General features: G+C 33.0%; 57 protein-coding genes and 3 pseudogenes (1 of these 60 running past the window's edge). 35 read left to right on the top strand and 25 right to left on the bottom strand.

The window, feature by feature from the left end; all coding sequences use genetic code 11:
- Positions 1 to 115 carry the final stretch of a hypothetical protein gene (locus ACJDU8_RS10785; protein ID WP_406792164.1) on the top strand. Its footprint begins 800 nt before the window's first position, so only the last 115 of its 915 coding nucleotides appear in the window; the start codon falls outside the window, past its left edge; its stop codon occupies positions 113 to 115.
- 1,372 nt (positions 116 to 1,487) lie between these two features.
- Here the strand turns inward: ACJDU8_RS10785 and ACJDU8_RS10780 are convergent.
- From ACJDU8_RS10780 to ACJDU8_RS10765, 4 genes are all read right to left on the bottom strand, one after another.
- On the bottom strand, positions 1,488 to 2,708 hold the full coding sequence (locus ACJDU8_RS10780; protein ID WP_406792163.1) for a helicase associated domain-containing protein: 1,221 nt from the start codon (positions 2,706 to 2,708) through the stop codon (positions 1,488 to 1,490).
- Positions 2,709 to 3,354: 646 nt separating this feature from the next.
- Positions 3,355 to 3,597 (bottom strand): hypothetical protein, encoded by a 243-nt coding sequence (locus tag ACJDU8_RS10775; RefSeq protein WP_406792162.1) that lies wholly within the window; start codon positions 3,595 to 3,597, stop codon positions 3,355 to 3,357.
- Positions 3,584 to 3,715: a hypothetical protein gene (locus ACJDU8_RS10770; protein ID WP_406792161.1), complete on the bottom strand. Its 132-nt coding sequence runs from the start codon at positions 3,713 to 3,715 to the stop codon at positions 3,584 to 3,586. The genes ACJDU8_RS10775 and ACJDU8_RS10770 overlap by 14 nt, the downstream gene beginning before the upstream one ends.
- Before the next feature lie 160 nt (positions 3,716 to 3,875).
- Positions 3,876 to 4,157, bottom strand: a complete 282-nt coding sequence (locus tag ACJDU8_RS10765) for a HAMP domain-containing protein (RefSeq protein ID WP_406792160.1) — start codon at positions 4,155 to 4,157, stop codon at positions 3,876 to 3,878.
- 503 nt (positions 4,158 to 4,660) lie between these two features.
- Here ACJDU8_RS10765 and ACJDU8_RS10760 point away from each other — a divergent pair.
- The 3 genes from ACJDU8_RS10760 to ACJDU8_RS10750 all read left to right on the top strand — a co-directional run bounded on the left by ACJDU8_RS10760 (position 4,661) and on the right by ACJDU8_RS10750 (position 5,599).
- Positions 4,661 to 4,849 carry a CZB domain-containing protein gene (locus ACJDU8_RS10760; RefSeq protein WP_406792159.1) on the top strand — a complete coding sequence of 63 codons (189 nt, stop codon included), beginning with the start codon at positions 4,661 to 4,663 and terminating at the stop codon, positions 4,847 to 4,849.
- Positions 4,850 to 4,870: 21 nt separating this feature from the next.
- Positions 4,871 to 5,047: a hypothetical protein gene (locus ACJDU8_RS10755; protein ID WP_406792158.1), complete on the top strand. Its 177-nt coding sequence runs from the start codon at positions 4,871 to 4,873 to the stop codon at positions 5,045 to 5,047.
- A gap of 417 nt (positions 5,048 to 5,464) precedes the next feature.
- On the top strand, positions 5,465 to 5,599 hold the full coding sequence (locus tag ACJDU8_RS10750; protein WP_406792157.1) for a hypothetical protein: 135 nt from the start codon (positions 5,465 to 5,467) through the stop codon (positions 5,597 to 5,599).
- A 130-nt stretch (positions 5,600 to 5,729) separates the two neighbouring features.
- Here ACJDU8_RS10750 and ACJDU8_RS10745 read toward each other — a convergent pair whose 3' ends face one another.
- The 8 genes and pseudogenes from ACJDU8_RS10745 to ACJDU8_RS10710 all read right to left on the bottom strand — a co-directional run bounded on the left by ACJDU8_RS10745 (position 5,730) and on the right by ACJDU8_RS10710 (position 13,309).
- Positions 5,730 to 6,713 (bottom strand): aldo/keto reductase, encoded by a 984-nt coding sequence (locus ACJDU8_RS10745; RefSeq protein WP_406792156.1) that lies wholly within the window; start codon positions 6,711 to 6,713, stop codon positions 5,730 to 5,732.
- A 14-nt stretch (positions 6,714 to 6,727) separates the two neighbouring features.
- Positions 6,728 to 7,492: a carboxymuconolactone decarboxylase family protein gene (locus tag ACJDU8_RS10740; RefSeq protein ID WP_406792155.1), complete on the bottom strand. Its 765-nt coding sequence runs from the start codon at positions 7,490 to 7,492 to the stop codon at positions 6,728 to 6,730.
- A 32-nt stretch (positions 7,493 to 7,524) separates the two neighbouring features.
- Entirely contained in the window at positions 7,525 to 8,064 is a 540-nt protein-coding gene (locus ACJDU8_RS10735; RefSeq protein ID WP_406792154.1) for a flavodoxin family protein, read from the bottom strand.
- Positions 8,065 to 8,154: 90 nt separating this feature from the next.
- Positions 8,155 to 9,378: an MFS transporter gene (locus ACJDU8_RS10730; protein ID WP_406792153.1), complete on the bottom strand. Its 1,224-nt coding sequence runs from the start codon at positions 9,376 to 9,378 to the stop codon at positions 8,155 to 8,157.
- Positions 9,379 to 9,439: 61 nt separating this feature from the next.
- On the bottom strand, positions 9,440 to 10,555 hold the full coding sequence (locus tag ACJDU8_RS10725) for an MFS transporter (RefSeq protein WP_406792152.1): 1,116 nt from the start codon (positions 10,553 to 10,555) through the stop codon (positions 9,440 to 9,442).
- Positions 10,556 to 10,738: 183 nt separating this feature from the next.
- Positions 10,739 to 11,890 (bottom strand): annotated as a pseudogene (locus ACJDU8_RS10720) (iron-containing alcohol dehydrogenase).
- 417 nt (positions 11,891 to 12,307) lie between these two features.
- A complete protein-coding gene (locus tag ACJDU8_RS10715; protein WP_406792151.1) occupies positions 12,308 to 12,694 on the bottom strand; it encodes a MerR family transcriptional regulator in 387 nt (128 codons plus the stop codon).
- A 129-nt stretch (positions 12,695 to 12,823) separates the two neighbouring features.
- Complete coding sequence (locus tag ACJDU8_RS10710) at positions 12,824 to 13,309, bottom strand: flavodoxin (protein ID WP_406792150.1); 486 nt, start codon at positions 13,307 to 13,309, stop codon at positions 12,824 to 12,826.
- A 352-nt stretch (positions 13,310 to 13,661) separates the two neighbouring features.
- Between ACJDU8_RS10710 and ACJDU8_RS10705 the strand changes: the two genes are divergently transcribed.
- Positions 13,662 to 13,826 (top strand): helix-turn-helix domain-containing protein, encoded by a 165-nt coding sequence (locus ACJDU8_RS10705; RefSeq protein ID WP_406792149.1) that lies wholly within the window; start codon positions 13,662 to 13,664, stop codon positions 13,824 to 13,826.
- 746 nt (positions 13,827 to 14,572) lie between these two features.
- Here the strand turns inward: ACJDU8_RS10705 and ACJDU8_RS10700 are convergent.
- Both ACJDU8_RS10700 and ACJDU8_RS10695 read right to left on the bottom strand, forming a co-directional pair.
- Entirely contained in the window at positions 14,573 to 15,541 is a 969-nt protein-coding gene (locus ACJDU8_RS10700; protein ID WP_406792148.1) for an SMEK domain-containing protein, read from the bottom strand.
- A gap of 176 nt (positions 15,542 to 15,717) precedes the next feature.
- Complete coding sequence (locus tag ACJDU8_RS10695; protein WP_406792147.1) at positions 15,718 to 17,517, bottom strand: DUF4365 domain-containing protein; 1,800 nt, start codon at positions 17,515 to 17,517, stop codon at positions 15,718 to 15,720.
- A 1,308-nt stretch (positions 17,518 to 18,825) separates the two neighbouring features.
- Here ACJDU8_RS10695 and ACJDU8_RS10690 point away from each other — a divergent pair.
- From ACJDU8_RS10690 to ACJDU8_RS10675, 4 genes are all read left to right on the top strand, one after another.
- Positions 18,826 to 20,505: a hypothetical protein gene (locus ACJDU8_RS10690; RefSeq protein ID WP_406792146.1), complete on the top strand. Its 1,680-nt coding sequence runs from the start codon at positions 18,826 to 18,828 to the stop codon at positions 20,503 to 20,505.
- A 112-nt stretch (positions 20,506 to 20,617) separates the two neighbouring features.
- Complete coding sequence (locus ACJDU8_RS10685) at positions 20,618 to 21,598, top strand: radical SAM protein (RefSeq protein WP_406792145.1); 981 nt, start codon at positions 20,618 to 20,620, stop codon at positions 21,596 to 21,598.
- Between the two features lies 1 nt (position 21,599).
- Positions 21,600 to 22,229, top strand: a complete 630-nt coding sequence (locus ACJDU8_RS10680; protein WP_406792144.1) for a DUF2284 domain-containing protein — start codon at positions 21,600 to 21,602, stop codon at positions 22,227 to 22,229.
- 644 nt (positions 22,230 to 22,873) lie between these two features.
- Positions 22,874 to 23,383 carry a GNAT family N-acetyltransferase gene (locus ACJDU8_RS10675; protein ID WP_406792143.1) on the top strand — a complete coding sequence of 170 codons (510 nt, stop codon included), beginning with the start codon at positions 22,874 to 22,876 and terminating at the stop codon, positions 23,381 to 23,383.
- 161 nt (positions 23,384 to 23,544) lie between these two features.
- Here the strand turns inward: ACJDU8_RS10675 and ACJDU8_RS10670 are convergent, their stop codons facing one another.
- Complete coding sequence (locus ACJDU8_RS10670; RefSeq protein WP_406792142.1) at positions 23,545 to 23,724, bottom strand: hypothetical protein; 180 nt, start codon at positions 23,722 to 23,724, stop codon at positions 23,545 to 23,547.
- Positions 23,725 to 23,796: 72 nt separating this feature from the next.
- A complete protein-coding gene (locus tag ACJDU8_RS10665; RefSeq protein WP_406792141.1) occupies positions 23,797 to 24,708 on the bottom strand; it encodes a helix-turn-helix transcriptional regulator in 912 nt (303 codons plus the stop codon).
- Positions 24,709 to 25,195: 487 nt separating this feature from the next.
- Between ACJDU8_RS10665 and ACJDU8_RS10660 the strand changes: the two genes are divergently transcribed.
- Positions 25,196 to 26,026, top strand: coding sequence for a nitroreductase family protein (locus ACJDU8_RS10660; RefSeq protein WP_406792140.1), 831 nt, complete (start codon positions 25,196 to 25,198; stop codon positions 26,024 to 26,026).
- Between the two features lie 40 nt (positions 26,027 to 26,066).
- Positions 26,067 to 26,519 carry a TetR-like C-terminal domain-containing protein gene (locus ACJDU8_RS10655; RefSeq protein ID WP_406792139.1) on the top strand — a complete coding sequence of 151 codons (453 nt, stop codon included), beginning with the start codon at positions 26,067 to 26,069 and terminating at the stop codon, positions 26,517 to 26,519.
- A 281-nt stretch (positions 26,520 to 26,800) separates the two neighbouring features.
- Here the strand turns inward: ACJDU8_RS10655 and ACJDU8_RS10650 are convergent, their stop codons facing one another.
- Positions 26,801 to 27,067 carry a hypothetical protein gene (locus ACJDU8_RS10650; protein ID WP_406792138.1) on the bottom strand — a complete coding sequence of 89 codons (267 nt, stop codon included), beginning with the start codon at positions 27,065 to 27,067 and terminating at the stop codon, positions 26,801 to 26,803.
- Positions 27,068 to 27,276: 209 nt separating this feature from the next.
- On the opposite strand from ACJDU8_RS10650, the gene ACJDU8_RS10645 reads away from it, so the two are divergent.
- Positions 27,277 to 27,525 carry a hypothetical protein gene (locus tag ACJDU8_RS10645; protein WP_406792137.1) on the top strand — a complete coding sequence of 83 codons (249 nt, stop codon included), beginning with the start codon at positions 27,277 to 27,279 and terminating at the stop codon, positions 27,523 to 27,525.
- A 471-nt stretch (positions 27,526 to 27,996) separates the two neighbouring features.
- Here ACJDU8_RS10645 and ACJDU8_RS10640 read toward each other — a convergent pair whose 3' ends face one another.
- Positions 27,997 to 28,956, bottom strand: coding sequence for an AraC family transcriptional regulator (locus tag ACJDU8_RS10640; protein ID WP_406792136.1), 960 nt, complete (start codon positions 28,954 to 28,956; stop codon positions 27,997 to 27,999).
- 188 nt (positions 28,957 to 29,144) lie between these two features.
- On the opposite strand from ACJDU8_RS10640, the gene ACJDU8_RS10635 reads away from it, so the two are divergent.
- Entirely contained in the window at positions 29,145 to 30,206 is a 1,062-nt protein-coding gene (locus ACJDU8_RS10635) for an aldo/keto reductase (protein WP_406792135.1), read from the top strand.
- A gap of 160 nt (positions 30,207 to 30,366) precedes the next feature.
- Here ACJDU8_RS10635 and ACJDU8_RS10630 read toward each other — a convergent pair whose 3' ends face one another.
- Entirely contained in the window at positions 30,367 to 31,227 is an 861-nt protein-coding gene (locus tag ACJDU8_RS10630) for a LysR family transcriptional regulator (protein ID WP_406792134.1), read from the bottom strand.
- Between the two features lie 171 nt (positions 31,228 to 31,398).
- Between ACJDU8_RS10630 and ACJDU8_RS10625 the strand changes: the two genes are divergently transcribed.
- Positions 31,399 to 32,604, top strand: coding sequence for an MFS transporter (locus ACJDU8_RS10625; RefSeq protein ID WP_406792133.1), 1,206 nt, complete (start codon positions 31,399 to 31,401; stop codon positions 32,602 to 32,604).
- 73 nt (positions 32,605 to 32,677) lie between these two features.
- Here the strand turns inward: ACJDU8_RS10625 and ACJDU8_RS10620 are convergent, their stop codons facing one another.
- Positions 32,678 to 32,854 (bottom strand): hypothetical protein, encoded by a 177-nt coding sequence (locus ACJDU8_RS10620; RefSeq protein ID WP_406792132.1) that lies wholly within the window; start codon positions 32,852 to 32,854, stop codon positions 32,678 to 32,680.
- A 20-nt stretch (positions 32,855 to 32,874) separates the two neighbouring features.
- Here ACJDU8_RS10620 and ACJDU8_RS10615 point away from each other — a divergent pair.
- Positions 32,875 to 33,036: pseudogene (locus ACJDU8_RS10615) on the top strand (hypothetical protein); the annotation flags it as partial.
- On the opposite strand, the gene ACJDU8_RS10610 reads toward ACJDU8_RS10615, so the two are convergent.
- Positions 33,002 to 33,868 (bottom strand): LysR family transcriptional regulator, encoded by an 867-nt coding sequence (locus ACJDU8_RS10610; RefSeq protein ID WP_406792131.1) that lies wholly within the window; start codon positions 33,866 to 33,868, stop codon positions 33,002 to 33,004. The pseudogene ACJDU8_RS10615 and the gene ACJDU8_RS10610 overlap by 35 nt on opposite strands.
- Before the next feature lie 126 nt (positions 33,869 to 33,994).
- Between ACJDU8_RS10610 and ACJDU8_RS10605 the strand changes: the two genes are divergently transcribed.
- The 5 genes from ACJDU8_RS10605 to ACJDU8_RS10585 all read left to right on the top strand — a co-directional run bounded on the left by ACJDU8_RS10605 (position 33,995) and on the right by ACJDU8_RS10585 (position 38,885).
- Positions 33,995 to 34,534 (top strand): prolyl-tRNA synthetase associated domain-containing protein, encoded by a 540-nt coding sequence (locus ACJDU8_RS10605; protein WP_406792130.1) that lies wholly within the window; start codon positions 33,995 to 33,997, stop codon positions 34,532 to 34,534.
- 84 nt (positions 34,535 to 34,618) lie between these two features.
- The gene (locus tag ACJDU8_RS10600) at positions 34,619 to 35,491 is read left to right on the top strand and encodes a DMT family transporter (protein WP_406792129.1); all 873 of its coding nucleotides are present in this window, start codon (positions 34,619 to 34,621) and stop codon (positions 35,489 to 35,491) included.
- Between the two features lie 418 nt (positions 35,492 to 35,909).
- Positions 35,910 to 37,289, top strand: coding sequence for an aminotransferase-like domain-containing protein (locus tag ACJDU8_RS10595; RefSeq protein WP_406792128.1), 1,380 nt, complete (start codon positions 35,910 to 35,912; stop codon positions 37,287 to 37,289).
- A 98-nt stretch (positions 37,290 to 37,387) separates the two neighbouring features.
- The gene (locus ACJDU8_RS10590; protein WP_406792127.1) at positions 37,388 to 37,672 is read left to right on the top strand and encodes a hypothetical protein; all 285 of its coding nucleotides are present in this window, start codon (positions 37,388 to 37,390) and stop codon (positions 37,670 to 37,672) included.
- Between the two features lie 31 nt (positions 37,673 to 37,703).
- A complete protein-coding gene (locus ACJDU8_RS10585) occupies positions 37,704 to 38,885 on the top strand; it encodes a M20 metallopeptidase family protein (protein WP_406792126.1) in 1,182 nt (393 codons plus the stop codon).
- A 304-nt stretch (positions 38,886 to 39,189) separates the two neighbouring features.
- Here the strand turns inward: ACJDU8_RS10585 and ACJDU8_RS10580 are convergent, their stop codons facing one another.
- On the bottom strand, positions 39,190 to 40,104 hold the full coding sequence (locus ACJDU8_RS10580) for a LysR family transcriptional regulator (protein WP_406792125.1): 915 nt from the start codon (positions 40,102 to 40,104) through the stop codon (positions 39,190 to 39,192).
- Between the two features lie 145 nt (positions 40,105 to 40,249).
- On the opposite strand from ACJDU8_RS10580, the gene ACJDU8_RS10575 reads away from it, so the two are divergent.
- From ACJDU8_RS10575 to asrC, 11 genes are all read left to right on the top strand, one after another.
- A complete protein-coding gene (locus tag ACJDU8_RS10575; RefSeq protein WP_406792124.1) occupies positions 40,250 to 40,762 on the top strand; it encodes a GNAT family N-acetyltransferase in 513 nt (170 codons plus the stop codon).
- Between the two features lie 27 nt (positions 40,763 to 40,789).
- Positions 40,790 to 41,131 (top strand): GlpM family protein, encoded by a 342-nt coding sequence (locus ACJDU8_RS10570; RefSeq protein ID WP_406792123.1) that lies wholly within the window; start codon positions 40,790 to 40,792, stop codon positions 41,129 to 41,131.
- Positions 41,132 to 41,509: 378 nt separating this feature from the next.
- Positions 41,510 to 42,613 (top strand): diguanylate cyclase, encoded by a 1,104-nt coding sequence (locus ACJDU8_RS10565; RefSeq protein WP_406792122.1) that lies wholly within the window; start codon positions 41,510 to 41,512, stop codon positions 42,611 to 42,613.
- Between the two features lie 42 nt (positions 42,614 to 42,655).
- Positions 42,656 to 43,015, top strand: coding sequence for a cupin domain-containing protein (locus ACJDU8_RS10560; protein ID WP_406792121.1), 360 nt, complete (start codon positions 42,656 to 42,658; stop codon positions 43,013 to 43,015).
- A 226-nt stretch (positions 43,016 to 43,241) separates the two neighbouring features.
- Entirely contained in the window at positions 43,242 to 44,669 is a 1,428-nt protein-coding gene (locus tag ACJDU8_RS10555) for a Na+/H+ antiporter NhaC family protein (protein WP_406792120.1), read from the top strand.
- A gap of 365 nt (positions 44,670 to 45,034) precedes the next feature.
- Positions 45,035 to 45,661 carry a hypothetical protein gene (locus tag ACJDU8_RS10550; protein WP_406792119.1) on the top strand — a complete coding sequence of 209 codons (627 nt, stop codon included), beginning with the start codon at positions 45,035 to 45,037 and terminating at the stop codon, positions 45,659 to 45,661.
- A gap of 4 nt (positions 45,662 to 45,665) precedes the next feature.
- A complete protein-coding gene (locus ACJDU8_RS10545) occupies positions 45,666 to 46,220 on the top strand; it encodes a hemerythrin domain-containing protein (protein WP_406792118.1) in 555 nt (184 codons plus the stop codon).
- Between the two features lie 72 nt (positions 46,221 to 46,292).
- The gene (locus tag ACJDU8_RS10540; RefSeq protein ID WP_406792117.1) at positions 46,293 to 47,063 is read left to right on the top strand and encodes a formate/nitrite transporter family protein; all 771 of its coding nucleotides are present in this window, start codon (positions 46,293 to 46,295) and stop codon (positions 47,061 to 47,063) included.
- 47 nt (positions 47,064 to 47,110) lie between these two features.
- On the top strand, positions 47,111 to 48,112 hold the full coding sequence (gene asrA, locus ACJDU8_RS10535) for an anaerobic sulfite reductase subunit AsrA (protein ID WP_406792116.1): 1,002 nt from the start codon (positions 47,111 to 47,113) through the stop codon (positions 48,110 to 48,112).
- A complete protein-coding gene (gene asrB / locus ACJDU8_RS10530; RefSeq protein WP_406792115.1) occupies positions 48,113 to 48,904 on the top strand; it encodes an anaerobic sulfite reductase subunit AsrB in 792 nt (263 codons plus the stop codon).
- Between the two features lie 17 nt (positions 48,905 to 48,921).
- Positions 48,922 to 49,869 (top strand): sulfite reductase subunit C, encoded by a 948-nt coding sequence (gene asrC / locus ACJDU8_RS10525; RefSeq protein WP_406792212.1) that lies wholly within the window; start codon positions 48,922 to 48,924, stop codon positions 49,867 to 49,869.
- 75 nt (positions 49,870 to 49,944) lie between these two features.
- On the opposite strand, the gene ACJDU8_RS10520 is transcribed toward asrC, so the two are convergent.
- From ACJDU8_RS10520 to ACJDU8_RS10510, 3 genes are all read right to left on the bottom strand, one after another.
- Positions 49,945 to 50,640, bottom strand: a complete 696-nt coding sequence (locus tag ACJDU8_RS10520) for a Crp/Fnr family transcriptional regulator (RefSeq protein WP_406792114.1) — start codon at positions 50,638 to 50,640, stop codon at positions 49,945 to 49,947.
- 483 nt (positions 50,641 to 51,123) lie between these two features.
- The gene (locus tag ACJDU8_RS10515; RefSeq protein ID WP_406792113.1) at positions 51,124 to 51,321 is read right to left on the bottom strand and encodes an aspartyl-phosphate phosphatase Spo0E family protein; all 198 of its coding nucleotides are present in this window, start codon (positions 51,319 to 51,321) and stop codon (positions 51,124 to 51,126) included.
- A gap of 397 nt (positions 51,322 to 51,718) precedes the next feature.
- On the bottom strand, positions 51,719 to 53,221 hold the full coding sequence (locus ACJDU8_RS10510) for a protein NO VEIN domain-containing protein (protein WP_406792112.1): 1,503 nt from the start codon (positions 53,219 to 53,221) through the stop codon (positions 51,719 to 51,721).
- Positions 53,222 to 53,547: 326 nt separating this feature from the next.
- Between ACJDU8_RS10510 and ACJDU8_RS10505 the strand changes: the two genes are divergently transcribed.
- The 4 genes and pseudogenes from ACJDU8_RS10505 to ppsA all read left to right on the top strand — a co-directional run.
- Positions 53,548 to 54,123, top strand: coding sequence for a hypothetical protein (locus tag ACJDU8_RS10505; RefSeq protein ID WP_406792111.1), 576 nt, complete (start codon positions 53,548 to 53,550; stop codon positions 54,121 to 54,123).
- A gap of 218 nt (positions 54,124 to 54,341) precedes the next feature.
- Complete coding sequence (locus ACJDU8_RS10500; protein WP_406792110.1) at positions 54,342 to 54,803, top strand: Fur family transcriptional regulator; 462 nt, start codon at positions 54,342 to 54,344, stop codon at positions 54,801 to 54,803.
- A gap of 211 nt (positions 54,804 to 55,014) precedes the next feature.
- The gene (locus tag ACJDU8_RS10495; RefSeq protein ID WP_406792109.1) at positions 55,015 to 55,611 is read left to right on the top strand and encodes a TetR/AcrR family transcriptional regulator; all 597 of its coding nucleotides are present in this window, start codon (positions 55,015 to 55,017) and stop codon (positions 55,609 to 55,611) included.
- Positions 55,612 to 55,652: 41 nt separating this feature from the next.
- Positions 55,653 to 57,593: pseudogene (ppsA, locus tag ACJDU8_RS10490) on the top strand (phosphoenolpyruvate synthase); the annotation flags it as partial.
- Positions 57,594 to 57,671 lie beyond the last annotated feature (78 nt).

The following is a 57,671-nucleotide window of genomic DNA, read 5'->3' as shown; positions in this document are numbered from 1 at the left end:
TATTAAGAGTTGTAATTTAGATAAATCTATTACAACAAAGCATAATTTATATAAAATAATTGATAAAAGCCCTTTTTTCACAAAAATAACAAAAAAACAGCCAAAAGAGTTATAAGATATTTAAATGGAGAGATAAATAGCATAGATCTAAGTAGTAGAACGATCGATCATTATAGAAAGCTAATCCTTCAAACTGGTTATAACTGTTTGTATGCAATGAGAGAATTAAAGCCAATCACAGAAGAAGATATACTGAGAATTATACGAGAGGATAAAAACTTAAATATGATTTCTTAATGAAAAGTTATTTATAATCTTATTTTTTTATATACATAGATGATGAGTTGCAAAAATAGGGGATATGATTAGGTATGCTTAAGATTGTTATTGATGTAGGCAAACTGATAGAATCCATGTCTTATATAATAATGGTTGTATTTAGTTTGTTTTTCTTAAAAACCGTAGTAAGTTACTACTTTTAATTGTTTCTAAATGGCTCTATATCTAACTTTATGACAAGAATGATTATTTATATATAAATAGTATATTACTAGTTTTAATTTAAATAGATATTGATAGGCAAGCCGTGAAATCACACATAAATATGATTAGTATTGGGCAACCTACATTAGCTCATCAAATAAGTGATGCGGACCAGAAGTATAATATATTTTGTAATAAGTGAAGCAGGTGCCATTGTAAGTGCTTATATGTTTATTAAAGCTATGATGTAAAAAACAGTATACTACTACTTTTATATAACCCATCTACAATAATATGCGTACAAGTAAGGCAGGAAAAATAGCATAAGAATGTTGTATTAGCTTAAGATATAGCAGCAGAACCATAAGTGCTTAGAATGCTAAAAAACCCAATATACCACATGTAGCCAATATAATAATTCGGCATAGTGAATTTACATTTATATATTAGTGATATGTTTTAAATAAGCCTAATAAGATATATTAGCTACAGTAGTGAAAAAGTTTATCAATTATTGAAAATAAATAATACCTTAATACTAGGACCAGCGAATAAACTTTTAAAATACTAAGTAAAATTAAAAGATTGACGCCATACAGGAGACAAGATAGAAAATATAACGAATAAAGCAATTGGTGGTATTTCATCAGTAAATTATGAAATAGTAGAAGCCTGTAATGGCAAATGGTACCCAAGGGCCTCAGCCGTACATGGATAGTAATAAAAACTATTGTGACAGAATGTACATCTACAGCAGTAGCTGCAGATGCAAATATAGTGACTTAAACCTTATATTGAGTTATAATTGCCAAAGCCATATTACTAGCTATATTAAAAAGGGATGTCGCATTAAATTTAGTCCATATAGCCTAGTACAAGAGAATTTTTATGTCGTTTTTTATGTATAGGCATCCTTATGATGATATTTTTATGTCTGAATAGACACTAACCTTATATAAATAGAAAAACATTTAAATATTAAGTGCTTTTCTATTTATTAAGTTTTAAATATTTAGAAGCCATTCATTAGTTAAGTCTATGCTTTCAAGTTTCCTTATCCTGTAAGAAGTTAAGTCGCCAGATAAATAGCGTCCTAGCTGTCTTTTTAGCCATGGTTTAAGATGCCACTCCATATTTTCATATGTTGAACCATATCTAGCATAGATTTTATTTATTTTACCAAAGCTTTGGTTCCAAGTATAATCATTATGACTCCAGCAAAAACCTATCTTATCCAGTAATAATATTTCTTCTATATCCAATCTCCCATTCTTTTTTTCTTTTCTAATTTTGCAACACCATTTCTTAAGGTTATCAGGCAAGTGTTCATAAAAATAGCAAGCTTCAAATTTATGGACATATTTTAATAACTCATTAAATTCTAATGTAAAATCATGGTCCTTTAGTAGATGGATACTTTCAAGAGTTAAGCTTAAATTTTTTGAGTATTTATTAGTGGATTTTATATGTGTTGAATCATATTTAGTATGAATTTTATCAGAGCCTTGATTTAAAGTATAGACATTATGATCCCAGCAAAATCCAATTTTATTCAATAGCAATACTTTTTTTATATTCAATTTTCCATTTCTTTTTTCTTCAATAGTTTTTATACACAAGTTCTTAATACTACAAGGCAAGTGGTCATAATAACAATCGCCAAACTCATGAATATATTTTAATAACTCATCAAATCTTAATATAAAATCATCATCCCTTAAAAGATAAGTACTACCAGGAGTAGAGTTTAAATTTTCAGAGTAGTTATTAATCCACTTTATCACATATTCATAATCAATTAGATGAACATTAGAATGTGTTATAGTAGTCTCACCAAAACCAGATATTGAAAGTATATAATAAGGTAGATGGCTGTATTTACTTTCTTTGAACTTTTCAATTTGATTATTGACATCAGCGTTACAAATTAGATTTCCTTGATTTTTGATTTGGTAGCATTTGCAAGGTTGATATCCAGTACGAGTATATTCAATTATATCAATTCCAAAATCACCTCTCACAGGGGTAATTCTTGCCCAGCGATTATTTCCTATAAGAAGTTCAGCAATAAAGCTCTCAGTTAAAATTGCTTTTTTAACGTCCCTTGCATGATCGGGACTAAAGCCATTTCGTAAAAATCCTTTGATTTCTGAGTGTTTTTTATTAGACGCTAATTCTAATAAGTATAATAAACTAGGTAATATTCTATTTTCTTTATAATTCATGTTAGGCACTCCTTTAAACATAATATTTTATAAGAATTACTCTATGCTAATATATTATGACTCTATAGATCTTTTATTCTCTTTAAAGTATATATTTTAGTTTGTAAAGATAACTATACTAATTGGGGTAGACAAGGACTTCAACAATCTATTAGAACCATAGAATATGATAAAACTATGGAATGTATAGTTATTACTGGCGAAGCATTAGGGCAGGTAGAAAAGTTGCCAAATAGATTACCAATTACTCTGTGTGCTAGAGTGTCTTTGACTAGGGATTGCCTAAATTAAGATAAAAAGAAGTGTCTATGTTGTTGAAACAGCAAGTAAGTGGTATATTCCCTTATCTAGTGCCTCTTTTATTAGTTGCAACAGTTCCTGTTCTGTCACATCCAACGACCTTGGATTGTGGATTTCTTGTGACCTTACAGTGTCCTTATACAGGCTGGACATTATCTCTTACCTGATTTTAGATTTAATGGATATCTTTTCAATACAATAGGTGTATTCTTCATCTGCTATTTTCCCCTAGCTCAATATCTGGCAATACTTGGTCTCCTTTATAACTTTTTTTATTATATGGACCTCCCATCAATTTTTACAAACAATAAAGCCTTAATCACCATACTATTGGCAACTAAGGCTTTTATTCTACAATATAATTTATAAGGTTTTGCAGAGTTAATTCCATTGGAATTATTAATGATATATCAAACTCATTGTTACACAGTATTAAGGCATTTTTATATACTTCACCGCTACTGCATACTATCCTGCCTACACATTCAGGTGTAACATTATCACAATCAATGCAAGTTTTATCCTTTACTTCTTCAAAATCCTCCTTTCTCTCTACAACGATTACATGGCCTCCATCATCCTGGTTCATATCTCTGTCTACTCCGTATTCCGTATCTAGTACCCGCAGTATTCCTTGAACTGTCACCCGTATCCTGTAGCAGAACTTTAAGCTTTTCTTTTTCATTCAAATTACTAACTTCTGTCATCATTATTACCTCCTTGAGAAAAATACTCTTACATATATTTTTGAGGTAAGAGTTTTCAGTGCTATAATATATATATTCCAAAATATTATTTAATACTTTCAGGGTATTTCTCTGTATTCTGTTGTATTCCTTAAAATGTGTTCTTTATTAAACTTTAAATTTATGAGTTAAACCTATTAGTTTCTCTGCTAAAGCAGATGTATCTTGAGACTGCTTTGCTATTTCTTCCATTGCAGAGCTTGTTCTGGGTAATGCTCGCTAATATTTCTTCTGAATTTGATGCTGACTGCGGTGTGGCTGCAGATACATTATTCAAAGCTTTTGCCATGCTTCCAAGTTCATCTTCCACTGATATTTTAGACGATTGAGTAAGGTCTCCATCTGCTAAGTTATTTACAAAGTTTACAGCAGTATTTATTCTCCTTTTGAGCCATACTGCCATTATGGTGCCTAATGTGAATGAAACCAACGCCCCAATTATAATAATTACAATTTGAACTATAAGCGAGCCTTTATAAGTTACATGGTTTTATGCACACATTATATTATCTTGGATTACAATATCTATTTCATTGGTTTGTTCATACTTTGTTCACAGCCTTGGGAATCGCCGGAATTTTTTCTTCGCACACCTAAACTACTAAGTATATGAATAATGGGAAGTTATATTATGCTTTCCTAATTCCATTATGCATTTAGAAGTTAAGTTATAATTTAAGAAGAAAATGATAAAACCCAACATTGGATTATACTTATAATCTCCCATAAACAAATTGGAATTCGTAAAGGGACTTTGTATAGCCATTCTTTTAACGAATATTTTTGACTAATTACTACACAATGTTACAAACTAACAGTATTGTTTTCATCCATTAATTTTTTAAAGGCCATGTTTCAGATTTAGCAAAGTTGGGTAATGAAATTTTTTATGAAAGCAATTTTAGAATGGATAATGATACTTTTGTAGATGTAATGAATAATGCTATTTCAACTCATGTAAATTGGGTTAATACTCTCGAAGCTATGGCGAATGAAATGCTGATACGACCATTACAGACAGATGGCCATAGATGTGGATTTGGACATTTTTATGAATCAGTAGTATCAAAAGATGAAGGTATTAAAATCACATGAGATAAAATAGATTCAATACACTTGGAATTGCATAAAATTGGACATATAGCAATTGACAAGATTAAGTCCGGAAGTAGAGATGAAGCTTTAAGTAATGCTAATAAAGCCAAGAATTTATCATTAGACATTATTAAAATGCTAGATGATATAAAAAATCAGGCAAATAGGCTTACTAACAATGGCCAAAATGTATTTTAAACGGCTTAGGCATATAGGGAATTCGGTTTTGTTTAAAGTGTATCTAAAAACTACTACATTACCTAAGAAATATTGTTTAAATTTAATTAATGTGAGTTCGATGAGAAATTTTAGTATTTTCATGCCTCAAGGACTGTATGATATATTATTTTTATAATTATGTAAACAACAGGTTTATGTTTTTGTTTTTTAGCATACTTTACAATAACATGATCTTATATGGGTATTGATATTACACGGCTCATTACATAAAATTTCGTCGAACTCACGTTAATGATACATTATTTTGAAACACATGTAAGTTATACTTTTTGATACAGAACTTACCCATAAGTAAATTTTCATAGGTTCTACTCAATCGCCTTTACAATTTTCCCCGGATAACCTACCAATACAGTATTTGGTGGAATGTCTTTCGTGACAACTACAGCGGAGGATACAATAGAATATTCCCCAATCGTGACGCCAGGCATTACCATAGTGTACCTATCCATGCACTTTTGGGATTACGTGGATATGGTAGATTGTCTTTCATATGGAACCAGTGGGTGATTGATTGTAATCAGATTGACTTTCGGTCCAATTAAAACATCATCTTTATGGTATAAAGTATTTAATTCTGCAGGCTTGATTACCATGGAAAAAAGGGGGAAATACCTCATTGTAAGAGTGAATAAGGGAATTATGTCCACGTTGGTAGCAATGTTTCGGTACGGTCTGTTGCAGGTGCAGGAGTAATAGAAAGTGAAGATATTTCATTACGCCATTCTGGAGTCATATCCACGTCCATAGCAGCCAGCGAATACTCCAACTGTTCTAAATTTCTTGCACCAATAATTGGTGCTGTTATTGCAGGATTAGACATAACCCATGAAACTGCAAGCGTTGCTGGGTGTATACCATGTTCTGCAGCATATAAATTAAACCGCTCTGCTACAACAAAATTCATTTCATCTGCATAACGATCTGTATATCTTTTTTCTTCAACTAATCGTCCTTGATCTGGTTGCTTATTAACCCCATATTTTCCGGTAAGAAGTCCAGCTCCTAAAGGACTATAGGAAATAACACCAATTTGTTCTGAAACAGCAAGGGGCAAAATTTCAACCTCAGCTTGACGTTTAACCAAGTTATACATAGGTTGTATTAATTCAAAACGAGTGAGCTGTTCTTTTGCACAAATTCCTAATGCCTTAGCAATTTGCCAGGCTGCCCAATTGCTCACCGCCGGATAGAGAATCTTACCTTGTGCTTGAAGATCATCAAGGGCATGAAGTGTTTCTTGCATAGGGGTATTCTCATCAAACATATGAACAAAGTAAAAATCAATGCGATCAGTTCTTAAGCGTCGTAAGCTGTTTTCAACTTCAAGTATAATATGACGACGGGAGAGCCCTTTGGCATTAATATCTTTTCCCATTGGATAAAAAACTTTTGTAGTGAGTACAATTTCATCCCTGCAATCAGCAATACACTTCCCTAGTATTTCTTCAGACTGCCCCCCACTATAAACATTTGCAGTATCAAAAAAATTAATACCAGCTTCACGACAACGCTTAAACATTGCTTTAGATGTTTCTTCATCAGCGTTTCCGCCAAAAGACATTGTACCAAAACATAAACTTGAAACTTGAATTCCTGTTTTTCCTACTATACTATAGTTCATAATTAACCTCCATGTTACTTATTGTTTTTTTGCACTATCTCATTTACACAGTTTAGCGCATTCAAAGTTCTTGGGAAGCCTATATAAGGCATACATTGTGTAATTACATTGATAAGTGTATCTTTATCATTTCCAACATTTAAATTACCTTGAATGTGAGCTCTAAGTTGATTTTCACATCCTCCTAAGGCACTAATAACACATAATGTAAGTAATTCTCTAGTTTTAAGTTCCAAACCACTTCTTGTATAAAAATCTCCAAAACACATTGCTGATAAATAATTTTGAATGTGCTTTAGATTTTTCGGAGCATTTGCCCTCATAGTATCAACATGTTCTTCACCAAATATCTTCTTCTGTACAGTGATACCTTTCTCCAAGCGAGTATCTTCTGTTGTAGTAGACTGTTTTTCTACTGGCATGGAAATTCCACGTTCTGTAAAAACTTTATTCGTCTCCAAAAGAGCATTCTGTACCCTTGCAAATCCTATGTATGGTGTACACTGGTATAGAATTTCTTTGATTTCCACTGGTGTTATTCCAATATTCAAGGCAACCTCAATATGTTCCCTGCATTGGTCCATAGTTTGATTCGTTGTCAGCACAACAATCGTAATCATTTCGCGTAGCTTTTTATCAAGGTTACCATGTTTCCATACTTCGCCGTATAAAAATCTGTTCATGGTATCATAAAATTCTGGATCTTTCTGATTCTCTGATAATTCCATATTTCTAAATAATTCTTTTCTTACTTTGTCACTGTATTCTATTCTATCCATTACGTTCATTCCTTTCTGAATCTAACACGATTCTATTTTAAATTTTTCCCCATTCTATAGGCTTGTTCTGGATAATCTGTTCGTTCAATGTCACTTCTGGTACCTACTCCTGTTGCCAATAAAATGCCTGTATCTTCCCATTTAAGATATTTCACAATGGTTTTGTAATGGGATGCAAGTTCCTTCATGGTCCATTCATATGCATCATAAGAAGTAGCCATGAGCATTGCTTTTTTATGGCTTCCCATCAGTTTATAATTATTGGCATAGAAACGGTCTATAACTGTTTTTAGTTGGGCAGACATACCGAAATAATACAATGGCGTTACGAGTACAACCAAGTTTGCAGTAAGCAGTTTAGGGTTCAACTTATTCATGGAATCATCATGTACGCATGGCCTGCTACCCATCATACAATAATCACAGTCGAGACATGCGTTTACATTTTCAAAAGCTGAATTAAAACGAAATACATCATTTCCTGCCTCCTGTGCACCTTCTATAAACTTATCTGCAAGAAGCGCTGATGTTCCGTTTTTATGTGGGCTTCCTGTAATAACTGTTATTTTCATTTATATCACCTTCTTTTAATTTACCTAACTTTTTATCAATTAAGAATTATATAACACCGTATTCTATGGTATTTTTCTTAACTTCGCTGCTTAAAAAACAGACTGCCTGTTATTTTGGCTTGCTGTGAAAAGTGTGATTATACAAGCTACTGCCACTAGCAGGCTATATCCAACTGCTATCTCAAATAAGTTGAAGATGTTGGATAATCGCCCTACAATCAGATTTGGGACTGCAGCACCACTGTAGGATATGAGATAAATAGCTGAAAGCACACCTGCTCTGTCTTCCTGGTTGGTGTTATCAAGTAATTTACGCATACTTCCTGTAAATGCTGTACCCCAGGCTACTCCCGCGAATACACTTGCTATTAGGAACGGAATTACGATACCAACTTTAAGCGAAACAAGGATAGCTACTACACATAGAAAAAATGCTGACATACCAATCTTCTGAGCTGCATGTGGTTTCAGGCGGCCTGCCAGCGAACCACCGATTGCACTGGGTGCCATCATGCAAGCAAATACTGCTGCTGCTACCAGCGTATTCTTTGTTCTAAGCTGTTCTGCTGCCATGGAAGAACTGAAAGCCTGATAAAATCCGCCAATGGCCCAAGTTCCAATAAAAGTACAGCTGGCAGCCGGGAGAAGGTAGCGAATTTTTTTAGGAACTCGAATTTGTGGAACTATGGAGGCAACGGCCCCTTTGGTGCGTGTAATTGTTTCTGGGCTTACTGAAATCAGCACTGCACATCCTATAAGTACAATGATGAGTATTCCAAATATCAGTGACAGTGAGCCGGAACCATATTGTTTCAGTGCACCGGAACCAAAAGCACCAGCAGCGAGTCCAATCATAGGTGATCCACTAGTAACAGCAGCACCTATCCAGACTGGAGAGGCTGGCGCGTTATCTACCACGTATGCAGTAATTGTACTGGATGCCAGACCACAGGCCAAACCCTGTATGAATCTTCCACTCAAGAACATTAGTGTGTTATGAATGAAAAAAAATATAAGACATCCGATTGCAGCTAGCCCTAATGTAGCAAGTACGACCGGACGACGGCCCAAATAATTTGACAATCTAGCAAACATCAACAGTGCAATTACAGTTCCAACAAAGTATGCAACTGCTGTCATGGAAAGATTTCCATTTGTAAGACCAATAGTCTGACGATAGGTATTATAAAAAGGAATTGGGGCAGACGAGGCTGCATAAACCATAGCTAAAGAGCAGGTTGCTCCTATGAAACCTACTTTTCTCCGATTTTCATTCATCATTGTGGTTAATTTAGAATCATCATTTAAGTCCATCTTCATTGTCCTCCTATCATTTTTTATCGTTAACTATTTTTATATTTATCATAGTTGAATGTTATTTGAGTACATTTTCTTTGCAAAGCTTATTGTACCTTATCATGCCAAATGATACTGCTGCAAGAATTACGGCAATAGCAACTGATCCAGCTGCGGCGATGCTTAACTGTAAGACAGAGCCGAACAGACTCAGCATGATTCCTGAGGCTTCTGGAGCCAGCAAGACCAGGTTAAACTGCATACCTGGGCCAGATGCCCACGCCGAGAAAGCCCATAGCATAAGTAATGGAATGGTGACGAAGGTTGATCTTGCTATAGTGGACAGTAACACCAGAGCTATCACATGGACAATCAGGCTGCCCATAAGTGATCGAGGAATACCGATTCGATCTGTCATAAATCCGCCGAACTTGGAACCTATTAAAGTAGCAATGCCGAAAGCAAACAGGGAAACGCTTACTTCACGTTCGCTCATTGATGTAACAGTTAGCAAGAAGGGGGCAATATACGCATAAAGCATTGCATATCCTAACTGCCAGAAGAATGTTACACCAAAGCCAACTACGATTTTCAGGTTTTTAAAAAGAGCTAGTTGTTTGCTTAGAGGGACGATTTCATCGCCTTTTGTCATTGGAATTGTCCATGCAATGGCAAATATTGCGAATAAACTAAGAATACCGATACCTCCGAAGATTACCTTCCAATCGTATGTCGCAGCCACAACACGGCCAATTGGGACACCAACAATAAGAGATGCACTGAATCCCGTTATAACAGTGCCAATGGCTCCAGCTTGATGTCCGGGGGGCGCTAACTCTGATGCTACGGTCTTGGCAACAATGACAAAAACTCCGCCCCCTATGGCAAGTACAACGCGGGAGATGATTAGAAAACCGAAGCTGGGAAGAGTGACTGTCAAAATGCTGCCAATTACCATTATGAAAAGAGAAAGCATTAATAACTTACGTCGATCCATTTTGGCTGTTACCATTACAAAAATTGGAGAACCGATGGCGTTGGCAATGGCGAATACGGTAATAAGCTGCCCTGCTGCCGATACCGATATATGTGCCCAGGCAGCGATTTTGTCCAGAATACCAGCAACTACATATTCCGATGTACTGACTACGAAACTAATAAAGGCCAGCATATATATTTTCCAGGTGTTGTTCATTATATTCTACCTACTCCTTTACCAATAATTTTATAATTCTAAAAGCGTGGATACAACGGCTAAGTAAAGAATTTGATTGTTTACCACTCTCACTTAATATACCTTTTGCTGTCCTTCTTCAAAGATGTCCTTAAAGATATTATGCTATTCTCCAACCTTCTTTGAATTGATACCATACTTTTTTTATTTATAAGATTCCTGATAAATTTTAATACAATCTTCTATGCTTAATTCACTTCTATCACACGTGAATAACTTGGCCATTGTCTCTTTTGCCTTTTTAGCCAGTGCTTTAAATTCTTCTAGTTTGATATCATAATCGGACATTTTCAAGTTTGCAACTCTGCATTCTTCCTGCAATTTTACTAACATTGTGATGAAGTCCAGGGGTTCTTTAGCATCGTTCATACCCATTGCTTTTGTCATTTATATAAATCTGTCATCACATATATGCCTATTAATAAAATGTGTAAAATAGGCTTTACTAATCATAATAAGACCTGCACCGTGTGGAAGTTTCTGATGATAGGCCGACATGGCATGTTCCAAGGAATGCTGGCTTGTAACAGCTCCCACACACATTACCGTGCCGGAAAGTGTATTACCAAAAGCAATCTTTTCACGTGCGTCAATGTCACTTCCGTCTTTCACTGCTTTGGCAAGATTTCGTCCTATATTTTTTATGGCTGTAATTGCATACATGCCACTTATAAGATTGACACTATTAGAAATGAATCCCTCTACGCTATGAAATAATGCATCAAATCACTGATAAGCAGTAAATTGGGATGGTACAGACATCATAAGTTCTGGATCAACTACTGCAAGAACACGAAATGTATCATTACTACCAAATCCTATTTTTTCGTGATTTTCTCCATGTGTTATAACTCCCCATGGATCATTCTCTGAACCTGTTCCAGCTGTTGTTGTAATGGCTATAACAGGAAGGGGTTTATGTTCAATTGACTTTCCTTTTCCTGTTCCACTGAGTACGTAATCCCAACAGTCTCCACTATTGGTAACCATAATTGCAATTGCTTTTGACGCATCCATACAACTTCCACCACCTAAAGCAACAATAAAATCACAGTTATTTTCTTTTACAAAAGCACTGCCTTCCATAACGGTTAATTTCAATGGATTGGCTTGAACTTTGTCAAATACAACTGTTTCAACATCTGCAAGCTTTAACTGTTCTTCCACTCTGGCAAGGTAACCGTTTTCCCTAGCAGATTTTCCATTTAAAATTACAATCATTGCTTTTTTACCGGGCATAATCTGATTTTTCAAGTTGTTTAGGGCGTGTCTGAAAACTATTTTTTTACTATACAAACAGTCTAATTAATGCGATTTACTAACACAAAATAGCCTTTCATTGGCATATATTCCTCTTACTTTTTTGTTGTTTAGCAATTTTATTTGTTCATTTTTGAGTTTTCAGACACGACCTAATTAGCCTACTCCAAATAAAGTTCTTATTGGTATATACATGTTAAAACTCATATTTAATCCTCCAATTTTTTAGATTTACTTATGGTTACTGTTTCTGGAGTAATTATACTCTTTGAAGTTAACTCCAAGTCAATACCTTTTTTCACAAAATTTTTTAAATATGTAATTAGCTAAGTAATAGAGACAAATGCTGATAATACAATTAATTTAACACTAACTCAAAAAACTGCCGATATGGTATAAACTATCGACAGTTTTCTGTTAATCTTATCCAATAAAATATTTAAATAACAACAATTAGTTATCCTCTCTTTTCAATTGTTCTTCTTTCACCAATACTCTTTCTTCATATCCATCAATTTTCTTATCCAAACGTTCCAATGTTTGCTGCATTTGATTAATTCTTTCGGCAAGTTGGCTACGTTGTTCTATCAAAAGTTGTTTTCTAGCCTTAATTGTGAAATTGCCCTGCTGAAACATAGTTATATACTCAACTAATACTTCAATGGAAAGTCCTGCATTACGCATACATTTGATAAATTCAACCCAATTGCAATCTTCTTCTGTGTAGTCTCTAATCCCACTTGTACTTCGATTAACATGTGGAATCAAACCTATACGCTCATAATACCGCAATGTATCAGCTGTTAAGTTATATTTTTGACTTACTTCTGCAATCATCATAGAAAAGTACCTCCTTTACCCAATAAAATTTACTTTTACCACTTCGTTCAATAATATATATATCCTTTTTTGTTACTTATCTGTAGAAATGAAGCTAGCAAGAAAGTCCGCTTCAAAGGCATTATACATTTATAGGTTGTCTCCAATTCTATTCAGCCACGCCTGTACATCCAGCTCTGCACTTTTTCCACCATCCCCATACACCACGAGTTCATCCAAGACAATAGAATTTTTACACAACTTGGAAATATCATTTATATAATGACCCTTCCCACCGCCACCATGGGTACAAAATGGAACCACCGTTTTACCCGACATATCGGCGTGGGACAGAAATGTAAACACTGGAGGTGCCATAGTATGCCACCAGATAGGTGTACCGATAAATATGACATCGTAGCTATCCAGATTGTCAGGAATGGCTTCTAGCTCCGGCATGAATCCAGAATGGATCTCTTTTTTTGCCTGTTCAACGCAAGTACCATAATTACTTGGATAAGCCTGGACGGGATTAACTTCAAATAATTGGCCGCCTGTTTCCTGCTGAATCAACCTAGCAATATTACCTGTGTTACTTGACCAAGAATAATAAATAATAAAAATCTTTTTATTCATTTTAATATACTCCTTATATAATGTGTTTAGGTTAATAAAGATAACCTATGTTTATTTCATACTTTACCACTTGGAGCTAACTCTAAGTCAAGCGTATATTTAAATTTCTAAGTAAAATGAAAAGGTAATTTCTTGTTTGCACTACTTAATTCGTGTTTCGTGATTTTAGTCTTGCACGATATTTGCTACAATGAAACTCTTAAATGAAATCTGAAGTCCAATTTGGGTGGTGTTAGCGGAATTTAATCCTACACAACTCTGGAATTTAATTTTGCACAAACTCTAGAGTTTACCTTTGCACAAGATGTATAATGTTTCCATGATATTTGCCTGCCAGAAGGAGGCAATTTTTATGGAAAATTCAAATGACAGGTACCGGAAACATCTTACGTTCCAAGACCGCTATGATATTGAAGAGGGATTAAATCATGCCTATTCCTTGACCCATATCGTAGAAATGGTCGGAAAGGATAAAAGCACCGTTTATAGATTTGTATTTTGTATTATAGAATGGTAATACAATTAAATACTTTGGTAAACCCTATACAACCTATTCCTTATGAACCTACTCAAATATATGGAATTACAAATGATGATGTTAAAACGGCTCCAAGATTTAATACTGTGTGGAATAAACATTTGAAACAAATACTTTCTAAGTAACCGATGCATTCTATAACTAATAATTAACTATAAAATACATCTGTCTAGATTGGCTTGATAACATTTTTCTTGCAACTAGAGGATGAAGTCAGAAGACTTGGCGTTCCAGACGGGTATGGACCTTATTATGGTGTAGCTTTAGGATCCAAGCCACTAAATAAAGAAATAATTGTCCCTAAAAGAAACTTAAATGTAGTAAATTATATAAGATAGGCTATTATCAAATATCAATTTTCCAACATTTTGCCATTATATAATCATCCTATGAGACTCCCCTATAAATTTACTATTTGTCTACAGAGTATATAAATGGTCTTTACTTCGCAGTTATTAACAATTGGGCGACACTTCTTAATAAAATTTTATATACTTTAATTTTTTGTTGTTAGCCTAATGAGCATAGCTACAATATGACCACTTTTATGGCTAATAGGAAGTTTTAATTGTAATAAACTTTATGTAATACAATAGTGTTGTATATTGGAACTGTTTTTGATATGCTACAGCTCTTAAAAAAATACATTTTGATTTCTCCATAGCTTAATCCTATTTTGGTCGAAGTAAACTTAGGTACGCCGCTATGCTAGGCTATTTAGTTTATTATATATTTAAAAATTCAACATCAAACTGACTATAAATATTTCTAAACTCACTTAATATTTCTCTTCTTAGAGAATCCATTTTTTCACAAGCCATTGATGATAGTAAATGTACTCCGCACTCCGCAGATCCACATCCGCACAAACGTATTTCATTATCACTTATCAACTTGTCATATGTACTTCTAAGTATTATTAATTTATCAACAATTTTTCCTAGTCTTTTTCTGGCTTCATCATCCTTAATTTTTGATTTAGGATAAATAATTTCAACAATTGTATTATCTCTTAATCTGTACACTCCAGTATTAATTGCTTCTATTGTATCTTCAATTGCTTTTTTAAAGTTTGGCAAATTACTTTCCAGATAAAAAGGAGTTTTAAATGCTGGTCTATCAAAACAATTTCCAATTTTCTTGAAAATTTCTTCATCTGGTACCTCTATGTAATTTCGAGATTTCCCAATACTTTTGCTTAACAATTCAAGTATTTTACAAAATTTTGTATAATTGCTGCTATAAAGTTGTTCAATATCTCTTATTAACTTTTTATCAGTTATAATATCTTCACTTTTGTTAAATTTAAAGTATATTTGATTATATTTGTATTTTCCAAGCTTCACCTCTTGAAAATTTAATATTAAAAACCTCACTCCGTTTTCATATTTTTTGTCAAGTTCATTATTTACGAATTTTTCTAATGTATCTTTAATTTTCTTGCTATCAACCCTAGATGTAACTTGAAATGCTATCTTTGATTGTTCGTCCCCTAAATCTATTGCACAAACATTTCTAATGTCACTATTCAAATCAACAAGCTCATAGCTATATAGTATATTTAACAATTTTAAAGCCAAACCCTCAGAAAGTTTATTTATATCATATAAATTTATAAAATTATTAAGTCGTATCTCACCTATCCACCTAGTTATCAAACCTACTACTTCCTTAAGCTCTCTTTCCTTATACATAGACTAGACCTCCTAAAAGCATTTACAATATCATCATAATTTTTCCATATATATTAGTAATAGTACTTATTCTAAATTTATACCACATACTAATTAGCAAAGTTCTATTTTCACACCTAAACATTGTTTTTTCCTTAATTTCAGATATATAACTGAATACCATATAAAGTTATATATCACTTATAATAATGAATTTTCTCATCAATATATTTAAATAACTTACCTTCCAACAAGGCATAGCACTTATTCAATATAGATAATCTGTCAATATTGTTTTCAAATATTCCTGACACTTGCTTAGAAAACACATTCCAATCTATATCTCTAATCATCGAATCACCATTTTCTTCGGTAATTATGTTGACGTTCGGGGTTTCTACAATATCTTTATAAAAAAGCACATCATATGATGGACATATATTATCATCTTCCGTTTTAACAAGTTTAATGTAAACATCAATATCGTTTTTAGTAAGTTTTAATTCTTCATATAATCTACTAAAATTATGCCTTAAAAATTTGTGGTATGAATCATACACATTAGTAACATAAGATTTTAGATTTACAAGTAAATCATTATTATCCCATACGTTCCAAAATGAACTTCCATAATTACTCATTCGTATATAATTACGAGGTTTAAAAATTCTCTTAACCGAACCAATTCCTAGAGATTTTAATATTCTAATTGAATCAAGTAATGTAGTAAAAGGAAATTTTTCATTGTAAAGTATTATAGGTTCATACGATAATTCTCCTTTTTCTAACGATTTGTATAGTTCTTCTAAATTAGTATCTTCATGAATAATTGCTAATCCTGAAAAAGGATCAAATATGGGAACTTGCCCTACAACCCTAGTATAATAACCTTTATTAATACTTTTAGAAGATAACTCCGCAAATATTACAGGTAATAACTTAGTAACAACTATAGAAACTTCATTTATATCACAACTATCATTAAAATATGTTCCCTTTAGGGTTTCTGATTCTCTGAATTTGTATTGCGCTGCTATCATATCCATAAAGGTAAATAGTATATTGCTATATAAAGCTCTTGAGTTATTATCAATGCTAAGGAAAAAATTCTTTAATATAACCTTAATCTTATCTTTTATTAACTCATATGCTAATGCTTTATAGTGATTTCTAATGGGATTATAATTACACATTCTAAAATTATTATATTTATCATTGAAATTTTTAGCTTCGGCATCCGACATTATTCTGATTTGAACATTATTCTCGAAATATGAAATTGGGTATATTGAAAAACCTACATAATTTTTGCTATAATTGTGAATTGAAATACCCACCTTCCAGCTACTGGGATAGAAAAAGTCTTTAACCACTTGAAAATCAGTATCTAATAAATTATTGTAATAATCCAAGAAATTATGCACTTCCTTAAAGTAATCCTCTCTCATTCCTAATGAAGCATCTGAAAATTTTTTTAAATCATCATATTCTTGTCTATGCACTAAATAATATTTATACTTTTTTTTATGTTCTAAAATTGTGTTTGTCCAATCAATAATATAATTTGTATTTGATATAGATATTTCATTCTCTAGTTTTAAATTTATACTTTTTGACTTTTGGTTAGGTCTAATTGGTAACTCTTTTAAATAATCCTGTGAAGCATGTATCCAGTATAATTTTTGTTTATCAGTATCTCCATAAATAAACAATACTGGCGAGTCTGAAACTTCCATAGCATAATTGATTGTACTAACAGGCATATTGGGGTATTTTCCATTATGGTTCTTTGGTAATGTTTTTATTTGAACTTCAAATTTACCGATAGGTTCACTGTTGTCATTTACAAGTTCTATAAATCCATCAATGTTTGGATACTTATCTCCGGACACAATAAAATTACTCATAACTCTTTCATGTGATGCTAATATATATTTTAATAAACTTACTGTTTTATCATCTTGTTTTGCATTATCTGTGTAGCCTGGCAATTTCATTAATACTCCTCCCTCCAATACAGAATATATTATTCCAGCTAAAAGTGAACTTATTGACACTCATAAAATTAAATGTTTCTCTCGTATATTCCAAATTACTTATGCATGATTTACGCTATACTTATTTCTCATGGCATCCCAACTACCAATTATAGACATTAGATACATTGAAATTTATGCATCTAATGTAAACCATATGATATAAAACTCTTACAATAAAATATTTTCAACAAAAATTGATTCATTCCTCTAATTACCGAGAAATATATAAATCTTTCGTATACAAATTATCGACAATTACTGCAAAAAATAATAGATATACTCCATGCAAATCATGTAATCCACCACAATGGATTCTAAACCCTTCGGGTCTTCTTTCTTTTTGTTCAAAGTTTTCTATGGATACAGTATCTATATTTAAAGTGGTTTTAGTGGGAGGAGAATGTTTTGTTCATATGTAGGGCAAGGTTAGGCTTAGTTGAAAGGGGTGGGGCATGAAACGACAAGGCTAATTTTATACATACTGCCTAGTAGGAGCAGAAAATATATATGACTTTTTTATCTACATAGCGATTTTTTAGTTAAATAACTAATATATAGTACCCTCTTAGATATTTTGTAAAAGACTCTTATTTTTCTTAGTACTTTACAAAATGATGATTTTTTACTATATATAATTAAACATAAAATATACTACAAAGCTGTTTCGTTTATCTAGGCTCCCACGAAAATTCTCACACACTCACGCTATATTTGTTTCAATTTGAGATATACATGACACAAATTTCTAATATAAGAGTCACGACCAAGTAGTGACGGAAAAAACCCCTATAATTAAACATCATTCAACGCACTTTTAAAGCTATTTATTACTTATTCAATTATCCCAAGGAATATCCTAACAAAAGCCTTAAATATGTAATAATAGTGTTCTAGAACATGAAAATTTAAAGGTGCACTAACATTGGTGGAAGTCTACTCTTTTGTGTCAGTTTGAAATATTCACTGCCATCCACACTCCAAAGCACAAGAAACCCACGTAACAGAATGAGACATTTTAGTGGGTAGCTAGTACGAATATTGGAGCAATCAATATTAGGAGTAAGATAGGGTTAATTGATATATAAAATAATTAATATATTGTATTTGTAATGAAATTTACTATTATATAAAAACACAATATGGATAATCATATTAATTGAGGAATAATTTGAAAAAGTGTGTTGGCTAGTATATAATTTATTTAGAAGAAATTTGCAAAGAAAATCGATTTTTGAAATACAGCATTGTAAAAGGAGAAAGTATGAAATGGGAACACCAATAAATGATCAAAATCTGATAAATTTATTATTAGGGAAAAAAATACAAGGTATTATACAGAACGAATTGGAGAAGGTTAAGTTTAACGATAAGGATGAGTTACCTCACCCGTTGTGTAAATATATTATGGATAAGTTACGAGAAATGAAACCTAAAAAAGAGAATACAAATATCCAATACGAAAGTGGTAAAGATATTGAAAAGATATGGAATAATTTAATAGTATCATCTATAAAGTGTTTAAGGTTTTTTGATGAAAGGGAGCCATTTAGAGGTGACGGTGATGAGATGCCTGATAAGATTCCTATTGCATATGGGAGTGATAACTTAAAGAAATACAATGAAAAATACACTAGCTTTGAATCGGTTCTTTATGGAGGAAGTAAGTATTATCGGGATCATGTTTTTCATTCATTTCGCACATGGCTTTTAGGAATTGTGTGTATATTAAATGAATGGAAATTAGGTAAGAAGCCTTTTATTTATTCTATAAAAATAGATGGAGAAAAAGAAGAAAGTGTATTTAATCGTAAGATTAATTTTTTTGAAAAGATAAGTATGTGGACAATAGTGGCGGCTTGCCATGATCTGGGATATCCACTTGAGAAAACTAAAGATATATTTGAGAAGACTCAGGATATGATGAAGGAATTTATATATGAGCCAAGGATATGGAATAACTTTAATTTTAGTGGTATACAAGATAGTATTAACGATTATATACTAAATTTTATGTGTACTAAAATGAAAATGGGTGAGGAAGTAAAAGAAAAGATTAAAGAGGAAAATAAAGAAAGTGGAAAAATTGAGGAAGTTGAGATAATAAATAACTACTATAATGGAAGAAAACAACCTAAATACTATTTTAAATATGCTAAGTCGTTAGAGGGTTATAATCATGGAATATTAAGTGCGATTATAGTATATAAGACTTTAACATATTTTAAAGAAGCGGATTTCAACCTAAATGAGGATTATGAATATAATGAAGAGGAAGCAAAACAATTTTATATAAGGCGTGAAATTTTAAGAGCAATGTCATCTCATACGTGTTCCGATATATATAACGTTGATTTATCTACTTTTTCTAGCTTGTTATTTATTTGTGATGAATTACAAGAATGGGGAAGAAAGTCGTGGCCAGATATGTATAAAGGAATGGAAGGAAATGAAACCCAGCTTACAATTAATAAATTTTCTACTGAAAATATAGTGGTAGATGAAGTAATTGATATGAAATCCGTAAGTAATGAAGAAATAAAAAATAAAATGAAAAGAATATATACAAATCAGTATGAGAATTATAAAATCATATTTAGAGATGGACAAGATTCAGGAAATAGAAAATATGGATTCTGTAAAAAGGCAACAATTAATTTAAATAATGGAGGAGATGGACAAGAAAGAAGTATTATAATTGAATATGGTGTAGGAAATGTTAATATGAATGAATTTAAAGTTACTTATAAAGGTGATGACATTATAAATAAAGAGATACTGGATTTAAAACAAGAATTAGCTGATTCTATATATGGTGGTATTACAATACAAGATGGAAAAAGTGATAAGGAAAGACTAGAATATCAAAGGAGTTTATTGGAAGATAAAATAAGAAAAATGGAAAGAGAGAAAGAGAAGTTAGATGAAAAGATAGCGGCAGCAAAGTAAGCTTGCTATCATTTTGGAGTTCAGCAGTATAAAATATAGAAACTATATATATATTTAAAATAAACAAAAATTTATTTTGACATATAGGATAGAAGGATAAGGGGGGGAAAAAGTGAGACATGTATCAATAGAAATTTGTCAAAGATGCCCTAACAAATGTATTCATTGCTCATCTGCGTCAAGCAAAGAATGTAATACATATATTAGTATAGAAAAGTTAAAAGAAATAGTAGATGGTCTAAAGTTATTAGAAGCTAAGTCTATAAGTATTTCAGGTGGAGAACCATTCTTGCATAGTGGGCTATTAGATATAGTATCTTACATAAACTCAAAGGGAATTGATATAAGTATATATACAAGTGGAATAGTTTTCAATGAATATGGGGAGTATTCTTCTTTAGATGGTAAAGTAATTAGCAAATTGAGCAAGATAGGTGTAAATAAATTAATATTTAATGTTCAGTCTTTAAAGGAAGAAAGATATGACGAAATAATGCAAACAAAGGGTAACTTACCACTGTTGATGGAGTCTATAAAGTTATGTAAAGAGAATAATATTTTTACAGAAATTCACTTTGTTCCTATGAAACTTAACATTGATGAAATAGATGATATGATTAACTTTGTAGGTAAATTTAATCTAGATATGTTAAGCTTTTTAGGGCTAGTACCACATGGAAGAGCTAAGGATAATGAGGAAAAAATACTTTTAGATGACGAAACTAGTGATATGATAAAGAAAAAATTAAATGAGTTAATTAATGAAAAGACTAGAGTTGGAATTCCTCTACAAGTTGATGATAGCGAATGCTCATGTTATGCAGGTAAAGAAAAGTTATATGTTAAGTTTGATGGTACGGTATATGGATGTGAAGCTTTTAAATATATTCCACTATGTGATGATGATAACAATGAAATAATTCCTGACTCCATACATGATAGGAGAATAGAAGTGATTTTTATGAATTCAAAATACTTGCAAGCAGAGGCTAAATTCATAGAAGAACAGAAAAAAGTTTTGAATAGTCCAGAAAAGTGTCCAGTTCAAAGATGTTTAAGATGTAAAGGAGGGAATAGAGCTAATAAAAAGTAATATGAATCTGATAGAATTTAAAAAAATAAAAAAAACCACTAATAGAGAAATTACTATAATTTGTAAGGCTGCAATTGTTAGAGCAGATGAGTTAACTAGATATGTAAATAGATACAAAATACAAAAAGCATGTAAAACGGGATGCCCCAACTATGGGAAAAAGTGGAGCTGTCCTCCTTATTCTAAATCTTATGATGATATTAGTTGGCAATATAACAATGCCATTGTATTTTGTTTTAGCACCTCAATGAGTAGGTATCTAGATATTAAAAATAAATATTTAGCTATGAAGGCTGCTAATGTTACTTTAAAAAGTTCAATAGAAAAAGCTGCTAGAATTTTAGAGAAACAGATTGATGGTTATTCATTGTTAAGCGGAAGTTGCAGGTTGTGCAAACCATGTCGGTGTAAACAACAAGAGCCTTGCAATCATCCCAATAACATGAGATATAGTATGGAGGCAACATACTTAGATGTAGATGCTTTGTCAAAAAAAGTTTTATCACATGAATTGTTGTGGTATAAGAACAAGGTATTACCTGAATATACAACCACTGTATCAATGGTATTAACTAATTATAAAATAATTAATAATAATGAATTAAAAGATTTATTTGAGACAATAGTTTGATTAAAATATTAAGGAATAAGTTGTACTTTCTAATTTAAAATTATTCGAAAATATGTTTTGTTTTTTTTGTATCATGTTCCAAATATATACCATTTAGCAAATAAAAATGTAACATACTAAAACCGCTGAAATTACTATAATTATGTATCTAATATATTTAGATAAGGTTATATATTGTGAGAGGATATATTAAATATAAGTTTCCACTATATTTAAATAAATAAGATTAGAGTCTAAATAATCATAACAATTATCAATTTATTGAAAATAAAACGTTTAGTTAGTCAGTGGAAAGATAAGAACTTGCCAATTGCGCCCGGCCGATGATAGGTATAAATATGTTATGATATATACGGTGAAATTCAAAGGTTTACCAGGTTTAAAAAGATTCTTTTGGTAGTATACTACGAATTTACTACCAATGAGTAGATAAATAATAAAAGTTAAGATACTTTAAGAAATGCTAATAAAATAATGGAGTTTCCTTTAACCCTTGAAAATAAATATTTAGTACGAGCTATTTAAATTTATATTAAGATATTTTAATTTTAAATTATAGGATACTGCTCATGTAGAATGTGTCTGCCTTTTACACAAGGAAGAGATGGGTAACTCAACTCCAAAACAGTTAAAGGTGATTAATAATGAAAATAATTGAAACAGAGAGATTGTTTCTGAGAGAACTGCTGATTGATGATAAAAAAGAATTAATGCAGGTTCTATCTGATCCTGAATCTATGCAATTCTATCCACATCCGTTTAGTGAAGAAGAGGTAGAAAAGTGGATTCAATGGAATATTGAAAATTATAAAAAATATAAACATGGATTATGGGCTGTAATATTAAAAGAAGGCGGGATATTTATTGGAGATTGCGGCATAACAATGCAAAACATTGGTGATAAAACTGTACCGGAAATTGGTTTTCATATTATTAAGAAATATTGCAACAGGGGATTTGCATCGGAAGCAGCTCTTGCCTGCAAGGAATACGCCTTTAAAGTTTTACAATATCCTAAAGTATTTTCGTATACCACAACACGAAATATTCCATCACAAAAAGTTGCTGAAAAGATTGGCATGCGGTTTTATAAATATTTTGAAAAGAACGGCCAGAAACAGATTGTTCAAGTTGTAAATACGAATAATAATTAAGTTTGATTGTCTGTTCATTATTTTTGCCAAGGCCTCATCAGTTTCAAACGGCATCTTTATTAACGCATTAAGGCATATGGAATGTGTAGCTAAAATATCAAGGAATACCAATGATTGTAGGGAATAAAACAATATAAAAAATAGGTTTTGCCACCCATTTACTACCGCAATTTATTTTTGGGTATAAATATTTGGTTTAAAAGAGTGGGCAGCTCTCTTGCTCCTGAATTAAGTAAATGAAGGACAAAAGCATTTCCAATGCTTTTGGTTCCGTCGGCTACGGGTGTGCGTTCATCCTCAAGTTCTTTTCTTATATCAAATAACCATGAATTATTTCTCATAATAGAAATACCTTCTTGTTTTTAAGTTATTTTACTTACTTAGTATAACTAATATAACTTGACCACAGTACGTCAGGTTTTGGAATGATATTTACTTACCATATTATCCAAACGAATTGAGATCTCCTTACGTATACTTTGAGGTTCTATCACCTCCAGCATTGTACCGAAAGAAAAAAGATAATTGTAAATCCATTCACCACCGGGTAGGGAAATAATCACAGTATAGGAGTCATCCTTGTTTCTTATTATATTTTCTTCTTCAAAATCATCATATACACGGTAAGCTCCTTCAGATGATATTTTGAGAGTCAGCTTAACCTGCTCACATGCTTCGTCTGGAGATTTAGTAATAAGCTCCTGTGAACTCTGGTGCATACAAGACTCCTCAGTAATATGAATATCAGACATACGACTTATCTTAAATGTTCTGTATGTTATTTTCTGGCGGCAATATCCTTGTAGATACCAGGCTTTATCTTTAAAGAGTAGTTTAAGAGGTTCAACTTTACGGTGACTTTTTTCTCCGCTTATATTGAAATAGGAAAAAGTAATTACCAGATGTTCAATTATGGCATCTTTAAGAAGGCTAAAAACTTTTTTTTGATTTTTATCACTTCCCCAATTAGAAAAATCCACTTCAATCCAGCTTATATTACCTTTTTTAAAAAGGCTGCTCAATTTTGATAGCACATCATCAAGTTCAGGATATTGAACTGCCGACAAGCTTTGAAGAGCTAGCAGAATCTTATCCTGTTCTTTTTCTGAAAGTAGTGACTTATCAAGTACAAAATTATTAAGCAGAGAAATCCCGCCACCTTTACCTTGACTTGCATATATAGGAATACCTGCTTGGCACAGTGCATCAATATCTCTATATATAGTCCTCACAGATACTTCGAAATGTTCAGCCAGTTTGCCTGCTGTTACAGACTTCTTCTCAAGTAGAATATATACGATTTTAAATAATCTACTTATCTGCATAATATCACCTCATTTAAAAATATAAATCACATAACTTGACAACACTATGTCATATTATGTGATTCTTTAATGAAAGTATGCGCTATTATTCTCACCATCTCCTCTAAAGGATATTTTCATTTTTGCTTAGAGAAGAATAAAACATGACGTGGTGTGGTCAGGTTATACCTGTTACTATTAAAAATGTTCCCAGTATACAATACGAGAGAAATAAAATAAAAAAATTATGTAATTGAACCATATTTTACCTCAACCAGTGATTAAGATAAAAGGCCTCTTCTTTTAATTTTTAATGAGGATTCTATTGCAATTGATGAAGGGCAAGAGTATAAGGGGTTAACAAAAATTACGGAGTAGAGTGAACATTATCATTTTGCTTTCAAACTTAAACTTGAAGTTTATAGTAGTAAATAAAAAGGTAACAAGACTAGAAAGTTTATTCCTTTCCGCCAAACAGTAAAAGAATATTAAGAGAGGAGAGATATATATGAATAATACTGATTTTATCAAAGTTAATTCTGAGAGATGTACTAAATGTGGATTATGTGTAGAAGTCTGCAGGGGAACTCTAGTCATGGGTAACCTTGGACCCAAAGTTGCTAAGAATCTTTGTATTGAATGTGGACATTGCGTCGCAGTTTGTCCAAATGCAGCTTTGGACAGTATCAGAACTCCTTTACAGAATCAAATACCAATAAAAAAAGAGTATATAATAGATTTTGATACTGCAGCGGGCTTTCTTCGTTCTAGGAGATCCGTGCGCAGCTTTCAGAAGAAGGGGGTGCCTCGGGCTACTGTTCTTGAGCTTCTTGATATAGCCAGATTTGCACCTACAGCCTGTAATTCTCAAGGAATCTCGTATCATGTGATAGATGATTCTAATACTCTGCATCAAATTTCCTCTATGATAGCAGATTGGGCTGAGAAGGCTATAGAAGTGGGTTCTTTAAAGAATTCACCATGGGTTCAAAATACTGCTTCTACAATAGCTCAATATCGTAAAGATGGTAAAGACACTATTTTAAGAGATGCACCGTGTTTAATAGTAATAACTGCTAAGAAAGACCAAAAAGCACTTGGCCGTGATAACACACACTTTTCATTAGTATATGCTCAATTATATGCCCCAACATTAGGACTAGGCAGCTGCTGTTCAGGATTGTTTGAGTATTGTGTTACGGATGAATATGCGCCGCTACTAAAAATACTCAATATTTACCCCAACAGAGTAGTAACCGGCGGGTTGTTAATAGGATATCCATTATATAGTTTTAAACGGTTAGTGGATAGAGCTCCTTTGCAGGTTACTTGGAAATAAAGAATGAGAGAAGCCGTTAATAGATAAAAGAAGGGTAAGATTGTGGAAGAGCATAATCATTAGCAACGCTTACTGCAGCAGAATTGAGCTTGTGCTTGCTATTTTTCGCAGAAATGATTCTATTCAATCCATGGATATACCGAATACAGGTAAACCCCGCTCAGATGTTCTGATGTTAATGAATTGGTTTGTTTCTAGATTCCTAGAGATGGGAAAGGATGTTGTTATCGGTATGTTAAGTGATACAGCTACTGGATATCACCTATCCCTAGATTTGCAGAATCACATACATGAATCAAACTTAATATGCATGTCTGTCATTTTAGAACAGGCCGTTGGTCGCGGTGAGGCACGTGCAGATATTTCAGCCATAATATTTACATTACCAATAGATTTGTTAAGGGCAGAAATGCTTATAAGTAGAGAAATCGTTACACAAAGTTTCTTAGAGAAAATTGTAGATGAAATATTTTTGCCACTTGTGCGAATATAGATTAACGCGTTGCGCTAGATTCCATATGCCAAAATATTCAGATTTGAAATTGAGATATTAGGATTTTTATTTGCTAGTAAATTTGTTGGCAAGATTAAAAACACTGTTGAAGAGTAAAAATCTTAGGAAATCACTAAATCCTTAAAAATCAACGCAGCAAAGCTTTAGTTATTTTGATAACATATTTATAGTCTTTACTGCAAATAACTACGAACCAGTTGGCTAAAGCACATGCTGTGTGCAACATTATAAATTTAAGAGTTTTTAAATATTATTATCTATTATTCAGTATAAATGTCTACAACCTTTGCTACATAATCATCATATCTAGATCGTGCTAATACCACAAAAGACTGTCCTTCATCTGGTATTTGGACTCTGTATGCCTGGGCGTTAGCCCTATCAAGGTTGTCATCCCTATCTATACTTACTTTAACTCTATTTGCTACTTCATAATCCTCTAATATACCTACAACTCTATTTTCCAGCTCTCCCGTTGGACACTCAAGTATTCTAATTCTATTAATTGCTTCATCAACTTTTTTCATTCTGTTTCCCTCCTATAGATTGGTTCTACTTTGTATTATGTCCTTTTGCCAATAAAAAATTTATTTGAGGCTATTGAATTCTTCTTGTATAAAAATTCTTAATTAATTATTACAAAGTATTAAATTTTTATATTTTTAAAGGGTTTTGTTGTTTATCGCAGAAATATTTATTTGATAGATAGTAAGTTACTTATAAAAGGAGGATAACTTTGAAAAGTAAATATTCAATAGTTAGATTCATATTTGGGATATTAACAATCGTATTATCCATAAGTGCATTAATAAGCTATACCCATAGAAAAGTGATAATGCCTTATGTGCTTACTTCTTTAGGTGTTTTTCAAATTTTTAATGGTATACATTTTTACAGGAAGAATAAAAAATCAGAGGGCATACTAACAATTTTATCAAGTGCATTTATTTTTGTTGTTGTAATTATAATTGTGATGTTCTTATAAAAGGTAGCTTTTAAATTATGGTGGCAAAAATGAATTTGCTACCTGCACATAAATTTTACTATATTCATTTGTGTGTAGATATGATTCTTTAGGTTAAAATATTTCTTTTAAGTGCTCATATTTCGATGGTTGCACGCTTATATATGTCCAATCTAAATTATGTATGTTACAGGTATTAAACATATGCTCATGTTCAGTGTGTAATAATGATGGAAGATCATGGTTAAAGGGCCAAATGAGACGGTTTACCACTATATATAATGGTGATGACAAAGGGTCGTTGGAAGGATATGACCTCCAAAGCGGGAATTTCATACAGGAAAAAGCAAAGGCATCAGGACAGTAAATCTTGATGCCTTTATTTTTATACAGGGGCATAAATGAAGTGGCTTTCCAGTGTCAAATGAAACCATGCGATTCTTTTTTCCTCTGAAGATCATCACCTATCCTCAGTACGACTGCTCAATTCTGCTAATATGATATTGGATTGTTTTGAATCTCTCTAATATCCTTAAGAGGGGACAAACCAAAGAGCCTTTTATATTCCCGATTAAATTGCGAAGGACTTTCATAGCCGACTTCCAGCGCGGCGGTGGTGACATCCATGGATCCGGTTAGCAAAAGGCGCCTGGCCTCCTGCAGACGTAGTTGTTTCTGGTACTGTAAAGGTCCCATTGTTGTAATCTCTTTAAACTTATGTTGAAGGCCTGATACGCTCATATTACTGAACTTAGCAAGCTCGGAAGCGGTAAATGGGAGGGAGAAATTTTCTTTTATCCAGCCGATTGCTTTTCCTATGCCATCAGATTGCTGATCATAGAGGGCTTGCTGAAGAAAAAGGTGTCCATATTTGCCTGAGACTAAATGATAGATCATTTCACGCATCATAAGGACGGACAGAAAAGGAGCAGGTTCGGGCTTATGGGCGAGGCTAAGTATGCGAACGAACAGTTCAAGTAGATCTGTATCAGATTTTCCGATGAACGCGGCTGTGCTTGGCTTCTTGCTCCTGGAGGGAAGCTCAATTTTAGCCTCAGCCACAACGGAAGCAACTTCCTCTGCTGTAAAGTCCACGCGCAATCCGATATAGGGGAATCCCTTTGTTGCTCCAACCACTCGTCCGGATGCAGGCATGTCAATGATGGAAGCCAGATAGTCTCCTTCATAATAATGTGCAATATGCTCTCCAAGGTGAAGTTCTTTTGACCCTTGCAGAATAAGACAAAAAGCTGGTGTAAGTACACTTGGAATCAATGGTGATTCATAGGTATGGCGGCAGATCGATAGATAAGGGAGGGCTGTCTTTGTAGTACCTTCTGCAGTAGTAATCCTGTTTGTCATTGAAATTAGCTGGGACAATATTTCTTGATTATTTGAAGGATTCTGATCTGACGTGGGGATATTTGTTGTTTTTGACATTTGTTTCAACATTTTATCACGCTACCTTTATTTTTTTCATCACACATAATGGAATATTACGATTAAGTATAGCTTAAACAAAGGTAAAGTTCAATAAGGTAAAGTATTCAGTTTTGCGGTTTTAGGCAATTTTTATGCAGAAATGTACTACCTAACGCCTGCGTTTTAAGGAATAATAATAAAAGGAAAGGGGATTTTCTATGACAAAACAAATACCACTTAATTCAGGTTTGGAAGCAGCAAAAAAAATAATAGGAGGAAAAAATATGAATGTTAGTAAACGAAAACTTGGCAGCCAGGGGCTTGTGGTTTCTGCTATTGGCCTTGGCTGTATGGGTATGAGTCAGTCCTACGGACCAGCGGATGAAAAAGAATCAATTGCCACGCTTCATCATGCTATTGAACTCGGATGTAACTTCTTTGACACAGCAGAGGGATATGGTCCCTTTACTAATGAGGAACTGCTTGGCAAGGCATTTAAGGACAGACGGGATCAGGTAGTAATTGCCACAAAATTTGGGTTCCGTTTTGAAAATGGAAAGCAAGTGGGCAGCGAACGCGACAGTCGTCCGGAGAATATTCGTGCAGCGGTGGAAGGCTCCTTGCGCAGACTGAACACAGATTATATTGATTTGCTCTATCAGCACCGTATTGACCCGGCGGTACCGATTGAAGAAGTAGCAGATACGGTAGCTGATCTGGTGAAAGAGGGTAAAGTGAAGTATTTCGGTCTTTCTGAAGCGGGAATTTCCAATATACGACGTGCCCACGCTGTGTATCCGGTAACCGCACTGCAAAGTGAATATTCCCTATGGGAGCGCAATTTAGAGCCGGAAATTATTCCAGTCCTTCGTGAGTTGGGAATCGGCCTGGTACCATTCTGTCCCCTAGGCCGTGGCTTCCTGACAGGAGAGATCAAACGCGCCGAAGAATATCCTGCCGAGGATAGCAGACACGCCGATCCCCGATATCAGAGTGGTAATTACGATGCAAACAGAAAAATAGTGCAGGCTGTGTATGATATTGCAGCGGACAAGAATGTAAAGCCAGGACAAATCGCGCTTGCGTGGCTGCTTTATAAAGGCCAGAATATCATCCCGATCCCCGGTACAAAGCATCGTAGTCATCTGGAGGATAACCTGGCTGCCGTGGAAGTAGAATTAAATGAAACTCAAATGAGGATACTGGATGAAGCTCTGGCTCCCGAGAAAGTTTCCGGGCAACGCTATGCCGACTGGATTATGGAGACAATAGATCGTTGAAAGGTAACTTTCCAACCAGAATGGTTATTTTGGTAATGCACGTTTTAGCGGGTAGGGGATTTTCCTCCACCCTTTATTCTATCCGGAGGTCGAAATAAAGACGGCAGATTCATGTTGTCAGCTCTCTTTTAACTGAATATAATCAATATCAATACTCTTTCTAAAAGGTTTCTAAAAAATGTCTGGCCACAGAAGTTAGATAGTGATTTTTAAGCCTTGTTATGACGATGTTTGTATTTAACTGAAGTTCCGGAATCTCTTTGCACTTTAAATTTTGCCTATGTGTAAGATTAGTCCAATCCTTTGGTACGATTGCTACGCCAATTCCAAGTCCTGCTAATAATAATATTGATCTGGTATCTTCAATTTTACAAAGTATTCTTGGTTCTAATCCCTTTTTATGAAAAAAACCTGTTATGTCTTTTTCAAATCTTCTGTGAACTAATAGAGGTTTTGTAGAAAGTTCTTCTAAGGATATGTAGTTATCATTTTTTCCTAAGTCTATTTGATCATTTGATACTGCAGTCATTGGTTCAACAGGTAAAGGTATAGATTCAAAAATCTCCAAATTTAAAGGACTGCGAACAATACCAATTTCTATAACGCCTCTTTTTAGCAATTCCAATATTTCATCTGTGCTGCATTGACGTATTTCAAAATTTATATCTGGATACTTTTTATGAAAATCACAGATTTTTTGTGTTAAGAGATTTTCAGTAGCAGAAGATAAACAGGCAATTGATAAAGTACCTTTAATTCCTTCATTGAAATCTTTTAATTCTTTAATGGTCTTTTCAGCTAAATCCAGTATTTGTTTGGCTCTGTATGCAAGCATTTTACCTGCTTCCGTTACTTGAAATTTGCGAGTGGTTCTCTCTACCAATTTTACTTCTAATTCATCTTCAAGGAGTTTAAGCTGCTGGCTTAAATAAGGCTGAGTCAGATGCAGTCTATCAGCAGCTTTTGTAATACTGCATTCTTCAATGATAGCGAGAAAATAAGACATCTGCCTGTTATCCATAATAATCACTCCTGTGTATTATTTATAATTATTTTCTTATATGTTATATAGGTTTTAGATATTTTTCTTATATATTATTTCTTGATATAATAATACATGGGGCATCAGGTAAAGTCAAAGGATAATGAATTTGAACTTTAATTATATTTTAAATTTAACTAGGAGGGGATTATGAATTACATTCAAAAAGATACAAGGGAATTTCGTGTGGCTAGTATTGCCCTATTTGCGGGTGGGTTTAATACTTTTGCTATCTTATATAGTACACAACCTTTAATGCCATATCTATCTAGGGAATTTGCTATTTCGCCAACTATGGCTAGTTTATCACTGTCGGTGACAACTTGTGTTTTAGCAGTGAGCATGTTGATTTTTGGTTCATTATCGGAAGTATTGGGACGAAAGCCAATAATGTCTTTTGCTATATTTACATCATCCATTCTAGCAGTGTTATCTGCATTTGTTCCTAATTTTCATAGCTTACTTGTACTGAGGGGTTTGCAGGGCTTTGTTTTAGCAGGACTACCAGCAATTGCTATGGCTTATATCAGTGAGGAAATTGATGGGGCAAGCTTGGGTATGGTTATGGGATTGTACATCAGCGGAAATTCTATTGGTGGAATGAGTGGACGTATTATTATTGGGGTTATTACTGGTCTTTTTAATTGGAGAGTGGCACTAGCATGTATAGGGATTTTGGGGGTTCTAGCTAGCGTTATATTTTGGGCCAAGTTACCGGCATCCAAACATTTTGAACCACGTTCTTTTGAAATAGATAAATTATTAAAATCTATGGGCAATCATCTGAAAAGTCCTGATTTGATTTGCCTATATTGTATTGGTTTTTTGATTATGGGGAGTTTTGTTGCTTTGTATAACTTTATTGGTTTTCAGCTAGTTAAACCTCCATATAGTCTTAGTTCAACCCTAGTCAGCTTTATTTTTGTTATTTATGTTGTGGGAACATTTAGTTCTACTTTTATGGGACATTTGGCAGATACTCATGGGGAATATAAAGTCCTTTATATTGCACTTTTAACAATGTTTATTGGGGCATTTATAACATTGGATATAAAACTGGTATTAAAAATTATTGGTATTGCTCTTTTGACCTTTGGTTTCTTTGGATGCCATTCAATTGTTAGTGGTTGGATTGGTAAAGTAGCAACGCATGATAAGGCACAAGCTTCATCATTATACTTGCTGTTCTATTATGTAGGCTCTAGCGTTGGAGGAACTGCCGGTGGAATATTTTGGTCTTCATATGGATGGTATGGAGTTGTTGGTATGATTGTATGCTTTTTAGCATTAGCTTTCTTTATTTCAACTCGACTGCCATCAATTACAACAGTTATTAATGCACAAAATCACAGATAGTATGGATATTCATTATTATAGGCGCCCTAGTACCCATATGGACTACAGCCGGCACCGTTCCTGCCATAGTATATTACGGAATAGAGCTAATTAACCCAGGGCTGTTTATATTATATGTATTTCTAATAAGTTGTCTGATGTCTTTTTTAATTGGAACGTCAACAGGAACTACGGGAATTGCTGGTGCAGCCATGATGGTAATGGCAAGAAGCGGAAATGTAAATCTATCTGCCACTGCAGAAGCCATCATAGTAGGTCCTTTTTGGGGACAGATGCTCGCCTGTTTCCTACAGCGCCAGTCTTGTGGTCTGCATTACAGAAACAAGACTCTATGACAACATAAAAAGCATGTTTAAAACTGCAGCAGTGTCCTATTTCAAGTATTATAATATCAAGGCTATCTATACTCTATATACTCTAAAAATCGCTTGACTGCAAGTGATGTACTCTTTTTATTTCTTAGTGCCAATCCAATTTTTCGATAGGCAGGCACTTCTAACTCTTTTGCTACAATACGATAAGGAATACGCCGTAAAATAAGCTGTGGCAAAATACTAATTCCCAAACCGCTTTCCACCATAGACATAATGGCATAGTCGTCCCATGTTGTAAAATGAACTTTAGGAGAAATGTTACATCGTTCAAATATCTCTGAAACTTCTGCTTGTGCACCCTTTTCTAACAGCATAAAAGGATAATCACATAATGCCTTCATTGGGAAATATTCGCAATCTACAAGTGGATGATTTTCAGGTAAAACCACAAGTAGTTTATCCTGTTCCAAAAAAATTGTTTCAAACTCTGGGAGTGTAGGAAGTCGAAGAAAACCGCAATCTACGCTCCCCTCTAAAATCCAGCTTTCTATTTCTGTATAGTCGCCCAATAGCAACTCATAATCAATATTAGGATAATCCTTTTGAAATTCTTTAATGATATTCGGGAGCCAATGAGTTGCTGCGCTTGAAAATGTACCTATTCGTATAAGTCCAGATTGCAATCCGTTTAATTCTTCAACTTGCGTCTGTAACTTCTGATATTCATTACACACACTTTTAGCAAAGGGTAATAATTTTAAACCGTCTGAAGTTAATCGTACACCAGAGCGTCCACGTTCAAGAAGTGATACACCCCATTCTTTTTCTAAATCGTTAATCATACGACTAATACCAGATTGGGAATAGTTCAACATCTCCGCCGCCTTTGTGAAGCTCCCATATTCAACAGTCCTAACAAATGCCATATATTTTTGAATGTTCATATCCATACTATGTTTACCTCATATTCATCTGATTTTATCATCTTTATTATGATAAACATTCGCTTTTGTAATTTATGAGCTTATGATACACTATGGCTATAGAGTTTTCAAGAGAAAGGAATGGAATAAATCATGTTTTTTGTAAGTAATATTTATACAACGCCGCCAGACAAGTTTGATACCCCACTACAAAAGGAAACGTATAGAGTATTACACAACTTGTGTATCCCATTTGAACGTGTTGCTACAGACGAAGCAATTACAATGGAAGATTGTGTTTATATTGATAAAAAATTAGATATGAAGATGGTAAAAACTCTATTTCTTTGCAATCGACAGCAAACAGTTTTTTATCTGTTCATTACGAAAGGAGATAAGTCGTTCAGCTCAAAGGATTTCAGCAATGCTTTGGGGGTGGCTCGCGTTTCCTTTGCTCCTGAGTATTTAATGGAAAAGATGTTGGAAACTAAAATCGGTGCAGCAACTGTTTTCAGTGCCATGCTTGACAACAATAATGCTGTACAAATTGTTTTTGACAAAGATGTTGTGGCTGAAGAATGGTATGGGTGCAGCGACGGTACAACTACCGGTTATATGAAAATCAGAACAGCACAAATCATTCACGATTTTCTGCCATTTGTGGAGCATACACCGTCTATTATCCAGGTGTAATATGGGGCTGTATCAAAATAGAATTGTTGTGAAAGTTAGAAGCTCTTTGTTAGAAAGCACCTATAACAAGCGTAGAAGATGATGATGACACGAATATATTTTAAGTACTTTTTAGCATTATTACTGTTTGGTTCTAATGGAATTGTTGCAAGTTATATTTTACTCAACAGCTATGAAATAGTTTTTTTGAGAGCTTTCATAGGCAGCTTATTTCTTATTGTAGTTTTCATACTCTCAAAAGGTAAACTACAAGGCCTTCAAAACAAAAAGCATTTTATATTCTTAATTATTTCTGGCATGGCAATGGGAATAAGTTGGATGTTCCTCTATGAGGCATATGCGGAAATTGGCGTGAGCATTGCTACACTCATTTACTGTTGTGGCCCAGTCATTGTGATGGTGTTCGCTCCATTGCTTTTCCATGAACACTTGAGTATTTTGAGAATATTGGGATTTTGTATTGCTTTAATTGGAATGTTCTTTGTTAATGGAAATACTTTACGACAAAACGGATTTTCGTGGGGACTGATTTGCGGTATCCTTTCAGCGGTTATGTACGCTTTTATGGTTATTTTCAATAAAAAAGCAAAAAGTATTACAGGGTTAGAAAATGCCATGCTTCAACTAATCGCTAGTTTTTTAACTGTAGCAATCTTTATGCAGATAAAGCAGGGGCTTGTTATTTCTTCCTTAATGCAAAACATTTTTCCTGTTTTATTTTTAGGAGTTATAAATACAGGAATAGGCTGCTATCTCTATTTTTCATCCATTCAACAGTTGCCCGCTGGGTCTGTTGGGATTTGTGGGTATTTAGAGCAGTTATCCGCTTTAGTTTTCTCGGCGCTCTTTCTACAAGAAAGGTTATCGGGGGTACAAATACTTGGTGCTATCTTTATTATAGGTGGTGCAGCTATAGGTGAATTGTCCATACATAAATCAAAGTTAAATAGGTGTTAGCTGTTAAAAAAATTCATTATATAGCACTAAGTAAAGATTGCTAGAAATATGTTTTTTCACAACGCATTGAAGGAATAATTAAGGCCAAAGTACATGGGCAGATAAAACAATCTGATTATGTACTTCTTTTTATATATTTGTAGACAATGGGAGTAAACGGTAAAATCGTTTTAAATTGGCTTACAACAATTATTACGCTGCTTTCATACGGGAAAATCAATAAATTTTCTGCTAACAGTAAGTATTCGTTTTTCTTATATGAATGCAAATGTCAATACACTTGTCCTACTTGCCATTTAGCGGAGTACCCAAAAATGGCATGAAAAAACGGAGACTTCTACTCCTACGTTTCTAGTGTTAGATTGCTTGACATAATCACCATACACTTGTACAATTGTATGGTATGGAGGTGAGTCTCATGCCTGTTAACTCTTTTGAAAATTACCCTATGTCGTGGAAACCGACAATAGACAAAAATGAAAAATCTTTATACCGTACTTTAGCGAAGCAATTAGAACAAGATATTATAAACGGGGTTCTTCTTCCCGGTACAAAATTGCCTCCACAAAGGGAATTGGCTGACTATCTTGATTTGAATGTTAGCACAGTTTCAAAGGCATTCAAAGTATGTGAGTTGAAAGGATTATTAAGTGCTACCATTGGGAGCGGTACGTTTGTATCCTATGATGCACTTACAAATGCCTGTTTGCTTACAGAGGGTAATCCTCATAATCTTATTGAGATGGGTGCTACCGTTCCAGAAAATTCATCAAATGAAGTCTTGGTACAGTTATTAAAAAGTATGATAAACCAGCCAATAGCAAATAAATGGTTTTCCTATAATCGCCCCAATGATGCATATTGGCAAAAAGATGCCGCCGCTATGTTTATCAAGAAATGTGGTTACGAAACAAGTCGTGAACATATTTTGTTTTCAAGTGGCGGCCAAAACGCCATTGTCGCTATTCTTGCAGGGATATTCAGGTATGGTGATAAAATAGGTGTTGACGATCATATATACTCTGGAATAAAGACAGCAGCGAATATGCTTGGTATCCAATTGGTTCCCATCAAAGCCAAAAATGGTTCTATGGATTTCGAAGCACTCCGCTATTATTGTAAAAATGAAAACTTAAATGGTGTTTATCTTATTCCTGACTGCCAAAATCCGACTACACAGACAATGACTTTGTCACGAAGAAAAGAAATTGCTACTGTGGTGAAAGAGCAAAGTATTTGGCTGATTGAGGATGCCACCTATCATCTAATGAATGAAAAGCCCATATTGCCAATTTCTTCATTGGTGCCGGGACAATCAATCTACATCGCAAGCCTATCAAAAACTGTAGCACCTGGCTTGCGGCTGGGTTATGTAGTTGTGCCGTTGACACTTAAATCGTCACTTTCTCTTGCACTATATAACCTGAATGTTTCCGTTTCGCCCTTAATGACTGAGCTATCAGCTCGGCTTATTGTTTCAGGCCAAATAGATACGATTATTGAAAATCATAAAAAGAAAACAAAGGAGCGAAACAGATTAGTAAACAAATATTTCTTATCATCTGTATGTAGAGGTGATGAAAATTGTATTTTTCGTTGGTTATATCTTCCCCCTAATTTCACAGGAACAAACTTTGAAAAAATGGCTTTGCAGAAGGGTATTCAAGTTTATGCCGCTGAACGATTTGCAGTAGGTAATACTGTTCCAGAAAAAGCTGTCCGTATAGCTATCTGTGCTCCTGGATCAATTAGTGAATTAGAACGAGGATTAAAACTTTTGCAGCAATTATATAAATGAGAAAAGCGTACGCCATACAATTTAGATATTATATGGCGTACGCTTTTGTAGTATTATAATATCAAATACAAAATTAGCACAATGGAGGGGGAATATTGATGTTTAGAACTGTTTACGGGCCTCAAGGCAGGAAGATTAATCTTGATGGTACAACTAAGACACCAATTATTCCAGTTATGGTGGGTGATGAGGACAAGGCGCAGATTTTGAGTGATACGCTTTTTGAAAATGGGATTTTTGTTCAGGCTATTAAGTATCCCGTTGTTGGAAAGGGAAAGGCTCGCTTGCGTGTAATGACATCTGCCGTGCATGAAAAAGAGGACCTAGATGAAGCAATTGCAGTTTTTGGAAGAGTCGGTAAGAACCTTGATATCATCAAGTAACCCCAAATTATAAAGTTAGGAGGAAATTGTTATGACTAAGCTTGAACAAAAAGTGGAGGAGATTAGGGATGAACTGATTGCTATTCGCCGTGATTTGCATCAGCATCCCGAGCTGGGATTCGAAGAATACTATACTGCTGACAAAGTGGCGAATTATTTGAAAGATTGCGGTTATGAGGTTACTACCGGTATAGGTGGTACCGGAGTGATTGGTGTTATGTATGGAGCTAATGAAGGCCCTACCTTTGCTCTTCGGGCTTGTTTGGATGCCTTGGAAGTTCCTGAACAAACTGGTGTTGATTATGCTTCTGAGATACCCGGCCATATGCATGCATGCGGACACGATGGCAATATGACAGTCACTTTGGGTGCAGCAAAAATTCTAATGCAATATAAAGATGTGATGAATGGTAATATTAAAGTTATATTTCAGCCTTCAGAAGAAAATACCGACGGTGCAGCAAAAATTGTGGCAGCCGGCGGCTTGAAAGATCCAGATGTGGATGTCATCATCACCCCACATATCTGGCATGACATTCCTAAAGGCAAACTAGGTTTACGTCCAGGTCCTGTTATGGCTAGCAGCGATTTGTTCACGCTGAAAGTAAATGGTGTCGCTGGTCATGGAGCATGGCCGCACATGTCGGTTGATCCACTGCCTGTGGCGGCGGAACTGATCCTTGCTATACAGAAAATTGTCAGTCGTGAAATCAACCCTATGATTCCCGCCTGTGTTTCAATAGGAAAAATGGGATATGGCACAGCAGCTAATATTGTATCCAAAACCGTTACGATGCATGGAACAGTGCGTACTTTTGATCACGATGTGCGCAATTTTATACAGAAGCGAATTGAAGAAATTACCCATGGAGTAACTAAATCTGCTAGAGCTACTTACTCAATGGATTATGTTCGCGTGATGCCTCCTTTGGTGAATGATCCTAGTTTTGTTGAGTTCTCAACAGATGTATTGGTAAATGCTTTCGGTAGAGAAGAGGTAACTGCAAACTATGCTGCTACTATGGGCTGTGAGGAGTTCTCTGTCTATCTAGATTATGTCCCCGGCATTTTTATGTTGATCGGCAGTCAAGAACCTAATGAGCCAGTTATTGAGATTCACAATCCAAAATTCTTGTTTCCAGAGGAATGTTTGACTATCGGCGTAAAAGCATTATGCGAGATTGCACTTAACTACTTTAAGACTGAACATTAATTTGTCTTTGTAAATGTATATGTGTTCCACATGGACTGCATCGTAAGGAATGTAATATCCCCTGCGGTGCAGGGACCGAGCACTTCATATTTCCATGCTATAACTCGGTGCTATCTTTATTATAGATGGTGCAGCTATAGGTAAGTTATCCATAAATAAATCAAAGGTAAAAAAATAAGTAGTAGCATTTTGATTGCCTTACAAAAAAAGTAATTAATTGTGAACAAAAGAAATATTACAGATATATTTCTAGACGTTAGAAGAATGAGCTTTCATTTTCTGATTTATCAGAGATGGAATTGAGTTATTTTGGTGCAGATTTTAAGAGAGCTGCTGTCAAAAAATCAATGTATAGCAAAAGCTCTTCTGACAAGAATACATCCTTTCGTTTCACCAAACCAACTTGAATCAGATTGCTTCCTTCCAAAGGGATAGAAATGATATTGGGATTCATGTAATTGTCTACGATACAGCCAGTTCCCAGATTGTAGCCATTTGTATTTGATAGAAGATCATTCATGGCCCCTCGATCCTTAAGATAGACAAGGTTGCTGATATTGTCTACATTGATTATTTCTTCCGCAAAATGGAGTAATACATCATCCTTCTGATAAGTCAGATACGGATAATTCTTTAACTGTTCCAAGGCAATGGATTTGAAATTAGCTAGAGGATGTTCTTTTCTAAGAAAGACATGTTGCTTTAGCGAAGCCATGGGAGTAAACATTAATGAGTTTGAGATAAAGTAACGCTCAAAAAAGCTCTTATTTAAGTCAGTCAGAGACAAAATTCCAAGGATACTTCTGCTAGCGTACACGTCGTCAATAACCTCAGTTGTCTTTCCCTCACGAATTGTCAACTCATATTTCCGTTCTGAAAAATAACCCATCAGATTTGCAACCGCCTCTATAGCAAAGCCATAATGTTGAGAGGAAATGGAAAACTTTATTAAGTCTGTTGTCTTCTGCTTCTTAAAATGATACACCACAGATTCTGCTTGTTCTAGAAGCATTTTGGCGTAGAATAATAATTCCGCACCTTCTTTTGTGAAGACAACTCCTTTATTTGTTCTATTAAAAATAGTAATTCCTAAATCATTTTCCAATTCCTGTACTGCCTTGCTGATACTAGGTTGAGTCACGTAAAGTGCAGAAGCTGCTTTGCTGATTGAATTATGCTTGGAAATCTCCACTATATACCTAAATTGTTGTAGTGTCATGTTATCACTTTTCCTTATCCCATTCTACCGAATGTTTTGCTATAACTTTATTTTATAGCAGGTGATTAATAAAGTCAATTTTACGGTTTGTATGAGAAGGTGCTAAAATATAGAAAAACAAATTTATTGTAAAAGGAGTAAAAAAATGATAAGGGAAGCAAGCGAAAAAGATTTAAAAAGTATTTTAGAAATTTATAACGATGCTATATTGAATACAACAGCGATATATGCTTATAAGATTCAAACTCTTGAGGAGAAAAAACAATGGTATAAAAAAAAGAAACAAGATGGATATCCATTGTTAGTATTTGAAGAAAATGATAGGGTCGTTGGATTTGCCACATTCGGCTCTTTTAGAGAATGGCCAGCATATAAATATACAATAGAGCATTCTGTATACGTTCATAAGGATTACAGAAATCAGGGTATTGCAACAAAATTAATGAAAAAGATAATAAAAATTGCTAATGAAAGAGAATATGCAACACTTGTTGCTGGAATTGATGCAGCAAATGAAGTTAGTATAAAAATGCATAAGAAAATAGGATTTAAGTATTCAGGTACAGTAAAAAAGGCAGGATTTAAATTTGGTAAATGGCTGGACCTTGCTTTTTATCAATTGGATTTAACAGGACCTAAAATGCCTTTAGAAGGATAAATCAATAATTGAAGGAGTAGATTACAATTGAATTTATTTATAAAATGTATTGTAGCTGTTATTATTATGATTGCTGTTCATTATATATCAAAAACACATAATTATTATATTGCTGGATTAGTATTAAGTTTTCCTGGTTTAAGTATTCTTGCATATTATTTTATGTATAAAGAACAAGGAGTTTCAAAAGTTCGAGTAACAACATATTTTGCCATATTATCGGCTATACCATTTGTAATCTTTCTTTTAGTATTAAATTTTACTTTGAAAAAATATACTATATTTAATTCTATTTTATTAGCAAGTGTAGTTTGGGTAATCTTTTCATCAATATTGATTATAATTTGGAAAAATTTTAATATAATTTAATACTCATTTTTAGATTGATTACAGGACTTGGTTTGCCAATAGGTAGAGGCTTAGGAAATGATGAGAAACATAAATAATTAGGTGTAATAAAGAGCATTCAATTTTTCAGGTTGAGTGCTTTTTGTTATGGTTAAAAAATGCTTAAATTTTAAGAATATAATTGGATTGTACAAAAATGGTAGTATAATATTGATATATTGGCTGTGCAGGTATAGTTATAGCAAATGGGGCGTTAAGTTCAAATACTTCTAGTGAAGGTGAGATTAGAAAGAATTTAATAGAAAGTGTTATATTTATTGCAAGCGTATTTTTTAATAATAAGATACATTACTTTTATAGAATTTTATAAGACAAGAACAGCTTAAGGTGGATGAAAATATGATAAATGATTTATTTATAAATGTATTGGTACTTATATCTGCTACTTTTGTTGCGGGCCACATTTTAAGGGATATATCTAAATATACTATATATGTTAAAATATTATTAGGTATAGGTGGTGGATTTGTTGGTATTTTACTAATGATATATACAATTAGAATTGATGGAACTACTACAATAATGGATCTACGAAATTTTGCATTGATGATAGCTTCTCATGTAGGAGGAACCGTACCTACTATAGTTTCAGCAATTATTATAGGTTTATATCGTACATTGTACTTTGGCATAACCAAATCTTCTATTACGGTAGTCCTTCAAATGATATTGTATCCAATATGTTTTTATATAATTGATAAAAAGATTAAGTCAGATTGGAAAAAGTGGTTTTTCAAGACTTTATCCATGTTAATCATAGTACTATCTGTGTTAACTTATCTTTTAAAGAATGTAGAAAATTTTCAAGTAATGCTTTTGAAATATTTTATAGTTAATTTATTTTTTAGTATATTAGAATACACTTTGCTGAGTTATGTTAAAATTTCAAATGAGTTATATAGAATGTATAAAAAGGATTCCGCTAAGGATTTCCTTACAGACCTAAATAATGTAAGGAAATTTGACAGCCTGCTTAATGATGCTATGAAAAATGCAAAGGAAAAATGTGAGAAACTATCTCTATTAATGATTGATATTAATTTCTTTAAAAAAGTAAATGATACATATGGACATGCAAGGGGTGATATTGTTCTACGTGAATTAGCAAAGATTTTACTTAAGAACAGTAGGAGCTTTGATATAGTTTCTCGAAATGGAGGAGAAGAATTCACCGTATTATTACTAGATTGTCCTGAGATTCAAGCATTACAAATAGCTGAACGTGTTCGCTCTAGCGTTAGAACTCACCCATTTGTACTGTCTAATGAAACTCAGATAAATATCACCATATCAGTAGGAGTCGCAAGTTATCCAGAAGCTACAAATGAAATAGAAAAACTCTTAGAGTTAGCAGATATGGCATTATACACTGCTAAACGTACAGGAAGGAATAAGGTGTGTTCAGCTGCCGGACACTCCAATGTGTTACAATATACTAAGTAATTACTTTTTTATTTTATAAAAAATTTCAAAGGAGATATTTAAATGAATAAGATCAACGTTTATGAAAAATTAAATCTTTTTAACGAACACTGGAGTCCAAAAATTTTAGGTGAAATTAATGACTCTTATGTAAAGATCGTTAAACTTAATGGCGAATTTTTATGGCACACTCATGCAAATGAAGATGAAATGTTTTATATTTTAAAAGGATCGTTGACTATTAAGTTTAGGGATAAGGATGTTATTTTAAATCAAGGAGAATTTATTATTATTCCAAAAGGGATTGAACATATGCCGGTTGCTAGAGAGGAAGTACATGCAATGTTAATTGAAGCAAAAACAACATTAAATACCGGAAATGTTAAAAATGAAAGAACAGTAGATAAACTTGATAGAATTTAGTGTAACAACTGAAGTTTATGCTCAATTTAAAGAATAATAACATCCAATTGATAACTGAATAATACAGTGTCAAAATAGAAAGATATCACCAATTAAAGCAATTCTTTACAACTTCTTATTAATATTATTATTTAAAAATATATCCAAAATTTAAAAAGGGTATTTTGTAGTAATTTTACAAATAATAATTTTGATAGTAATTATGTAATAGGAAGGAAATGATAATATGAGCCAAGGAATAGTCTCACTTTTTATACCTATAATAGTCATTGTTTTAGCTATGATTACAAAGAGAATAATAGCTGCGCTCATTGTAGGAATTTTAGCCAGTGGTATATTACTTGCAGGGGGAAATGTAATTAATGGGTGTATTTTAGCTGCAGAACATTTAGTTAATGCAACTGCAAATAAAGAAAGTGTTTATATAATAATGTTTCTATTTCTGTTTGGAGCCTTTGGTGAGATTATGAAGTTATCAGGTGGAATAAAAGGTTTTTCAGAATTAGCAAATAAATATGTAAAAACCGAAAAAGGAGCTTTAGGAAGTATATGGTTAGTGTCTGTTTTTACCTTTATTGATTGTTGTTTTCATGCCATTTCATCAGGAATTATTGGCAAAGCATTAATAGAGAAAACAAAGGGCAGCAAGGATAAACTAGCTGTAATAGTCAATGTAACATCCTGTTTATTAATTATTTTAATTCCATTTGCAACTACTTACGTGGGTTACATAATAGGGGTCATTAGTTCAGCTTTAAGTAAGGCAGGAATTAAAGAATCAGCTTATAATCTATATATAAAGAGTATACCCTATAATTTTTATGCCATTGTTATGATACTTATAAGCATAGGTATAATATTTTTTAATCTAAAATTTGATAGTATAGTTAATAGGATTAAGGAAGTAAAACAAACTGACGCAGGAGAGATACATGGACATGAGGCGCATGAACAATGTGAATTTGAAGAGAAAGCACCACCAAGACCATTTAACTTGATTATTCCATTAACAATACTTATTTTAACTACATTCTTTTTCTTTTGGTATACTGGAAAAAATAAGGGTCAAGGATTTTTAGGTGCTATAATGAATGCAGAATTTGGAGAATCTATTTTATTATCAGCCGCAGTTTCTATTGTAATTACTACAGTAGTTTACTTAATTCAAAAAATACCTATGGCTGAGATAGAAAGTCATTTTTTGTCAGGTGGAAATGAAATGATGCCTCCCATAATAGTTCTAATATTAAGCTGGGGATTGTCAGGTATAATAGAAGATTTGCAATTTGCAAAATTCATTACCAATACAATTGGACCACAAGTACCAACAGTGCTAATACCAGTTGTAATATTTTTGATTGGTTGTGCAGCTTCATATTTTATGGGTTCTGCTTGGGGGACATGGGCATTACTCATGCCAATAGCTGTACCACTTGCCGTAACTACAAATTCAAATCTGCCTTTAGTTATTGGAGCTGTGCTTGCCGGCGGTTCTCTAGGTGATAATGCCTCACCACTAGGAGAAACGGCAATTCTTTCATCTACCATAGCAGAAGTTCCCCTAATGAAGCATGTTAAGACAATTTTACCTTATAGCATTATTTCCATAGTAATATCATCCATCTTATTTATAGCCTTTTCATTTGCAATTTGAAGTTATAATACAAAGGCGGACATAGAATTGCAGAAGATGATATAGAAAAATGCCATTACAACAACTGTTATTGTAAATGATGACTAAAATCCCATATCTAACGATATGGTTTTTTTTATATTCAAAATCTTAGGGAGGAGGAGAAATATGCCTTATAAACAAAGGCTAGCTAACATTTAAAAAACTAAGATAAATGTTAGCAGTACCTCACTTTTAATTTTTGTATCTAAGGATACTGAAGATAAAAAAGATTAATCTTATAATTAAAACATAAATTATAGATTTTAAAAAATGAAGGATAAAGCTTATAAAAATTATAAAAAATATGACTATTGGTGAAGATGTGAAATAAGGAGGTAAAGTATATGAGCGCATTTTTAGGAAAAATTCATTATTGGCTATACGATAAAATTAAATTACATGAAAAGTTAATAGAGAATGTAGTAAAGCTAGCTGAAAAGAATGGCTATAACAGTGAGGCTTTGCTGAGTAAAAGTTACTCCAAACATGGATTTCCTGTAACAGGTTTACTAGAAAATGAAATAGAGCATAGTAATATTCATGGCTGGATTCAGGAAAGAATAATAAGTGTAGAAAGCCGATTGGCATACGTTGTAACTGAATTATTAAACAATAATATTGTCAAAAAAGAGGATATAGGCCATGTTTCTTATGAAAATGCAGTAGATATAATGAAGGAACTTGGAATCAATGAAGGTTCTCCAGAAGATTTTTTTAAGCTGATTTTTGATTATATGTTTGAAGGAATGCCATGTGATAGGGTAAATCAAATCATTGAAAATGGAAAAACTATGATTACTTGGGAAACCACAAGAGATCTTCATAAAGCTTACTGGGATGAAGCTAGCGGAAATGTCAATAATTATTATCATTTTAGAGATTCATGGATTAATGGATTCTTAAGTGCAAGTGGTACAGGATATAAGTATACTAGAACAGAAAATGGAATAAATACAATAAGAAAGGTGTGAGTTTATGGATGGAATTGCTTTAATGATTGAAGAACACAAAAACATAAAAAGGATGCTGCAAGTTATAAGAAAAGCATGTTTAAGTATAATGAATGGCAGGGAAATTGATTATATGGATTTTGAAATGATGATTGACTTTGTAAGGAACTATGCAGATAAGCATCATCATGGAAAGGAAGAGAAATTATTATTTAATAAAATGGTGGATGAAATTGGAGGTGCAGCTGAGAAAGTAGTTAAGTTTGGAATGCTTGTGGAGCATGATTTTGGAAGGTTATATATGAAGGAGCTTGAAGAAGCACTTGCCAAAGTTAAGGATGGTGATGATGAGGCAAAACTTGATGTGATAGCCAATGCTGTATCTTATACACATCTATTAAATAGGCATATAGATAAAGAGGATAATGTTGTATATTCTTTTGCCCAGAGATCTCTTAGTGAAGAAATATTAAATAAATTCAATATGGAATGTAATGCTTTTGAAGAGGAAATGAATAGAGCTGGTGTTCAGAATAAGTATATTCAAATATTAGAATTGCTTGAACAAAAGTATAAGTGATTTATGTAAAGTGTTACCATAGTATTTTCTGCATTGGCTATAATGTCATTAATGATTTTTAGGGGGGTAAATTTGTTTAATGATGAAGTTAATAAACTTAGTGAAGTTGCAGTAAAAAAGGTAATGTTTTTAAAACAGAGTAAAAGTAGGTATATAATTGCATCGGCGTTAGCAGGTATGTTTGTAGGTTTTGGTATTATACTCATATTTACAATAGGGGGCCTGCTGTCCTCTGCAAATGCACCAGCTGCTAAAATTGTAATGGGGGTTTCTTTTGGAATTGCATTAAGTTTAGTATTAGCTGCTGGTTCTGAATTATTTACAGGTAATAACATGATTATGCCAATAGGTGCTCTAGAGAAAAAAGTTACATGGAGCTCAGTTTGGAGCATATGGATTTTTAGCTATATTGGAAACATTTTAGGTTCTGTGGTATTAGCGGCATTATTTATACAATCTGGACTTTGGAAAGGCCCAACAGCCCAGTTTATTTTAAAAACATCAACTGCAAAAATGACAGCACCATATATAGAGCTCTTTGCAAGGGGAATTTTATGTAATATTTTAGTATGCTTGGCAGTATGGTGCTTTTTTAAACTAAAGGATGAAACTGCAAAGCTTATCATGGTATTTTGGTGTTTGTTTGCATTTATAACTTCAGGTTTTGAACATAGTGTAGCTAATATGACATTACTTTCAATAGTGTTAATGATTCCACATAAGGCACCAGTATCCCTTAATGGGTTTATGTACAATTTGACAGCAGTGACATTAGGTAATATTGTTGGTGGAATGATTTTTGTGGGTATAGCATATTGGTATATCTCTAATAAGAAAGCCTGAAGAATTGGATAATGAATATAAATAAAATGGCATAAGGAGGGGTTAAGATGGGATATAAGTTAAACTCAGAAAAGTTTAATAATTTTTTGGCCACAATAAAAGATGAATATAAGGTTTATGCTCCTATACTTTTAAAAGGCAAGGGCACCTTCTCAGACACAGATACTGTTAGGTATGGACAAGTTAATGATATTAAAGAAATAGATTTTGATAAAAAATCTAATTTCTCACCCAAGGAAGTGATACTTCCAATTACACAAACCCTGTTTTATTTTACAGAAGACAGCGTAACAGAACCTAAAACAGAGGATAAGAAGAGTTTAATATTCTTAAGAAGCTGTGATATACATGCTGTTAAGAGATTGGATCAAATATATTTAAAGAATGGCGCTGAAGATCCATATTACAAGAAATTAAGAGAAAAAGTTAAATTCATACTTATGGAGTGTGAACACAGCTTTGAAAATTGTTTCTGTGCAAGTATGAAAACTAATAAAGCAGAGGAATATGATTTATTTGTAAAAGTAAAATATGGACAAGTTTTTGTTGAATGTAAAGATGAAAGCTTTAAATCATATTTTGACACTTGTGAGCAGTATGAAGTAAGTCCAAAATTTATAGAAGCTAACGAAAAAGAAGTAAAAGTTCCTAAAAACTTAGATACAAATATATTTAGTTGGAGTGGCTGGAAAGAGTATTCACAAAGGTGTATAGCTTGTGGCAGATGTAATACTGTGTGCGGAACCTGTGCTTGCTTTACAATGCAGGATATATTCTATAAGGATAATAGAAATGTTGGAGAAAGAAGAAGGGTTTGGGCTTCTTGTCAAATAGATGGATTTACAGATATGGCCGGCGGACATAGTTTTAGAAAAGAGCAAGGTGATAGAATGAGGTTTAAGGTTATGCATAAGGTTTATGATTTTAAAAAGAGATTTGGCTACCATATGTGCGTAGGGTGTGGAAGATGTGATGATGCTTGTCCTGAATATATATCATTTTCAAACTGCATAAATAAGTTGAACAAAGCAATGGAAGAGGTGAAGTAAATGGAGAATATATATTTACCAAGGTCTAGTAAGATAATTAGTATTACTCCACATACAGATATTGATTACACCTTTAGAATGGAATTTGCAGGTGATGTGAAGCCTGGTCAATTCTTTGAGGTTTCTATACCTAAATACGGAGAAGCTCCCATTTCTGTCTGTGAAATAGGAGATGGATATATAGACTTAACAATCAGACGTGTGGGAGTAGTTACAGATGTTATCCATACCTTCTTCAAAGGAGATACACTTTTCATGAGGGGACCTTATGGCAATGGATTTGATTTAAATATATATAAAGGAAAAGAAGTTATTGTATCAGTAGGTGGAACTGGCCTAGCTCCGGTTAAGGGAATTGTGGATTATTTTTCAGCTAACAGAAATGAGGTTAAGAACTTTAATCTTTTAGCTGGATTCAAGTCACCAAATGACATATTGTTTAAAGAATCTATCAAAAAATGGAGTGATAATTTACAAGTCACAATAACTGTAGATAAGGCTGAAGAAGGATATAGTGGTAATGTAGGGTTAATTACCAATTATATTAAAGATTTAAAAATTGAAAATGTAGAGAAAGCACAAGTGGTGGCTGTTGGTCCTCCAATAATGCTGAAATTCACATTAGCTGAGTTTATTAAAAGAGGAATTAAAGAAGAAAATATTTGGGTTTCTTATGAAAGAAAAATGTGTTGTGGACTTGGTAAATGCGGACACTGCAAGATTGATGATACCTATATCTGCCTAGAAGGTCCGGTTTTCAATTATACTAAGGCTAAGAACTTAGTGGATTAGGGGGGAGAATAATGTCTATAGATATTAATACGAAAGGCCTTAAAAAGAATGCATTTAGGGTAACTAAAGAAAGAGGAAAAACTGCAATAAGAATAAGAGTTCCAGGCGGTCATATGGAAGCGAAATACTTTGAAATACTACAAAAAGTTGCTGAGGAGTATGGTAATGGAACTGTTCATATAACTATCAGACAAGGATTTGAAATACCTGGAATAGATATGAAGGATATTCCTAAGATAAATGAAATTATTCAGCCTGTAATAGAAGGATTAGAGATAAATCAGGTAGATCCAAATACAGGATATGCCTCCTCCGGTACAAGAAATGTATCTGCATGTATAGGAAATAAGGTATGTCCTTTTGCTAATTATAACACTTCTGCATTTGCAAAGAAGATAGAAAAGGCTATTTTCCCTAACGATCGTCATGTTAAAATTGCATTAACTGGATGTCCAAATGATTGTATAAAAACTAGAATGCAGGACTTTGGAATTATAGGAATGACTGAACCACAATATGACAGCTATAGGTGTATAGGCTGCCAAGCTTGTGTTAAGAACTGTAAGAAAAGATCCACAGGAGCACTAACATTTGAAAATTTTAAGGTTGTGAGAGATCACGAAAAGTGTATTGGCTGTGGAGAATGTGTTGGGAAATGCCCAACAGGTGCATGGACAAGAAGTGATGAAAAATACTTTAAGCTGGTCATAATGGGAAGGACAGGAAAGAAAAATCCAAGACTTGCTCAGGACTTTGTCAAATGGATAGATGAAGAGAGTATAATAAAAATTATTTTAAATACTTATGATTATATAGAAGAATATATTGATAAAGATGCACCATTAGGAAAAGAACATATTGGATATATTGTAGATAGAACTGGATATCATGAATTTAAGAAATGGGCATTAAAAGATGTAAAACTAGGGGATAAAGTTGACATACAAGAAAATATTAATTGGTAACAGTTGATTTAAGGAACGGGCATTAGTGACCGTTCTTTAAATATAATTTGTAATATTCATTATTTTTATTACCAATTAATAGTCACAAAAGCTTTTCAAAGTTTCCATATCCTTTATTTTGAACGTAGACAAGTGAAAATCAATTATGCCCTCATCTCTCATTTTGCACATCTCCCTTGACATGGATGGTCTTGATACATTTAAAAAATCAGCAAGTTCGTTGCGCTTTAAGGGCAAAATTATAGTATTGTTTTTGGTATCTTGATATTGCTCCAACAAATATGAACATATTTTACCCCGTATACTTTTAATTGAAAGGTATTCAACTTTCTTATTCAACAATAAAGCTTTATCTGATATTACTTTCATAAAATTTTGCAGCATTGCATTGTGCCATGGACACATCTTTCCACATCTAGCTATAAGGTCTGAGTTTGTAAGAAACAAAACTTTGCAAGTGTTTTGTACTCTCACTGTTACCGGCCACATTTTACGACTTGAGAATACCAGCATTTCCCCAAATAAATCTCCCTTTTTTACTACAGAAATAATAACTCTATTTCCTTCAGAGTTTTCTTTGAGAATAGTTACTTCTCCTTCTAAGACTATACCAAACCTGTCAATTGATTCACCTGAATTTACTATACATTCATTTTTATTAAAAGTATGTATTTTGGGAGTTAAGCATTGTAACATGCAAAGGATTTCTTCTTCTTTTATGCTGTAAAATAACGGTGATTCTTTTATTATTTCAATATATGCTTCTATCATTTAATTACCATCCTTTTTGTATTCTCAGGTGCCGAATTGCTTTAATAGATATAATATAATAATCTTATAGAAATGACAAGGGGAAAATAGTCTTGTTGTTAGAAAAAAACTTATGCTTATTTTGAAATGATAGCTTATTTATAAAGTTACTTGAATTTTTTATAATATAGCGGATGGCATTAGATGTCCATTCAACCCTTAATATTATAAAAAATTCAAGTATAATGTCCAAAGTAATATTCTAAATTATAATAATTAATAGCTGTGTAAAAAAATAATTTATAATTCTAAAATATGTTCACTAAAGTGTCCAGGAAAACGAGAATAACTCACTTTCTGGACTATAAAGTGTGATTTGCCTAACCCTGCCCTCACTTTATTTTGAGCATAAAAAATAGAAGGTCTAAGTACACTGTGTAAATTATTATATGTTTATTATAGTATATAAAAGTAATAGAATTAAATTTTATGCCGTTTTACACATTAACCAGCAATATTTTCATCGTCACCTTCATCTTCATTTTTATTAATTTGCTCCATATATTCATTTAAAATTGAGTCCAATTTTTGGCTTTTAGTAATTATCTTGGCGTCAGATAAGTTTTCTTTTTGTTCTATATCCTGTTCTAATGAAGCTCTGTATTCTTCTATTTCCTTCAGTATTAGTTTAATTTTACTCATAAAAACATTTCCTCCTTTTCTAATGTCAATAAAATTCTATTAAAATAAAAAACAGGGCAATTTACAATTAAGCAATTATTTACATAATTTATATAAATAACTTATTATAGAGCGGATTAGTCTTATATATAACTAATTCCATAAATGGGTATACATTCTTTTATTTATTTTACCTGTATATTAACAATTAGTCAAAAAACTATTTTGTCCAATTACTGATATACACAAATTCTATTTTAATTTAAAGTGTACTTGCAAGTGAGTATCTGTGTTTTAAACATTCACAAATTCTACTAAAATGAAAAACAACAAACTTAAAATTGCTCTCAATTACTTCAAATATCGATATGACACCAATATTTGTAAAATACTTATACCGCATATAAAATATATAAATTTAGAGAATTTCTTCAAATCTAATTTTATCAATGAGGCTTATCTTTATACTGAATGACTGGGCTTTTATAATACAGTTGTTATACTTAAAGTAATTATTATCACCACCAATAAGTTCTTCAACATTTATACCCAATTTATCAAATGGATTTTTAATTATTTTAATACATTCTTCTTCCTTAGCCCCTTCTTTTAATACTACTAAAAATAAATAATAATTTTCTTTATTTCTATTTTTCTCTATTTCATTTATTGTCATACAAAAAGTATCTTGTAAATTACATATGGTTTTAACCTCAATGTCCATAATTGCTTGAGAATTATATGTTACTTGAAAATCAAATCCTTCTGAATTTTTAACTTTATATACATTATCTTCACCATATTTTTTAACTAAGGCTTCTTTAACTTTTTTTTCACCTAATTCAGTACGTTCTATTTTTTGCTTACTTAATTTATTTTCAATACTATGATTATTGCGTTCCACTATATTCCCCTTTGGATACATAGTTATTTTAGCAGCATCAAAAACAGAATTATTTGTAATGTTGTTATATTTTTTAAATGCTATATACTGATTTTTTATATTGGTTGCTTTTGTAGATATACTATTTTTTAATTTATCTTCTGTGTATTTCCCCTCAAATATATCTTTTTTATACACAATATTTTTTGGTTCAATGCATTTAGCATCATCATATTCTAATGACATTAAATAGTTATAAAATCCAGAAAGACTTATATCCGTTGCATTTTTACAATACTGAATGGCTTTATTTTCATTACATTTTCTAAATTTCGTTATATAAGGAGTGATTAGTCCAGTATTTCTCGGATTACTATTTAGTTTTCTTTTTCTTTTTAAAAAATATATTTTATCTAAAGGATTTAGTTTTCCCTTTTTTATTTGTTGTTCATCAAATATAAGAGATTGATTTATAAAACTTATAAATGATTTACTTATATTTTGGAAAATTCTATTTGGCAGTCTTATAGTACCATTTTCTAAATCAAGCCAATCAATCCTAAGATTTATTATATCTTCTTGATTTAATCCAATATATAATAATACTGCTATTGCTTTTTCTAAAGGATTACAATTAGTATTATTTAATAAATCATAAAACTGAAAGCTATCTTTACATAGCTTTTTAATATCAGAATATAGCTTAACGTGCTTAATTATCTCATTTTTATTTAATAATTTACTGAAATACCTTGATTCTAAACTAGCATTTAAATATTCCTTTGAATACCACTCGGCATAATCATTTAAACGTGTAAAAACAGGTGATATAACTGAAGATGAATTTAACTTCTTAAAATTGTCCTCTAATTGATTTTTGGACAAATTATAAAATGGAGTATTATCTTCACTTTCCAGTTTATCTAGAAATAACAAGGCATATCTACAGATATCTTTTTTACCTTCTATGTATAACTTATTTTCATATAACTTTTTTTTATCAATATCATATGTATATTGATAAATGTGTTTTGTCATTTAAGTCACCCTCTTATGTGCTCATAATTTATTTTAAATTTATAAAAAATAAAATGAACATTTGGATTATTAAATCTGTAAATTAAAAAATTGATATTTGAATACATTATATTTTATAAAACTGATAAATTCAATTATTTTTTGATAATTTCATATAATATATATATGTTCGTTGATTTAAATATATTAAAAGTGGAATAATATTGAGAATTTATTAATTATATATGCTGTAATATATCCAATTAAGTAGTATTTTCTTGTGGAGTAAATTTCATCTGAAAATACTCAAAACAAAATATTATATGAAAATTTTGGAGGTAATAAAAATGTTAAAAAACAAGTTTAAGTTAATCTCAGCTATAATGCTGGCAGCACCATTACTGGTAAATACAGGAATCGCCACAACAGTTCATGCGTGTACTAATACACAACCTATAACTCATGTTTCAGCCTATTACACTTTTGTGAATTTTGAAGCTAAAATAAATTCTTTAGTAGCAGCAGGTAGCATAAATCAAGCTCAACAGTCAACAATATTGAATTTGTATTATAGTGGTAAAATAACAACAAAATCAACTTTTAAGGCTGAACTAGATGCTTTAGTAGCGGCAGGTACTATAACTCAGAGTCAAGAAATATCTATATTAAATTTATTTACTAGTTGGGGTTCTGATTGGAAAATTCCAGCACCAATAAATCATAATAACGATAAATCTGATAAAAATAACTCGAAATCTAGTGGAACCAAACAAAATACCCCAACACCTAGTAATTCAAAGCAAAATGCTCAAAAATCTAATGACTCAAAAACTAGTAATGCAAAACAAAACAATTCAAAACTTGGGGATTTAAGAACTAATGCTCCAGTATCTGCTGGTTCGGGCAATACTTGCACAAAGTAAAATTCATTAAGTAAATGGGAAAAAATAATATATGTGGTATTTAGTTTTAACGTATAAATACTCTCTAAATGGAGATGGCCCTATGTGTCTGTCTCCATTTTCATATATTAAATTTACACTTATTTTAGAATATTTTATAAAATTTTTAAGATTAATTTAAAGCAATTTTAAAGACATATTTTATAATAAACCCATGAAATAAAACAGGAGGTGATATTGTGGTTAATTGTTTAGATGGTATATATGAACAATTTAAAATAGCAGATATTACTCTTACTTCTCAGCGTAAGATTATACTACAAGTTCTGTTTGACAATAAAGATAATCACTTAACTGTTGAGGAAATTTATCATTACGCCAAAATGAAGATGCCCGAAACCGGTTTGGCTACAGTTTATCGAACTTTAGAACTCTTATATCAATTGGAAATAGTGAGAAAAATTATCTTTGGTGATAATACTACTCGTTATGAAATGATTTTAAGTGAAAGGGAACACAAGCATCATTTTATATGCCAAGAATGCGGAAAGATTATGGATGTAAAAGAGGATTTTATAAATATGCTTAAAGATAGAATTAATAATAGATACGGTTTTTATCTTACAGAGCAAAGCATAGTTTTTGAAGGTTTATGCCTGCAATGCTTGAAAAAGAATTCAACATTAAAAATCTCCCTGTAAAGGATAATATAATTTTCTAGCGTTAGTAAAATGCACAGTTGAAATTTGGGTATTTTTCAAATTTCTAATGGTATATGAAATAATATATATTGACATTGGGACTAGGTGGTCATATAATAATATTACTATATGACCACCTAGTCGTAATCATAGATGAGTTGATTTTTTTTGCATACCACATGACTACCTAGTCATTAAAGGAGAGAAAATTATGCCAACAAGAACTTTTTATAATTTGAGTGATAATAAGAAGCAAAGAATATTTGATGCTGCGGTGAAGGAGTTCTCAGCCCGGCGTTTCACCGATGCGTCAATCAACCAGATTATTAAGAATGCAGGTATACCTAAGGGAAGTTTTTATCAGTATTTTAATAATAAAGAGGATATTTATTGTTATATGATGGGAAAAATTGAAAATGAAAAGCGTGAAATTATGGGGCGTATAAAAAATTTGAACTCAGGAGCGGATGTTTTTGAAATCGGTATGGAAGAAATGAAAGCAGCATTTGAATGGGCAAAGCTTAGACCTGATTATGGTCGAATAGGAATATTGATGTGGAATGATAACAGCGAATTTATTGCCGGGCTTCGTACAACTACAATTGAATCCATAAGAAAAAATATAGATCGTGATAAAGAGCGGGGCTTCATCAAGTCGGAAGCTGATTCCGATCTGGTTGCAGATATACTCGTCACCCTCATTTTAAATGAGAGTTTCTTTGCAGGACTTGATGAGGATAAGTATTTTAACAAGCTCAATGGTGTTATGAAAATATTAAAGGAAGGAGTTGCAGTGGCAAAGAAATGAATGATACATTTGGTCATTAAATAATAGAGAGGGGAATGTGTATGGACTCATATGTGCTTAAGTTTCAGGAGATTGATAAAACAAAGATAACACTGGTGGGAGGAAAAGGAGCTAACCTGGGGGAACTGTCTGGAGTAAAGGGGATACGGGTTCCGGAGGGCATTTGTGTTACTACAGAAGCCTATAAAAGAATCATTGGCAATAATAATGAGCTTAATGATTTGCTGGAGCAATTGTCACATCTTATGGCGGACGACAGGAAAAGAATCAGTGAGATTAGCCAAAAAATCCGCAGAGTTATTGAAGGGATAATCATTGCAAAGGACATTGAAGAAGAAATCGCAAGGCAGATTTCAAGACTTGGAGAAAAAAATGCCTATGCGGTACGTTCCAGTGCTACAGCAGAAGATCTGCCCACAGCATCCTTTGCCGGCCAGCAGGATACGTATTTGAATATTATGGGGAAAGATGCTATCTTGAAACATATCAGTAAGTGCTGGGCATCGCTTTTTACTGACCGTGCCGTAACCTACCGTATACAGAACGGCTTTGACCACAGCAAAGTTCATCTGTCTGTGGTCATTCAAAAAATGGTTTTTCCAGAGGCTTCAGGGATTATGTTTACAACCGACCCCGTAACATCCAACAGGAAGGTACTGTCTATTGATGCAAGCTTTGGGCTTGGCGAGGCACTGGTCTCCGGCTTGGTTAATGCAGATATTTATAAGGTACGGGAAGGCAGGATTATGGATAAAAAGATATCCAGAAAGAAGCTTGCAATTTACGCCTTAAAAGAAGGAGGCACTGAGGAGCAGGAAATCGAGGAGGGAAAACAGAATACACAGACTCTGACAGATGAGCAGATATTAAAGCTTGAGTGCATGGGAAGAAAGATTGAGGGGTATTTTGGACACCCACAGGACATTGAATGGTGTCTTTATGAAGATGAATTTTATGTGGTTCAGAGTCGTCCTATTACAACCTTATATCCGGTACCTATTGTTACAGATGGTAAAAATCATGTATATATATCCTTCGGTCATATGCAGATGATGACCGAAGCCATAAAGCCACTGGGTATGTCTTTTCTCCAGATTTTAGGCAAGGATTATATTATGTCTGCTGCAGGAGGAAGGTTATTTTATGATTTGTCTAATGATTTTGCTTCACCTCTGGGGAGAAAAATGGCACTAAGCAGTTTTGGGCAAGCTGATCCTTTAATGAAAAATGCTATGACAAATTTATCTAAGCGTAAACAGTTTTTAAAGACCCTGCCCCATGGAAAGAGAACTTTACACATGGGTGCAGAAGGGCTGTCATGGGATCTTCCCATACAGGCAATAAAGATATACCGCGAAAATGACCCAGCTGTTGTTAAAGAACTCATTGGAAATGCTCAAGCCTCTCTAAGGGAGCTAAAGCAAAGAATAGCCGGTGTTTCCGGAGATGAATTATTTGATTTTATTTTGCAGGATCGTAAGCAATTAATCAAAGTCATGGCTGACACTAGAAGCGTGGGGGTAACACTTATGGGGATGATGACAGCAGCCTGGATTAATAAAAAAATGGAGAAATGGCTTGGTGAAAAAAGTGCAGTGGACACACTCTCACAGTCGGTAGACAACAACATTTCATCTGAAATGGGACTTGAGCTTTTGGATGCAGCAGATGTTGTGAGAAAATATCCAGAAGTAATTGAATATTTTAAGCATGCCAGGGACAAGACTTTTTTTGAAGACCTAGGCAGACTTGAGGGCGGTGATGCTGTGAGCAAATCTATACAGACATACCTTGAGAAATACGGAATGCGTTGTACAGGAGAGATCGATATCACAATGCCACGCTTTAGCGAACGGCCAACCGCACTGATTCCAATGATACTTAGTAATATCAAAACCTTTGAGTCCAATGCCCACAAGATTAAATTTGAGCAGGGACTAATGGAAGCAAAGCAGAAGGAACAGAAACTTTTAGCCCGCTTGGCTGACGTATGGACAGTTTAATGTAAATTAATGTATAAAACATTTACAGGATAAAATTATGTAGAAAACCGCCTTAAA

Source organism: Candidatus Clostridium eludens (assembly GCF_045310515.1).
GTDB lineage: Bacteria > Bacillota > Clostridia > Clostridiales > Clostridiaceae > Clostridium_B > Clostridium_B eludens.
Note: the sequence above shows the minus strand (reverse complement) of the source record. Positions and strands in the feature narration are given on the sequence as shown.

Bases quoted from the DNA above. Each gene is read 5' to 3' on its own strand.
- ACJDU8_RS10780 (WP_406792163.1), bottom strand. From the start codon at position 2,708: ATGAATTATAAAGAAAATAGAATATTACCTAGTTTATTATACTTATTA.
- ACJDU8_RS10775 (WP_406792162.1), bottom strand. From the start codon at position 3,597: ATGAACCAGGATGATGGAGGCCATGTAATCGTTGTAGAGAGAAAGGAG.
- ACJDU8_RS10770 (WP_406792161.1), bottom strand. From the start codon at position 3,715: ATGACAGAAGTTAGTAATTTGAATGAAAAAGAAAAGCTTAAAGTTCTG.
- ACJDU8_RS10765 (WP_406792160.1), bottom strand. From the start codon at position 4,157: ATGGCAGTATGGCTCAAAAGGAGAATAAATACTGCTGTAAACTTTGTA.
- ACJDU8_RS10760 (WP_406792159.1), top strand. From the start codon at position 4,661: ATGGATAATGATACTTTTGTAGATGTAATGAATAATGCTATTTCAACT.
- ACJDU8_RS10745 (WP_406792156.1), bottom strand. From the start codon at position 6,713: ATGAACTATAGTATAGTAGGAAAAACAGGAATTCAAGTTTCAAGTTTA.
- ACJDU8_RS10740 (WP_406792155.1), bottom strand. From the start codon at position 7,492: ATGGATAGAATAGAATACAGTGACAAAGTAAGAAAAGAATTATTTAGA.
- ACJDU8_RS10735 (WP_406792154.1), bottom strand. From the start codon at position 8,064: ATGAAAATAACAGTTATTACAGGAAGCCCACATAAAAACGGAACATCA.
- ACJDU8_RS10730 (WP_406792153.1), bottom strand. From the start codon at position 9,378: ATGGACTTAAATGATGATTCTAAATTAACCACAATGATGAATGAAAAT.
- ACJDU8_RS10725 (WP_406792152.1), bottom strand. From the start codon at position 10,555: ATGAACAACACCTGGAAAATATATATGCTGGCCTTTATTAGTTTCGTA.
- ACJDU8_RS10715 (WP_406792151.1), bottom strand. From the start codon at position 12,694: ATGATGATTGCAGAAGTAAGTCAAAAATATAACTTAACAGCTGATACA.
- ACJDU8_RS10710 (WP_406792150.1), bottom strand. From the start codon at position 13,309: ATGAATAAAAAGATTTTTATTATTTATTATTCTTGGTCAAGTAACACA.
- ACJDU8_RS10705 (WP_406792149.1), top strand. From the start codon at position 13,662: ATGGAAAATTCAAATGACAGGTACCGGAAACATCTTACGTTCCAAGAC.
- ACJDU8_RS10700 (WP_406792148.1), bottom strand. From the start codon at position 15,541: ATGTATAAGGAAAGAGAGCTTAAGGAAGTAGTAGGTTTGATAACTAGG.
- ACJDU8_RS10695 (WP_406792147.1), bottom strand. From the start codon at position 17,517: ATGAAATTGCCAGGCTACACAGATAATGCAAAACAAGATGATAAAACA.
- ACJDU8_RS10690 (WP_406792146.1), top strand. From the start codon at position 18,826: ATGGGAACACCAATAAATGATCAAAATCTGATAAATTTATTATTAGGG.
- ACJDU8_RS10680 (WP_406792144.1), top strand. From the start codon at position 21,600: ATGAATCTGATAGAATTTAAAAAAATAAAAAAAACCACTAATAGAGAA.
- ACJDU8_RS10675 (WP_406792143.1), top strand. From the start codon at position 22,874: ATGAAAATAATTGAAACAGAGAGATTGTTTCTGAGAGAACTGCTGATT.
- ACJDU8_RS10670 (WP_406792142.1), bottom strand. From the start codon at position 23,724: ATGAGAAATAATTCATGGTTATTTGATATAAGAAAAGAACTTGAGGAT.
- ACJDU8_RS10665 (WP_406792141.1), bottom strand. From the start codon at position 24,708: ATGCAGATAAGTAGATTATTTAAAATCGTATATATTCTACTTGAGAAG.
- ACJDU8_RS10660 (WP_406792140.1), top strand. From the start codon at position 25,196: ATGAATAATACTGATTTTATCAAAGTTAATTCTGAGAGATGTACTAAA.
- ACJDU8_RS10650 (WP_406792138.1), bottom strand. From the start codon at position 27,067: ATGAAAAAAGTTGATGAAGCAATTAATAGAATTAGAATACTTGAGTGT.
- ACJDU8_RS10640 (WP_406792136.1), bottom strand. From the start codon at position 28,956: ATGTTGAAACAAATGTCAAAAACAACAAATATCCCCACGTCAGATCAG.
- ACJDU8_RS10635 (WP_406792135.1), top strand. From the start codon at position 29,145: ATGACAAAACAAATACCACTTAATTCAGGTTTGGAAGCAGCAAAAAAA.
- ACJDU8_RS10630 (WP_406792134.1), bottom strand. From the start codon at position 31,227: ATGGATAACAGGCAGATGTCTTATTTTCTCGCTATCATTGAAGAATGC.
- ACJDU8_RS10625 (WP_406792133.1), top strand. From the start codon at position 31,399: ATGAATTACATTCAAAAAGATACAAGGGAATTTCGTGTGGCTAGTATT.
- ACJDU8_RS10620 (WP_406792132.1), bottom strand. From the start codon at position 32,854: ATGATGGCTTCTGCAGTGGCAGATAGATTTACATTTCCGCTTCTTGCC.
- ACJDU8_RS10610 (WP_406792131.1), bottom strand. From the start codon at position 33,868: ATGGATATGAACATTCAAAAATATATGGCATTTGTTAGGACTGTTGAA.
- ACJDU8_RS10605 (WP_406792130.1), top strand. From the start codon at position 33,995: ATGTTTTTTGTAAGTAATATTTATACAACGCCGCCAGACAAGTTTGAT.
- ACJDU8_RS10600 (WP_406792129.1), top strand. From the start codon at position 34,619: ATGACACGAATATATTTTAAGTACTTTTTAGCATTATTACTGTTTGGT.
- ACJDU8_RS10595 (WP_406792128.1), top strand. From the start codon at position 35,910: ATGCCTGTTAACTCTTTTGAAAATTACCCTATGTCGTGGAAACCGACA.
- ACJDU8_RS10590 (WP_406792127.1), top strand. From the start codon at position 37,388: ATGTTTAGAACTGTTTACGGGCCTCAAGGCAGGAAGATTAATCTTGAT.
- ACJDU8_RS10585 (WP_406792126.1), top strand. From the start codon at position 37,704: ATGACTAAGCTTGAACAAAAAGTGGAGGAGATTAGGGATGAACTGATT.
- ACJDU8_RS10580 (WP_406792125.1), bottom strand. From the start codon at position 40,104: ATGACACTACAACAATTTAGGTATATAGTGGAGATTTCCAAGCATAAT.
- ACJDU8_RS10575 (WP_406792124.1), top strand. From the start codon at position 40,250: ATGATAAGGGAAGCAAGCGAAAAAGATTTAAAAAGTATTTTAGAAATT.
- ACJDU8_RS10565 (WP_406792122.1), top strand. From the start codon at position 41,510: ATGATAAATGATTTATTTATAAATGTATTGGTACTTATATCTGCTACT.
- ACJDU8_RS10560 (WP_406792121.1), top strand. From the start codon at position 42,656: ATGAATAAGATCAACGTTTATGAAAAATTAAATCTTTTTAACGAACAC.
- ACJDU8_RS10555 (WP_406792120.1), top strand. From the start codon at position 43,242: ATGAGCCAAGGAATAGTCTCACTTTTTATACCTATAATAGTCATTGTT.
- ACJDU8_RS10550 (WP_406792119.1), top strand. From the start codon at position 45,035: ATGAGCGCATTTTTAGGAAAAATTCATTATTGGCTATACGATAAAATT.
- ACJDU8_RS10545 (WP_406792118.1), top strand. From the start codon at position 45,666: ATGGATGGAATTGCTTTAATGATTGAAGAACACAAAAACATAAAAAGG.
- asrA (WP_406792116.1), top strand. From the start codon at position 47,111: ATGGGATATAAGTTAAACTCAGAAAAGTTTAATAATTTTTTGGCCACA.
- asrB (WP_406792115.1), top strand. From the start codon at position 48,113: ATGGAGAATATATATTTACCAAGGTCTAGTAAGATAATTAGTATTACT.
- ACJDU8_RS10520 (WP_406792114.1), bottom strand. From the start codon at position 50,640: ATGATAGAAGCATATATTGAAATAATAAAAGAATCACCGTTATTTTAC.
- ACJDU8_RS10515 (WP_406792113.1), bottom strand. From the start codon at position 51,321: ATGAGTAAAATTAAACTAATACTGAAGGAAATAGAAGAATACAGAGCT.
- ACJDU8_RS10510 (WP_406792112.1), bottom strand. From the start codon at position 53,221: ATGACAAAACACATTTATCAATATACATATGATATTGATAAAAAAAAG.
- ACJDU8_RS10505 (WP_406792111.1), top strand. From the start codon at position 53,548: ATGTTAAAAAACAAGTTTAAGTTAATCTCAGCTATAATGCTGGCAGCA.
- ACJDU8_RS10495 (WP_406792109.1), top strand. From the start codon at position 55,015: ATGCCAACAAGAACTTTTTATAATTTGAGTGATAATAAGAAGCAAAGA.